The organism is Actinomycetospora sp. NBC_00405 (genome assembly GCF_036044095.1).
Lineage (GTDB): Bacteria > Actinomycetota > Actinomycetes > Mycobacteriales > Pseudonocardiaceae > Actinomycetospora > Actinomycetospora callitridis.
Genome location: NZ_CP107938.1, coordinates 3518032 through 3573652, shown reverse-complemented (window position 1 = coordinate 3573652; position 55621 = coordinate 3518032). Strand labels below are relative to the sequence as shown.

General features: G+C 73.5%; 58 protein-coding genes and 2 pseudogenes (2 of these 60 running past the window's edge). 23 read left to right on the top strand and 37 right to left on the bottom strand.

All coding sequences use genetic code 11. From position 1 onward, the window contains the following. Nucleotides 1–252 carry the end of a LutB/LldF family L-lactate oxidation iron-sulfur protein gene (locus OG774_RS17625; RefSeq protein WP_328311005.1) on the top strand. 1206 nt of this gene lie to the left of the window's left edge, so only the last 252 of its 1458 coding nucleotides appear in the window; its start codon lies beyond the left edge, outside the window; the stop codon is at nt 250–252. Continuing rightward, complete coding sequence (locus tag OG774_RS17620) at nt 249–890, top strand: LutC/YkgG family protein (protein WP_328302763.1); 642 nt, start codon at nt 249–251, stop codon at nt 888–890. The genes OG774_RS17625 and OG774_RS17620 overlap by 4 nt, the downstream gene beginning before the upstream one ends. A 93-nt stretch (nt 891–983) precedes the next feature. Here the strand turns inward: OG774_RS17620 and OG774_RS17615 are convergent, their stop codons facing one another. From OG774_RS17615 to OG774_RS17605, 3 genes are all read right to left on the bottom strand, one after another. Further along, a complete protein-coding gene (locus tag OG774_RS17615) occupies nt 984–2519 on the bottom strand; it encodes a class I adenylate-forming enzyme family protein (RefSeq protein ID WP_328302761.1) in 1536 nt (511 codons plus the stop codon). Next, on the bottom strand, nt 2516–3490 hold the full coding sequence (locus OG774_RS17610) for a phosphotriesterase family protein (protein ID WP_328302759.1): 975 nt from the start codon (nt 3488–3490) through the stop codon (nt 2516–2518). The genes OG774_RS17615 and OG774_RS17610 overlap by 4 nt, the downstream gene beginning before the upstream one ends. Before the next feature lie 112 nt (nt 3491–3602). Then, the gene (locus OG774_RS17605) at nt 3603–3818 is read right to left on the bottom strand and encodes a hypothetical protein (protein ID WP_328302757.1); all 216 of its coding nucleotides are present in this window, start codon (nt 3816–3818) and stop codon (nt 3603–3605) included. 136 nt (nt 3819–3954) lie between these two features. On the opposite strand from OG774_RS17605, the gene OG774_RS17600 reads away from it, so the two are divergent. From OG774_RS17600 to OG774_RS17590, 3 genes are all read left to right on the top strand, one after another. Further along, nucleotides 3955–5052 (top strand): SPL family radical SAM protein, encoded by a 1098-nt coding sequence (locus tag OG774_RS17600; RefSeq protein ID WP_328302755.1) that lies wholly within the window; start codon nt 3955–3957, stop codon nt 5050–5052. A gap of 104 nt (nt 5053–5156) precedes the next feature. Further along, the gene (locus OG774_RS17595) at nt 5157–7157 is read left to right on the top strand and encodes an HNH endonuclease signature motif containing protein (RefSeq protein ID WP_328302753.1); all 2001 of its coding nucleotides are present in this window, start codon (nt 5157–5159) and stop codon (nt 7155–7157) included. Nucleotides 7158–7411: 254 nt separating this feature from the next. Next, nucleotides 7412–8665 carry an IS110 family transposase gene (locus OG774_RS17590; RefSeq protein WP_328311003.1) on the top strand — a complete coding sequence of 418 codons (1254 nt, stop codon included), beginning with the start codon at nt 7412–7414 and terminating at the stop codon, nt 8663–8665. A 35-nt stretch (nt 8666–8700) separates the two neighbouring features. Here the strand turns inward: OG774_RS17590 and OG774_RS17585 are convergent, their stop codons facing one another. From OG774_RS17585 to OG774_RS17575, 3 genes are read right to left on the bottom strand one after another with little or no spacing between them, the layout of a single operon-like run. Then, a complete protein-coding gene (locus tag OG774_RS17585) occupies nt 8701–9504 on the bottom strand; it encodes a thioesterase family protein (RefSeq protein ID WP_328302751.1) in 804 nt (267 codons plus the stop codon). Further along, complete coding sequence (locus tag OG774_RS17580; RefSeq protein WP_328302749.1) at nt 9494–10291, bottom strand: arylamine N-acetyltransferase family protein; 798 nt, start codon at nt 10289–10291, stop codon at nt 9494–9496. Before OG774_RS17580 ends, OG774_RS17585 begins: the two co-directional genes overlap by 11 nt. Before the next feature lie 34 nt (nt 10292–10325). Continuing rightward, a complete protein-coding gene (locus OG774_RS17575) occupies nt 10326–10823 on the bottom strand; it encodes an Lrp/AsnC family transcriptional regulator (protein WP_328302747.1) in 498 nt (165 codons plus the stop codon). A 181-nt stretch (nt 10824–11004) separates the two neighbouring features. Here OG774_RS17575 and OG774_RS17570 point away from each other — a divergent pair, with 181 nt between their 5' ends. Further along, on the top strand, nt 11005–14583 hold the full coding sequence (locus OG774_RS17570; protein WP_328302745.1) for an indolepyruvate ferredoxin oxidoreductase family protein: 3579 nt from the start codon (nt 11005–11007) through the stop codon (nt 14581–14583). A 7-nt stretch (nt 14584–14590) separates the two neighbouring features. Here the strand turns inward: OG774_RS17570 and OG774_RS17565 are convergent, their stop codons facing one another. The 8 genes from OG774_RS17565 to OG774_RS17530 are packed head-to-tail and all read right to left on the bottom strand — an operon-like array spanning nt 14591 to nt 19756. Then, nucleotides 14591–15076 carry an OsmC family protein gene (locus tag OG774_RS17565; RefSeq protein WP_328302743.1) on the bottom strand — a complete coding sequence of 162 codons (486 nt, stop codon included), beginning with the start codon at nt 15074–15076 and terminating at the stop codon, nt 14591–14593. Further along, nucleotides 15076–15468, bottom strand: a complete 393-nt coding sequence (locus tag OG774_RS17560) for a DUF3224 domain-containing protein (protein ID WP_328302741.1) — start codon at nt 15466–15468, stop codon at nt 15076–15078. The genes OG774_RS17565 and OG774_RS17560 overlap by 1 nt, the downstream gene beginning before the upstream one ends. Before the next feature lie 36 nt (nt 15469–15504). Next, on the bottom strand, nt 15505–16329 hold the full coding sequence (locus OG774_RS17555) for an SDR family NAD(P)-dependent oxidoreductase (protein ID WP_328302739.1): 825 nt from the start codon (nt 16327–16329) through the stop codon (nt 15505–15507). A 1-nt stretch (nt 16330) separates the two neighbouring features. Continuing rightward, the gene (locus OG774_RS17550; RefSeq protein ID WP_328302737.1) at nt 16331–16516 is read right to left on the bottom strand and encodes a hypothetical protein; all 186 of its coding nucleotides are present in this window, start codon (nt 16514–16516) and stop codon (nt 16331–16333) included. A 46-nt stretch (nt 16517–16562) separates the two neighbouring features. After that, nucleotides 16563–16835 (bottom strand): antitoxin, encoded by a 273-nt coding sequence (locus tag OG774_RS17545; RefSeq protein WP_328302735.1) that lies wholly within the window; start codon nt 16833–16835, stop codon nt 16563–16565. Between the two features lie 37 nt (nt 16836–16872). Then, nucleotides 16873–18276, bottom strand: coding sequence for a carboxylesterase/lipase family protein (locus OG774_RS17540; RefSeq protein ID WP_328302733.1), 1404 nt, complete (start codon nt 18274–18276; stop codon nt 16873–16875). Beyond that, entirely contained in the window at nt 18273–19433 is a 1161-nt protein-coding gene (locus tag OG774_RS17535; RefSeq protein ID WP_328302731.1) for a DUF3500 domain-containing protein, read from the bottom strand. Before OG774_RS17535 ends, OG774_RS17540 begins: the two co-directional genes overlap by 4 nt. Then, entirely contained in the window at nt 19430–19756 is a 327-nt protein-coding gene (locus tag OG774_RS17530; RefSeq protein ID WP_328302729.1) for a putative quinol monooxygenase, read from the bottom strand. Before OG774_RS17530 ends, OG774_RS17535 begins: the two co-directional genes overlap by 4 nt. Between OG774_RS17530 and OG774_RS29845 the strand changes: the two are divergent. Continuing rightward, a pseudogene (locus OG774_RS29845) lies at nt 19747–20034 on the top strand (hypothetical protein); the annotation flags it as partial. The gene OG774_RS17530 and the pseudogene OG774_RS29845 overlap by 10 nt on opposite strands. A 364-nt stretch (nt 20035–20398) precedes the next feature. On the opposite strand, the gene OG774_RS17520 reads toward OG774_RS29845, so the two are convergent. After that, nucleotides 20399–20893, bottom strand: a complete 495-nt coding sequence (locus tag OG774_RS17520; RefSeq protein ID WP_274188418.1) for an inorganic diphosphatase — start codon at nt 20891–20893, stop codon at nt 20399–20401. Nucleotides 20894–21052: 159 nt separating this feature from the next. On the opposite strand from OG774_RS17520, the gene OG774_RS17515 reads away from it, so the two are divergent. Continuing rightward, nucleotides 21053–22036 (top strand): YihY/virulence factor BrkB family protein, encoded by a 984-nt coding sequence (locus OG774_RS17515; protein ID WP_328302725.1) that lies wholly within the window; start codon nt 21053–21055, stop codon nt 22034–22036. A gap of 64 nt (nt 22037–22100) precedes the next feature. Here the strand turns inward: OG774_RS17515 and OG774_RS17510 are convergent, their stop codons facing one another. Together OG774_RS17510 and OG774_RS17505 are read right to left on the bottom strand one after the other, a co-directional pair. Further along, entirely contained in the window at nt 22101–22655 is a 555-nt protein-coding gene (locus OG774_RS17510) for a YceI family protein (RefSeq protein ID WP_328302723.1), read from the bottom strand. 112 nt (nt 22656–22767) lie between these two features. After that, on the bottom strand, nt 22768–23211 hold the full coding sequence (locus OG774_RS17505; RefSeq protein WP_328302721.1) for a hypothetical protein: 444 nt from the start codon (nt 23209–23211) through the stop codon (nt 22768–22770). Nucleotides 23212–23454: 243 nt separating this feature from the next. On the opposite strand from OG774_RS17505, the gene ilvD reads away from it, so the two are divergent. The 3 genes from ilvD (at nt 23455) to OG774_RS17490 (ending at nt 26405) form a co-directional block, all read left to right on the top strand. Beyond that, nucleotides 23455–25140 (top strand): dihydroxy-acid dehydratase, encoded by a 1686-nt coding sequence (ilvD, locus tag OG774_RS17500; protein ID WP_328302719.1) that lies wholly within the window; start codon nt 23455–23457, stop codon nt 25138–25140. Nucleotides 25141–25290: 150 nt separating this feature from the next. Next, a complete protein-coding gene (locus tag OG774_RS17495; RefSeq protein ID WP_328302717.1) occupies nt 25291–25569 on the top strand; it encodes a GNAT family N-acetyltransferase in 279 nt (92 codons plus the stop codon). A 50-nt stretch (nt 25570–25619) separates the two neighbouring features. Further along, nucleotides 25620–26405 (top strand): hypothetical protein, encoded by a 786-nt coding sequence (locus tag OG774_RS17490; protein ID WP_442873887.1) that lies wholly within the window; start codon nt 25620–25622, stop codon nt 26403–26405. A gap of 1 nt (nt 26406) precedes the next feature. Here the strand turns inward: OG774_RS17490 and OG774_RS17485 are convergent, their stop codons facing one another. Genes OG774_RS17485 through OG774_RS17475 form a run of 3 tightly spaced genes read right to left on the bottom strand, consistent with a single transcriptional unit; the run spans nt 26407 to nt 28416 of the window. Beyond that, on the bottom strand, nt 26407–27009 hold the full coding sequence (locus OG774_RS17485; protein WP_328302715.1) for an SMI1/KNR4 family protein: 603 nt from the start codon (nt 27007–27009) through the stop codon (nt 26407–26409). After that, on the bottom strand, nt 27006–27308 hold the full coding sequence (locus tag OG774_RS17480) for a protealysin inhibitor emfourin (RefSeq protein ID WP_328302713.1): 303 nt from the start codon (nt 27306–27308) through the stop codon (nt 27006–27008). Before OG774_RS17480 ends, OG774_RS17485 begins: the two co-directional genes overlap by 4 nt. A gap of 7 nt (nt 27309–27315) precedes the next feature. After that, a complete protein-coding gene (locus OG774_RS17475) occupies nt 27316–28416 on the bottom strand; it encodes a M4 family metallopeptidase (RefSeq protein ID WP_328302711.1) in 1101 nt (366 codons plus the stop codon). A gap of 196 nt (nt 28417–28612) precedes the next feature. On the opposite strand from OG774_RS17475, the gene OG774_RS17470 reads away from it, so the two are divergent. Further along, on the top strand, nt 28613–30190 hold the full coding sequence (locus OG774_RS17470; protein WP_328302709.1) for a DEAD/DEAH box helicase: 1578 nt from the start codon (nt 28613–28615) through the stop codon (nt 30188–30190). 140 nt (nt 30191–30330) lie between these two features. Further along, nucleotides 30331–30528, top strand: a complete 198-nt coding sequence (locus OG774_RS17465) for a hypothetical protein (RefSeq protein WP_328302707.1) — start codon at nt 30331–30333, stop codon at nt 30526–30528. Nucleotides 30529–30640: 112 nt separating this feature from the next. Here OG774_RS17465 and OG774_RS17460 read toward each other — a convergent pair whose 3' ends face one another. The 3 genes from OG774_RS17460 to OG774_RS17450 all read right to left on the bottom strand — a co-directional run bounded on the left by OG774_RS17460 (nt 30641) and on the right by OG774_RS17450 (nt 32938). After that, a complete protein-coding gene (locus OG774_RS17460; RefSeq protein WP_328302705.1) occupies nt 30641–31120 on the bottom strand; it encodes an Hsp20/alpha crystallin family protein in 480 nt (159 codons plus the stop codon). Nucleotides 31121–31281: 161 nt separating this feature from the next. Beyond that, nucleotides 31282–32679 (bottom strand): xylulokinase, encoded by a 1398-nt coding sequence (gene xylB, locus OG774_RS17455; protein WP_328302703.1) that lies wholly within the window; start codon nt 32677–32679, stop codon nt 31282–31284. Nucleotides 32680–32752: 73 nt separating this feature from the next. After that, complete coding sequence (locus OG774_RS17450) at nt 32753–32938, bottom strand: hypothetical protein (RefSeq protein WP_328302701.1); 186 nt, start codon at nt 32936–32938, stop codon at nt 32753–32755. A gap of 33 nt (nt 32939–32971) precedes the next feature. On the opposite strand from OG774_RS17450, the gene OG774_RS17445 reads away from it, so the two are divergent. Further along, entirely contained in the window at nt 32972–33280 is a 309-nt protein-coding gene (locus OG774_RS17445) for a hypothetical protein (protein ID WP_328302699.1), read from the top strand. Here OG774_RS17445 and OG774_RS17440 read toward each other — a convergent pair. After that, nucleotides 33273–34277, bottom strand: a complete 1005-nt coding sequence (locus tag OG774_RS17440; RefSeq protein WP_328302697.1) for a LacI family DNA-binding transcriptional regulator — start codon at nt 34275–34277, stop codon at nt 33273–33275. The two genes, OG774_RS17445 and OG774_RS17440, sit on opposite strands and share 8 nt — an antisense overlap. Nucleotides 34278–34509: 232 nt before the next feature. Here OG774_RS17440 and OG774_RS17435 point away from each other — a divergent pair, with 232 nt between their 5' ends. The 5 genes from OG774_RS17435 to OG774_RS17415 all read left to right on the top strand — a co-directional run bounded on the left by OG774_RS17435 (nt 34510) and on the right by OG774_RS17415 (nt 40231). Further along, nucleotides 34510–35889 carry an ABC transporter substrate-binding protein gene (locus OG774_RS17435; protein ID WP_328302695.1) on the top strand — a complete coding sequence of 460 codons (1380 nt, stop codon included), beginning with the start codon at nt 34510–34512 and terminating at the stop codon, nt 35887–35889. Then, the gene (locus OG774_RS17430; protein WP_442873886.1) at nt 35886–36830 is read left to right on the top strand and encodes a carbohydrate ABC transporter permease; all 945 of its coding nucleotides are present in this window, start codon (nt 35886–35888) and stop codon (nt 36828–36830) included. The genes OG774_RS17435 and OG774_RS17430 overlap by 4 nt, the downstream gene beginning before the upstream one ends. Then, nucleotides 36830–37717 (top strand): carbohydrate ABC transporter permease, encoded by an 888-nt coding sequence (locus OG774_RS17425; protein WP_328302693.1) that lies wholly within the window; start codon nt 36830–36832, stop codon nt 37715–37717. Before OG774_RS17430 ends, OG774_RS17425 begins: the two co-directional genes overlap by 1 nt. A 25-nt stretch (nt 37718–37742) precedes the next feature. Next, nucleotides 37743–38834, top strand: a complete 1092-nt coding sequence (locus OG774_RS17420) for an ABC transporter ATP-binding protein (RefSeq protein WP_328302691.1) — start codon at nt 37743–37745, stop codon at nt 38832–38834. A gap of 230 nt (nt 38835–39064) precedes the next feature. Continuing rightward, nucleotides 39065–40231, top strand: coding sequence for a macrolide family glycosyltransferase (locus OG774_RS17415; protein WP_328302689.1), 1167 nt, complete (start codon nt 39065–39067; stop codon nt 40229–40231). Nucleotides 40232–40375: 144 nt separating this feature from the next. Here the strand turns inward: OG774_RS17415 and OG774_RS17410 are convergent, their stop codons facing one another. The 3 genes and pseudogenes from OG774_RS17410 to OG774_RS17400 form a co-directional block, all read right to left on the bottom strand. Beyond that, a complete protein-coding gene (locus tag OG774_RS17410) occupies nt 40376–41344 on the bottom strand; it encodes an aldo/keto reductase (RefSeq protein ID WP_442873885.1) in 969 nt (322 codons plus the stop codon). A gap of 72 nt (nt 41345–41416) precedes the next feature. After that, on the bottom strand, nt 41417–41845 hold the full coding sequence (locus OG774_RS17405) for a CBS domain-containing protein (RefSeq protein ID WP_328302686.1): 429 nt from the start codon (nt 41843–41845) through the stop codon (nt 41417–41419). 75 nt (nt 41846–41920) lie between these two features. Continuing rightward, nucleotides 41921–43024: pseudogene (locus OG774_RS17400) on the bottom strand (MFS transporter); the annotation flags it as partial. A 184-nt stretch (nt 43025–43208) separates the two neighbouring features. Here OG774_RS17400 and OG774_RS17395 point away from each other — a divergent pair. Further along, a complete protein-coding gene (locus tag OG774_RS17395; protein WP_328302684.1) occupies nt 43209–43856 on the top strand; it encodes a class I SAM-dependent DNA methyltransferase in 648 nt (215 codons plus the stop codon). 16 nt (nt 43857–43872) lie between these two features. Continuing rightward, nucleotides 43873–45864, top strand: a complete 1992-nt coding sequence (locus OG774_RS17390; RefSeq protein ID WP_328302682.1) for an acetoacetate--CoA ligase — start codon at nt 43873–43875, stop codon at nt 45862–45864. Here OG774_RS17390 and OG774_RS17385 read toward each other — a convergent pair. The 9 genes from OG774_RS17385 to OG774_RS17345 all read right to left on the bottom strand — a co-directional run bounded on the left by OG774_RS17385 (nt 45861) and on the right by OG774_RS17345 (nt 53242). Continuing rightward, a complete protein-coding gene (locus tag OG774_RS17385) occupies nt 45861–46286 on the bottom strand; it encodes a hypothetical protein (protein ID WP_328302680.1) in 426 nt (141 codons plus the stop codon). The genes OG774_RS17390 and OG774_RS17385 overlap by 4 nt on opposite strands. 167 nt (nt 46287–46453) lie before the next feature. Next, nucleotides 46454–47116 carry a CoA transferase subunit B gene (locus OG774_RS17380; protein WP_328302678.1) on the bottom strand — a complete coding sequence of 221 codons (663 nt, stop codon included), beginning with the start codon at nt 47114–47116 and terminating at the stop codon, nt 46454–46456. Further along, nucleotides 47116–47922, bottom strand: coding sequence for a CoA transferase subunit A (locus OG774_RS17375; protein WP_328302676.1), 807 nt, complete (start codon nt 47920–47922; stop codon nt 47116–47118). Before OG774_RS17375 ends, OG774_RS17380 begins: the two co-directional genes overlap by 1 nt. Further along, nucleotides 47919–48683, bottom strand: a complete 765-nt coding sequence (gene pcaD, locus OG774_RS17370; RefSeq protein WP_328302674.1) for a 3-oxoadipate enol-lactonase — start codon at nt 48681–48683, stop codon at nt 47919–47921. The genes OG774_RS17375 and pcaD overlap by 4 nt, the downstream gene beginning before the upstream one ends. A 52-nt stretch (nt 48684–48735) precedes the next feature. After that, the gene (gene catC / locus OG774_RS17365; RefSeq protein WP_328302672.1) at nt 48736–49017 is read right to left on the bottom strand and encodes a muconolactone Delta-isomerase; all 282 of its coding nucleotides are present in this window, start codon (nt 49015–49017) and stop codon (nt 48736–48738) included. Between the two features lie 73 nt (nt 49018–49090). After that, a complete protein-coding gene (locus OG774_RS17360) occupies nt 49091–50191 on the bottom strand; it encodes a mandelate racemase/muconate lactonizing enzyme family protein (RefSeq protein ID WP_328302670.1) in 1101 nt (366 codons plus the stop codon). Between the two features lie 13 nt (nt 50192–50204). After that, complete coding sequence (locus OG774_RS17355; RefSeq protein WP_328302668.1) at nt 50205–51155, bottom strand: LysR family transcriptional regulator; 951 nt, start codon at nt 51153–51155, stop codon at nt 50205–50207. A gap of 3 nt (nt 51156–51158) precedes the next feature. Next, entirely contained in the window at nt 51159–52055 is an 897-nt protein-coding gene (locus OG774_RS17350) for a dioxygenase family protein (protein WP_328302666.1), read from the bottom strand. Beyond that, complete coding sequence (locus OG774_RS17345) at nt 52052–53242, bottom strand: FAD-dependent monooxygenase (RefSeq protein ID WP_328302664.1); 1191 nt, start codon at nt 53240–53242, stop codon at nt 52052–52054. Before OG774_RS17345 ends, OG774_RS17350 begins: the two co-directional genes overlap by 4 nt. A 223-nt stretch (nt 53243–53465) precedes the next feature. On the opposite strand from OG774_RS17345, the gene OG774_RS17340 reads away from it, so the two are divergent. Then, a complete protein-coding gene (locus OG774_RS17340) occupies nt 53466–53960 on the top strand; it encodes a flavin reductase family protein (RefSeq protein ID WP_328302662.1) in 495 nt (164 codons plus the stop codon). After that, the gene (locus tag OG774_RS17335; RefSeq protein ID WP_328302660.1) at nt 53957–55153 is read left to right on the top strand and encodes a CaiB/BaiF CoA transferase family protein; all 1197 of its coding nucleotides are present in this window, start codon (nt 53957–53959) and stop codon (nt 55151–55153) included. Before OG774_RS17340 ends, OG774_RS17335 begins: the two co-directional genes overlap by 4 nt. Nucleotides 55154–55214: 61 nt before the next feature. Here OG774_RS17335 and OG774_RS17330 read toward each other — a convergent pair whose 3' ends face one another. Next, nucleotides 55215–55621 carry the 3' portion of an SRPBCC family protein gene (locus OG774_RS17330; RefSeq protein ID WP_328302658.1) on the bottom strand. The gene runs 28 nt beyond the window's last position, so 407 of the gene's 435 nt are visible here — the last part of the coding sequence; the start codon falls outside the window, past its right edge; it ends in the stop codon at nt 55215–55217.

Below are 55621 nucleotides of genomic sequence, written 5' to 3'. Positions count from 1 at the left end.
GTCGACGCGCACACCCGCCCGACGACGCAGGATGTCGCGATGCGCGCCGCGGCCGCCGCGATGTCCTCGCCCGGACGGTTCTCGCTCGTCGAGCGCGCCCTGAAGCTGGGGCGGCTGATCGGGCGCTCGGGACGCATCCGCTCGGTGCCCGGGCCGGGCGCGGCGGCGTGGTTCGGCGCCCGGGACATGCCGGCCCCGCCTGCCGAGACGTTCCGGCAGTGGTGGGCGCGCACCCGGGGGTCGTCGTCGTGAGCGCGCGCGACGAGGTGCTCGCGCGGCTGCGGGCGGCCCGGGACGCCGGCGGCGCCACCGCCCCGGAGGTGCCGCGGGAGTACCGGCGGACGGGCACCGCGCCGCCCGGGTCGCCCGAGGTCGTCGACCGGCTCGCCGGGACCCTCACCGACTACAGGGCCACCGTGTACCGCGTCGCCGACGAGGACGACGTCTCGGCGGTGATCGCTGAGATCCTGGAGAGCGCCGGCGTCACGACGTTCGTCGCCCCGCCCGGCCTGCCGGCGCGCTGGCTCGGCGAGGTCACCGCCCGCGTGCGGCCCGACGAGCCGCCGCTGTCGGTGGCTAAGCTCGATGCGGTCGACGCGGTGGTCACCGGGGCCGCGGTCGCGATCGCCGACACCGGCACGTTCGTCCTCGACGCGCTCGCGCCGGACCAGGGGCGGCGGGCGATCACGCTCGTCCCCGACCACCACGTGTGCGTCGTCCGGGCCGCCGACGTCGTGTCCTCGGTGCCCGAGGGCGTCGCGCGCCTCGACCCCACCCACCCGCTGACGTTCGTCTCCGGGCCCTCGGCCACCAGCGACATCGAGCTCGACCGCGTCGAGGGCGTCCACGGCCCCCGCCGTCTCGACGTGGTCCTCGTCGGCCCCATGTGAGCGAAGTTCACGGCTATGGCCGGGAACTTCGCTCACGTACGGGGGGTGACCAGCTGCTCCCAGCAGATCGGGTCGGGCGTGCGGCCGCGGTGATCAGCGACCGCGCACCGGCCGCCCCCAGTCGGTGCCGTCGCGCAGGGTCCGCTTGAGCAGCTTGCCGCCGGGGTTGCGCGGCAGGGGGTCGGTGGTGACGACGACGAACTGGGGCACCTTGAAGTCGGCGAGCTGCGTATCCAGGTAGGCGAGGACGGCGTCGACGTCGACGCTCCCGCCCACCAGCACCGCGCCGACCTTCTCGCCCATGACGTCGTCCGGGACCCCGACGACGGCCGCGTCGGCCACCCCGGGTGCGCCGGCGAGGGCGTTCTCGACCTCGACCGAATAGACGTTCTCGCCGCCGCGGTTGATCACGTCCTTGGCGCGGTCGACCACCCGGACCAGCCCGTCGTCGACGCGGGCGAGGTCCCCGGTGTGCAGCCAGCCGTCGACGAACGTCCGGGCCGTCGCCTCCGGGGCCTCCCAGTACCCGTCGACCACGTTCGGGCCCCGGATCAGCAGCTCCCCGACGCCGGCGTCGTCGACGTCGGTCAGCGCGAGGTCGACCACCGGGGCGGCGAAGCCCACGGAGTCGGCGTGCTCCACGGCCCACTCGTGGGGCAGGAACGTGGAGATCGAGGAGGTCTCCGTCAGCCCGAACCCGTTGCCCAGCCGGGCCCGCGGGAGGCGCTCCTGGAGCCTGCGGACCAGGTCGGGCGCCATGGGCGCGCCGCCGTAGGTCGCGCGGCGGACACCGGAGAGGTCGACGTCGAGGTCGCCGCGGGCCAGCGTCAGCCCGTAGATCGCGGGGACGGAGACCAGCGTGTCGATGCGCTCCTCGACGATCGTGCGCACGAACGCGTCCGCCTGGAACGTCGGCAGCACCACCGTCGTCCCGCCCAGGCCGAGCTGGACGAGCAGCTGGGAGTTGCAGCCGGTGACGTGGAACAGCGGGACCGAGACGAGGTTGCGCAGCGTCGGGCCGTCGGCGCGGTCGATGCCGATCACGCGGATCGCGGTCTCGACGTTGGACAGGAAGTTGCCGTGAGTGGTGCGCGCGCCCTTGGGACGGCCGGTGGTGCCGCTGGTGTAGAAGATCGCCGCGAGGTCGCCGGGGACGAGGTCCTCGAGGGCCTCCGGGTTCCCCTCGGGCAGCGGCGACCCGGCCCGCAGCACCGCGGCGGCCCCGGAGTCGGTGAGGACGTGCTCGATCTCCGGCGCGGCGAAGCGGGTGTTCACCGGCACGGCGACGGCGCCGGCGAGCAGCGTGCCCAGGAAGCCGACCACCCAGTCCAGGCCCGCCGGCAGCAGCGAGGCCACCCGGTCGCCGCGGGTGATCCCGTCGGTGACCAGGCCGCCGGCGACCCGGGCCGCGCGGTCCCACAGCTCGGCGTACGTGACGCGCTCGCCGCCGACCTCGACCACCGCCTCGACGTCGGGGTGGCGCTCCACCGACGCCCGCACCATCGCCACCACCGACGGGGCGAGGTGGTCGTAGCGCGCGATGCCGTCGTCACCGCGGGTGATGCCCGTCGTGTCGAACGGCGCCGGGCCGCGGGGCAGGGGTTCGGGGGGCAGGGGTTCGGGGCTCACGAGAAGTACCGCCGCGGGTTCTCGACCAGCATCGTCGTGAGCTGCTCGTCGCTCACGCCCTGCTCGCGCAGCGCGGGGAGCACGTCGTGGTGGATGTGCTCGTAGTGCCAGTTCGGCGCGGCCTGCGCCAGCGCGGCCTGCGAGGCCTCGCCGGAGAAGAAGTCCATGTAGCAGGCGGCGTCGTGGGCGAGCACGATCCGGTCGGCGTACCCCTGGGCGCAGAGCGCCGCGATCGTCGCGACCCGCTGCTCGGTCGGGTTGAACAGATCCAGCCCGAACCGGTCGCAGCCGATCGTCGCGCCGCGGTCCATGATCTCGCGCAGGTAGTCGAGGTCGTTGGTGTCGCCCGCGTGCCCGACGACGACCTTGGTGAGGTCGACGCCGTTGCGCTCGTAGAGGTCGAGGGCGAGCCGCCCGGTCTGGTGCGCGCTGTTGGTGTGCACGGTGATCGGGACGCCGGTCTCGACGTGGGTGGCGGCGATGGCGTGCTGCACCCGCGTCTGGTCGGGTGTCAGGCCCCGCTCCTCGACGACGCCCTTGAGGAACGCCGCCTTGATCCCCGTCCCGGCGATGCCCTCGCGGATGTCCTTGACGAACATCTGCACCATCGGTTCGTCCCCGCCGAGCAGCGTGTCCGGGCCGCGGTAGTGCAGGAAGTGCGGGATCTCGTCGAACGTGTAGAGGCCGGTGGCGACGACGATGTGCAGGTCGACCTCGGCGTTGATCCGCGCGACGCGGGGGATGTAGCGGCCGAGCCCGACGACGGTGGGGTCGACGATCGTCGTGACGCCCAGGTCGCGCAGGCGGCGCAGCTTCTCGATCGCGTCGGCGACCCGGACCTCCTCGTCCCAGTACTCGTCGCCGTAGTTGGCCATGATGTCGGGCGTCAGCACGAACACGTGCTCGTGCATCAGCGTCGTGCCGAGGTCCCCGGTCTCCACCGGACCCCGCACCGTCTCCACCGTGGGCATGCCCGCACCTCCGCCGCGTCGTTGTGACCCGGACCACCCTCACCGAAAGGGTGCGCGGAGGCCAGTCCGGCCGTGCTCGCCGCGCAGGACCCCGGAGGTGCGGCCCGACCCGTCAGGCCGGGCGGTAGGCCAGCAGCCGGACGCCGAGGGCGCTCTCGGCCCGCCGGATCTCGGCGAGCTGCTCGTCGGTGAGCTCGGCGTAGGGGCTCTCGGCCTCGTACGCGACGAGCGGGGTGCCGATGCGCTCCTCGACGCGGCGCAGGTCGTCGAGGGCGGAGTCGTCGAGCGCCGCGGGGCGCAGGTCGGGACCGGAGGACGGGGCGGACACGGGACCTCCCGAGATGGGGCTGAACGGATGTGACCGGCACCACTGCCGGATGCGGCCGAGTATCCCGCGCCCGGAGGGACCAATCACCCCGTCCGGGCGGAAGTCGCCGAACGTGCCGTGCGTTGACGTGAGTGCGATGACGACATCCCTCCCGGCCGCGCCCACCACCCGTCTCTGGACCCCGCAGCGCGTCCTGGTCACCCGCTCCGCGCAGGAGCACCCGCACACCGCCGAGATCCTCCGACGGTGCGCGGCGGCCGGCGTCGACGACGTCGAGCTGCTGCGCGGCGACCGGATCACCGGCGTGCGCGGGGAGAGCGAGCGCGAGACCTACGCCCGCGCGAAGTCGACGCTGGCGGTGGTCACGAGCCCGGCGTCGGCGCGGAAGCTCGACCCGATCCCGCCGAGCGCCGACTGGCGGGTCGACCTCGCCCGCGGCTGCCCGGCCCACTGCCAGTACTGCTACCTCGCCGGCTCGCTGACCGGCCCGCCGATGACCCGCGTCTACGGCGACCTCGAAGAGATTCTCGCCGGTCTCGACGCCTACGTCGGTCACGGCACGATCACCTCGACCAACGTCGACCGCGCCGCGGAGGGGACCACCTTCGAGGCGTCCTGCTACACCGACCCGCTGGGCATCGAGCACGTCACCGGCAGCCTCTCGGCGGCGATCCGCCATGTCGGCACCCACGACTTCGGCGGCCCGGTGCAGCTGCGGGCGACGACGAAGTTCGCCGACGTCGCGGGGCTGCTCGACCTGCCGCACGGCGGTCGCACCCGCCTGCGGTTCTCGGTCGGCCCGGAGTCGGTGGTGGGCCGCTTCGAGGGCGGGACCGATCCCGTCGGGAAGCGCATCGACGCGCTCGCGACGCTCGCCCGCGCCGGCTGGCCGGTGGGTCTGACGATCGCGCCGATCATGCCCGTCGGTGATTGGCGGGCGGCGTACTCCGACCTGCTCGCCCGGGTCGCGGCGGCGCTCGAGGGGGTCGACGACCTCGACCTCACCGCCGAGTGCATCACCCACCGGTTCACGCCGGGGAGCAAGGAGACCCTCGAGACCTGGTACCCGCGCACCCGTCTCGAGATGGACCCCGAGCAGCGGCGCACCAAGCGCGGGAAGTTCGGTGCGGTCAAGCACGTCTACCCCGACGACGTGATGGCGGACCTGCGCGCCCACGTGACCTCCGAGCTCGCGGAGCGCCTGCCCGCGGCGCGGGTCCTGTACTGGACCTAGGGGCCGTCGAGCAGGGGATCGTTACCTGTCTGTGATCTCCTGGGGCCGGTCGGAGGGCCTGTGACCGGCCGTCGTTGTCGGGGGTCGGGGCTAGCGTTCTTCTCGTGAGCATCGACCACGATGTCCGGGTCGGCCTGGTGGCCGGGCTGGACGCTCTCGCGCCCGGCGCGGAGCTGGCCGCTGCTCTGGAGCGCCTGTCCCCGGCCGCGTTGGCCGGTGAGGATCTGGCCGCCTACGTGCGGGGCCGGTGGCGGTTGCAGAACCGGGCGACCGCCGAGCTGCTCGAGGGGCTGCACCACCTGGGGCGCGCCCAGGCCGGTCGCACCGAGCGCCTGGCGTCGTGCGACGAGTTCTCCGGCGACGAGGTCTCGGCGCAGCTGGGCTGGTCGCGCACCATGTCCTCGCGCAAGCTCGACCTGGCCGACGATCTGCAGGAGCGGCTGCCCGAGGTCGGCGACGCGCTGTACGCCGGGTGGCTCGACGAACCCAAGGCCCGCACGATCTGCGACCAGACCCGCGACCTCGCCGACGACCACGCCCACCAGGTGTGCCGGATCGTGCTGCCCGAGGCGCCGGAGCTGCCGGTCGGGGCGTTGATCGAGCGGATCGAGCAGGTCGCGACGGCGCTGGACCCGGAGTGGGCCCAGCGGCGCCGCCAGCGCGCCGAGGCCCGGGCGCGGGTGATCCTCTCGCCGACCCCGTCGGGTACCGCGAACCTGTCGTTCTGCGACGCGCCCGCCCCCGATGGCATCGCTTCCCGGGCCCGCATCGACGCGCTCGCCGCGGCCGTGCGCCACCTCGGGGTCCTGATCCCGATCGGGGTGCTGCGGTTGCAGGTCGGGCTGCGGCTGCTCGATGGCTCCACCGCCGGGATGGACGACCGCACCGTCGCGCTGCTGCTCGCCGCCGAGTACCACGCGCACAACACCCCCGACGACCCCGACGACACACCCGATGACACCGATGACACCGATGACGACGGCGGTCCCGACATCGGCCCGGACGACGGTGGACTAGACGACGGCGGTCCGGACGATGGCGGCCCCGAAGACGACGGCCCCGATGACGACGGCCTCGACGACGACGGCCCCGACGACAACGACGCCCTCTCGACCGTGCCCGCGCCGCGGTCACCGTCGGAGCAGGGCGTCCTCGATCTCCCCGACCTGCCTGACGTGCCCGAGCCCGCGGTGCCGCTCGACCCGCCCGACACCGGGCCCGGCCGGATCCGGGAGGGTGTCGTCGAGGTGCGGCTGCGGCTGACCACCGCCCTCGGGCTCGACCAGCACCCCGGCAGCGTCCCCGGCTACGGGGCCGTCCTCGCCGGTGACGCCCGCACGCTCGCCCTGCGACACCGTGACGGCGAGTGGCGTGTCGTGCTGACCGACGACCAGGGCCAACTCCAGCACGTCCTGCTCGCCCGGCGCCGACCTCCCGGCCCCCGCGGCCGGCATCGGGTGCGGGGACGCAGGGCATCGATCGTCGAGCTCCAGGTCCCGACGACGGTGCTCGCCGCCCTCGACCCGGACGACCACCCCGACTGGGCGCCACTCCTCCGAGAACTGCAGCAACGGCTCGCCGAGCTCGGGCGCCCCGGCGCACCACCCGACCAGGACGCTGGACCCGAGGACCGGGCACGACGGCGGCCCGGCGCCGAGCTCGACCGCTGGATCCGGGTCCGCGACCGGTACTGCGTTGCGCCCTGGTGCCGGCGCCCCGCCCACAAGGCCGACCTCGACCACACCCTCGCCCACGCCTGGGGCGGGCCCACCTCGTCCTGGAACCTCGGCGCCTGGTGCACCCACGACCACCGCGCCAAGCACCACGCCCCATGGACGGTCCGCCAACCCAGCCCCGGGCGGTTCGTCATCCGCACCCGCGCCGGCATCACCTACACCAGCCACCCGAAACGGATCACCGAGCCACTCCCCGTCCCGAAGCTGGCCGCCCACTCGCGACCGCTGCCCGACGACGGCTGGTCCGACGACCGCACCGACACCCACGACGACATCGACCCTGACTGGTTCCAGAAGCTCACCCAGAAGACCCGTCCGGCGGCGACCATCCCGACCCGGACCTCCTACGACGGCGAGCCACCGTTCTAATGGGGCCCGCCGGGGCTGGTTCTGCCAGGCTTGGCTGCGGTAGCGGCCGGTGGGTCAGCACTCCGCTGTTCCGGGCGATGGTCAGCTCTAGCCTCAGATCGTGCGCCCGCCGGTCGTGAGCAGGCCGTGGATCGCTGATGGGATGACGTGCCCCGGGCAGTGCTCGGTGAGCACTTGACCATTAGGTCGCGGCTGGTCTGCTCCGCGCTGCCGGACGGGAAGGTTCGACTGGCGCGCTCGGAGGTCGCGACGTGGTGCTGTTCGTGGGTGATGACTGGGCCGAGGACCACCACGACGTGGAGATCCTCGACGACGCGGGGCGCCGGTTGGCGAAGGCTCGGCTGCCTGAGGGCATGGCGGGCATGTCGCGGTTGCACGAGCTGCTGGCCGAGCACCTCAGCGAGGAGGTGATCGACCCGGAGACCGGGATGCTCGCCGAGGGCGAGGTGATCGTGGGGATCGAGACCGACCGGGGCCCGTGGGTGGCCGCGCTGGTCGCGGCCGGGTATCAGGTGTTTGCGATCAATCCGATGTCAGCAGCCCGGTACCGGCAGCGGCACTCGACGTCGGGGGCGAAGTCCGATTCGGGTGATGCCCATGTGCTGGGCGAGATCGTGCGCCTGGACCGGGCCCATCACCGCCCGGTGGCCGGCGACAGCGACGCTGTGGAGGGCCTGAAGCTGGTCGCGCGGTCGCACCAGTCGCTGATCTGGGAGCGGACCCGGCATCTGCAGCGGCTGCGTCAGGCGCTGCGGGAGTACTTCCCCGCCGCCCTCGAGGCCCTCACGGCGGCGAAGCTGGAGCTCGCTGACCCCGACGCGCTCGAACTCCTCGAGCGCGCCGGCGACCCGGACCGGGCTGCGCGGCTGTCGCGCTCGAAGATCGCCGCGGTCCTCCAGCGGGCCCGGCGCCGTGAGGTCGAGGCCAAGACCGAGGCGATCCAGGCGGTGTTGCGGGCGCCGGCGCTGCGCCAGGCGGCGGCGATCGAGGCGGCCTACGCCACCATCGCCGCCTCGCAGGTGCGGCTGATCGTGGGGCTCAACGCCCAGATCCCGGCGTTGGAGGAGGTGGTGGCGCAGGGTTTTGGCCGGCACCCGGACGCTGAGATCTACCTCAGCCAGCCGGGTCTGGGGACCGTGCTGGGCGCCCGCGTGCTCGCCGAGTTCGGCGACGACCCGCACCGGTACCACGATCACAAGGCCCGACGGAACTACGCCGGGACCTCCCCGATCACCCGCGCTTCGGGGCGCAAGACCGTCGTGCTCGCCCGCTACGCCCGCAACCGCCGCCTCGGCGACGCCACACATCAGTGGGCGTTCTGCGCCCTGACCGCATCACCCGGCGCCCGGGCCTACTACGACCAGCTCCGCACCCGCGGCACCAGCCACCACGCCGCGCTACGACAACTCGGCAACCGCCTCGTCGGCATTCTGCACGGCTGCCTCAAGACCCCAACCCCCTACAACGAGACCACCGCCTGGGCCCACCGCACCCTCGCGGCAGCTTGACCTCACAGCCCATGGGATCTCTGAGGGCCGAGCGCCTACAGCAGCAGCGCCAACTGGCGCGACTGCGCGACGAGCCGTCCCGCGGAGTCCCACACCTCCACGTCCTCCTCGTGCAGGCCGTGGGAGAGGTGGTTCGTCACCGTGCGGCACCGCAGCGGCCCGGGCGCCGGGTGCTCGCGCAGGTGCACCGTGAGCTGGGTGGTGCTCGAGCCGCGGCCGAGCTCGAGCACCACCGGCGCCGCCCCGTCGACGACGAAGGCGAGGTCGAGCAGCGTCGCGTCCGACCCGTCGGCCAGGGCGAACCAGAACTCCGCGCGAGGACCGCCCGACGGCTCGCCGCGGGTCCAGCCCGGCATCTCCGTCACCCCGTAGCGCATCCGCCGGCCGACCGCCGCGACCGTCGGGGGCGCGTCGGCGCCGCCGAACGTGGTGCACGCGTCGAACGGCGGGAGCTCGGGGGCCGCGGTCAGGTCGTGCGGCTCGGCCGGGCTCGCGGCGAGGTCCGCGAACGTCGCCTCCAGGCGCAGGACGTCGCGCTCCCGGCCGTCCGGGCCGGGTTGCACGATCCGCGACGTGCCCGTGGCCAGACGGCGCCCGGCCCGCACCACCTCGGTGAGCACCCGCGCCGGCCCGGGCATCGCCGGGCGCAGGTACGACGCCGAGGCCACGACGGGGTCGGGCAGCGGGACCTCGCCCGCGAGCGCCCGCAGCGCGACGCTGAGCTGGTACCCGCCGTTGAGGCGTCCGTCGTCGAGACCCCAGCGGTCGGACAGGACGATCTCGTGCACCCCGTCGGCCACCCGCTCGGACGCGCTGTCGAGTGCGAGCTCACTGATCACGTCGCTGAGTAGACCACCAGGTCCGCAACGCCGCGGCCTCGTCGTCGTCGAGGTCGACGTCCAGGGAGGCCAGGGTGTCGACGACGTCCGTCACCTCCTGCTCCTCGACGCGACCGTCGGCGTACTCCGTGGTCAGGGTGGTGCGCACGAGCCGGCGGCTCACGCCGTCGGCCAGCCGCATCACGACCAGCTGGCCCGTGAACGGCGACGAGGGGTGGGTCGACGTGAAGTGATGCGCGACCTCGTCGTCGACCGGCTCGGACGGCTCCGGGTCCAGGCGGTACGCCCGCTCCTCGCCGTCGCGCGTGGCCCGCACGAGCGTCCACTCCCGGCCCTCGCGCTCGAGCCGGTGCGGCCAGCCGGCCTGGTCGACGACGACCCCGTCGCACAGCGGCATCGGCACCAGCATGCTCGCCCCGAAACCGACGTCGACGAGCTGCTCGTCCACCACCAGGGCCCGGTGCGTGCGCGGGCCGCCGCGGTCGGCCTGGACGCGCGCCATGACGGGCCGCACCTCGTAGCCGAGGTGCCCCAGCACGGCGGCCATCAGGCGGGCGTGCTCGTAGCAGTAGCCGCCGCGGCGTCGGCGGACGAGCTTGTCGACGACGACGTCGAGCCCGATCCCGCGGTGACGGCCGAGGACGACGTCGACGTTCTCGAAGGGGATCGCGGCGACGTGCGCCCGGGTGAGCTCGGCCGGCGCCGGTCGCTCGCCGGACAGGCCGACCCGATCGAGGTACTCGGCGACGACGGAGGCCGGCAGTCCGGTGTCAACGGCGGTGCTCATGCCCTCCACGGTGGGACCTCGAGTCCCGTGGAGGTCAAGCGTCGTGTCCCGCCTCCGTGCCCCGGCGTCCGCGGGGGAGGGCACGCACAAGCGGCAGGACGCGGTGGGCCACCCGCTCGGTGAGGGCGATCTCCGTGCGGGTGCGCTCCACCCCCGGGGTGCCGATGATCCCCTGGACCACCTGCTCCAGGTGCGCGTTGGTCCGGGCGACCACCCGGGCCCAGAGGTCGCCGTCGCCGGTGATGCTGTGCACCTCGACGACCTCGGCGACGGCCTCCAGACGCGTGGCGACGTCGTCCAGGCGGCCCTGGGTGATGTGCAGGGTGACGAACGCGTGCACGTCGAAGCCCAGCGCCTCCGGGTTGACGTGCGGGGCGAACCCGACGATGACCCCGCGCTCCTGGAGCCGCAGGAAGCGCGCCTGGGCGGTGCCGCGGGCGATGCCGAGCGCCCGCGCGTGCTCGCGGAGGCCGGCCCGCGGGCGTTCGAGCAGCGCGAGCAGCAGGGCGCGGTCGAGGTCGTCGAGGTCCACGTGTCGTCCATTGGCCGAAGGGGATCAATCAGGAGCCCGTTGGACTGGACCGTTGGCCCAGTCGATCTGCATGACACTAGACCACTGGAGAGTAACTCCCTACCTTTCGTGCCACCGCGAGAAGCGTGGCCGGACGCCGGGGACCACCCGCCCGGACGTCCGCCCGCCGAGGAGGTGCCCCATGACCGTCGACGTCCGCCCACCCGCGTTCGACGTCCCCCACGGCGACGACCGGGGTGACGGCCCACAGCGCCCCCGGACGCTGCGCGACCGCTACGCCCTGACCACCGGCCGCGTGCACCTCACCGGCGTCCAGGCCCTCGTGCGCCTGCCCCTCGACCAGCACCGCGCCGACCGTGCCGCGGGCCTGCGCACCGGGGGCTACGTCTCGGGCTACGAGGGCTCGCCGCTGGCCGGCTACGACCTCGAGCTCGCCCGCCACCGCGACCTGCTCGGCGAGCACGACGTCGTCTTCGCGCCCGGTCTCAACGAGGAGCTCGCCCTCACCGCGGTGGAGGGCACCCAGCTCGCCGCGGCCACCGGCTCGCTCACCCGCGACGGGGTCGTCGGCTACTGGTACGGCAAGGCACCCGGCCTCGACCGCGCCACCGACGCCCTGCGCCACGCCAACCTCACCGGCACCCACCCGCGCGGCGGCGCCGTCGCGTTCGTCGGCGACGACCCCGCGGCGAAGTCGTCGAGCGTGCCCTGCGCCTCCGAGGCCGCGCTGGCCGACATGGCCGTCCCGGTGCTCTACCCCGCCGACTCGCAGGACGTCCTCGACCTCGGCCGTCACGCCGTCGCGCTCTCCCGGGCGAGCGGGCTGTGGACCGCGCTGAAGATGGTCACCGCCGTCGCCGACGGCTCCGGCACCGTCGACGTCGACCCGGACCGCGTGCGCATCGTCGCCCCGGACGTGACGATCGACGGTCGCGAGTACGTGCACACGCCGTCGGCGACGCTCCTGCAGCCGCACCTCGGGCCCATCGAGCGCGACCTCTACCGCGCCCGGCTCGAGATCGCCCGCCGCTACGCCGCCGCCAACGGCCTCGACCGCATCGTCGGCCGCGGGCCGGCGCGGATCGGCGTCGTCGCCGCCGGCAAGAGCTGGCTCGACCTCCGCCAGGCCCTCGACACCCTCGGGCTGGACGACGCCGAGCTCGCCCGGCGCGGCGTGCGGCTGCTGCGCGTCGGCATGCCCTGGCCGCTCGAGCCCGGGATCGTCGACCGCTTCGCCGACGGCCTCGACGAGATCGTCGTCGTCGAGGAGAAGCGGGCGTTCCTCGAGACCCAGATCAAGGAGCGGCTCTACGGCCGCGCCGGGGCGCCCGCCGTGCACGGCAAGCGGGGGCCGGACGGCACGACGCTCTTCGCCGAGCACGGCGACCTCGACCCCGACGTCGTCGCGCGCCGGCTCGGCGGACGCCTGCTCGAACACGGGTCGTTCCCGTCCGTGGTCGCCTGGCGCGACGCGAAGGCCCGCCGCAGCCGCATCGAGCTGTCGCTGACGCCCGTCGAGGGCGGGCACCGCACGCCGTTCTACTGCTCGGGCTGCCCGCACAACACCTCGACCACCGCGATCCCCGAGGGCTCCCTCGTCGGCGCCGGCATCGGCTGCCACACGATGGTGCTGCTGATGCCCGAGGAGCAGGTCGGCGAGGTCACGGGCCTGAGCCAGATGGGCGGCGAGGGCGCGCACTGGCTGGGGATGGAGCCGTTCGTCGACGCTGATCACTTCGTGCAGAACATGGGCGACGGGACGTTCCACCACTCCGGCTCGCTGGCCGTGCGCGCCGCCGTCGCGGCCGGGTCGCACCTGACCTTCCGCCTGCTCCACAACGGCGCCGCGGCGATGACCGGCGGGCAGGACGCCGTCGGCGCGCTGTCGATGCCGGCGCTCACGAAGAGCCTGCAGGCCGAGGGCGTCGCGCGGATCATCGTCACCACCGAGGACCGCTCGCGGTACAAGGGCGTCCGCCTCGCCAAGGGCGTCGACGTCTGGGACCGGTCGCGCTACGAGGAGGCCCAGCGGGTCCTTGCGGACACCCCGGGCGTCACCGTCCTCATCCACGACCAGGAGTGCGCGGCCCAGAAGCGCCGCAAGCGCAAGCGCGGCACGATCGCCGATCCGAGCACCCGCGTGATGATCAACGAGCGCGTCTGCGAGGGCTGCGGCGACTGCGGGCAGACGTCGAACTGCCTGTCGGTCACGCCGGTCGACACCGAGTTCGGCCGCAAGACCCGCATCCACCAGGCGTCGTGCAACAAGGACTACTCCTGCCTCGACGGCGACTGCCCGGCGTTCCTGACCGTCGAGCCGGGCACCGCGGATTCGGCCGAAGGTGCCCTTCGCGCGGCTAGAGCGCGTGACGGTGCCCTTCGCGCAGAACCGCTCGGCCCGGACGCGTTCGCGACGCCGCCCGCGCTGGTCGACCCCGACGCCTTCACCGTGCGGCTCGCGGGGATCGGCGGCACCGGGGTGACGACGGTGTCCCAGGTGCTCGCCACCGCCGGGCTCGTGGCCGGGCGCCACGTGCGCGGCCTCGACCAGACCGGCCTCGCGCAGAAGGGCGGCGCGGTCGTCTCCGACGTCAAGATCAGCCGGGCGTCGCTCGAGGCGGCGGGCCGTGCGGCCGAGGGGGAGTGCGACCTCTACCTCGGCGCCGACCTGCTGGTCGCCGCGGAGCCCTCGAACCTCGCCACCACCTCGTCGTGGCGCACGGTCGCCGCGATCTCGTCGGCGAAGGTGCCGACGGGCGCGATGGTCGTCGACCCGACGGTCTCGTTCCCGGACGCCGACGCGGTGCTGGCGCGGATCACCGAGCGGACCCGGAAGGACGCCGGGGTGGTCGTCGACGCCCGCGCGCTGAGCGAGGCGCTGTTCGGTGACGACCAGTTCGCGCTCACGCTGCTGCTCGGCGCGGCCTTCCAGGCCGGCGCGCTGCCGCTGCCCGCTTCGGCGGTCGAGGAGGCGTTCACGCTCAACGGCGCGGCGGTGGAGAAGAACCTGCAGGCGTTCCGGCGGGGCCGCCAGGCCGTCGCGGACCCGACGGCGTTCGCGGCCGTCGTCGCCGCGACGACGGGTACCGGCCCCGACACCGGGGTCCCGGGGCTGGACGCGCGCGGCGCCGCGGAGGCGGCCGAGATCGTCGCGTCGATCGGTGCGCCGGCGGGCAGCGAGCTGGCGCGCCTGGTCGGTGTCCGGGTGCCCGAGCTCGTCGCGTACCAGGACGCGGACTACGCGCGGCAGTACGCGTCGGTGGTCGCGGGCACGGTGGACGCCGACCCGCGCCTCGCCGAGGCCATCGCCACCGGGCTGTTCAAGCTCATGGCGTACAAGGACGAGTACGAGGTCGCGCGGCTCTCGCTCGACCCGGCGCTCGACGCCTCGGTGCGCGCGCAGTTCGGCGACGGCGCCCGGTACGCGTGGAAGCTCCACCCGCCGGTGCTCCGGGCGGTCGGGATGCAGCGCAAGATCACGCTGGGTCGCTGGTTCCGGCCCGGCTACCGCACCCTGCGGGCGATGCGCCGCCTGCGCGGCACGCGGCTCGACCCGTTCGGCGTCGCCGAGGTCCGTCGCGTCGAGCGGGAGCTGGTGGCGGAGTACCGCGCGCTGATCCCGACGCTGCTGACCCTCGACGACACGGACCGCGCCGTCGAGACCGCCGGCCTGCCGGACATGGTGCGGGGCTACGAGCAGATCAAGCTCGACAACGTCGCCCGCTACCGCGCCCGGATGGCCGAGCTGCTGCCTAGCTGACGGCTGCCTAGCTGACGGAGTAGGTGATCGCGGGCTCCACGGCCACCGGGGTCGCGAGGCTGTTCGCGATGTAGCACTCGCCGTGGGCGAGGTGCACGAGCCGTTCCACGCGGGGGACGCTCGGGCCCGGCGCCACGGTGATCTGGGGGCGCAGCACGATCCCGGCGATCCGCGCCGGACCCTCGTCGTGCGACATCACCGCCTCGGCGTCGTCGCGGTAGTCGGTGACGTCGACCCGCGCCCGGGCGGCGATCGCCAGGAACGACAGCAGCTGGCACGACGACGCCGCGGCCAGCACCAGCTGCTCGGGGTCGAGCCGGGACGCATCGCCGCCGAGCGACGGGTCGTTGGAGAGCTCGAGCGCGGTGGCGGCCGGCGGCGCCTCCACGCGGTGGGCGCGGTCGTAGGCGTCGTACCCGGCCCCGGTCGAGCCCGACCAGGTGCACGTCGCGCGGTAGCGGTGGGTGCCGTCGGGCGCCTCGGTGAACGCCATCAGGGAAGCTCGTAGTCGAGGGTCAGCAGCTCGTGGGCCACCACGCCGGTGGCGCTCAGACCGGTGAGGTCGCCGGCGCCGGACCCGGCGACGACGAACGCCCACTGGCGCATCTCCTGCCCGTCACCGCCGGCGGCGCCGTGCTGGAGCACGAAGCTCCCGGTCCGGCCGTCGAGCTCGCCGACGACGCGCTCCTGCGCGAGGTACGCCGCCCCGCCCTCGCCCTGGGTCGTGAGGATCTCGCCCACCGCCGTGCCCTGCAGGGCGCCGGAGTAGGTCTTCCGGATCAGCGCCCGACCCGTGGCCGGCCCCCGGCCCTCCGGCTCGGCCAGGGCGTCACCCTCCGCCGTCTCCCAGAGGTCGATGCTGAACGCGCTCTCGAGATGGGTCACGCGATCATCCTGCCGGGTGAAGGCTGACACCTCCCGTCAGGGTTGGGTCAGCTCGTCGGCGATTGCCCGCAGCCGCGCCCGCGCCTGCGGGTCCTGCGCCTGCGGATCGGGCCGGGCCTCGCGCACACCGTTGAAGTACCGCCCGGTGACGCCGGCGAGCTCCGGGTCCACCGCCAGCCGCGCCGTCGCCGCCACGCCCTCGGCGATCGTGCTGATCGGCGACGGCACGATCTTCGTCGGCATGTACGTCGCGGGGTGCAGCGCCGTCGCCGTGACGACGCCCGGGTCGAGCTCGTCGGCGAGGTCGTAGGCGTCGAGGATCTGCGCGAGCTTGCTCTGGCAGTAGGCCCGCCAGCCCGAGTAGCCGCGCTCGAGCATGACGTCGTCGAAGTCGATCGCCGCCTGCCCGGCCGACGACACCATGACGATCCGCGCCGGGCCGCGCTCGGTGCCCGCCGCCTGCAGGGACGGGAGCAGCCGGCGGGTCAGCAGGTGCCCCGCGAGGAAGTTGACCGCGAACCGGAGCTCGTACCCGTCGACACTCTCCTGGCGCTCGCCTCCCCCGGGGACGTCGGCCCCGATGCCGGCGTTGTTGACCAGCACGTCCAGCGCCGGGTGGTCGGCGGCGACGCGGTCGGCGAGCTCGCGGACCTGGGCCAGATCGGCGAGGTCGGCGCGGTACGAGGCGACCTCGACACCGGTCGCCGCGCGGATGTCGTCGACGGTCGCGGCCAGCCGCTCGGGGTCGCGGCCGTGGACGAGCACCTCGTCGCCGCGCCCCACGAGGTCGTGGGCGAGGGCGCGACCGAGGCCGTCGGTGGCGCCGGTGATCAGCACGGTGGGGCCGGAAGGGGAGGCCATGTCAGTCCGACGTGTAGGAGTAGCCGCCGGGCAGGTCGACGGTCTTCTTCTTCGTGCGGCTGTTCCAGCTGACGCCGAAGAGCTTGACCGTCCAGGAGACGGTCTTCCCGTTGCCCGCGGAGCGCGAGACGTTGCGCCACACCGGCAGCGGGCCCAGCTTGCGACGACCGCGGTAGTTCAGTCCCATGGTCGTCCTGTGCCCACTGCCGGCGCCGGCGTCACATCGAGATCACCTAGGGACGGTCGGTCCGCTGGCTCGGGTAGCGCGTCGCGGATTGCGGCCCGTAGTACTGCGGCTCCGGGAACGGGGTGGTACGGCCCGGGACGCTGGTCTGCTTGCGGATCTGGCGCATCGCCGAGTCGATGTGCTTGCGGTAGCGCCCTCCGGTCTTGCCGTCGACGAACGCCGCAGCCTGGTCCGCGTAGCGGTTGACCTTCTCGGGGTTCTGCCGCGCGTAGCGCCGCGCGGCGGCGATGGCCGCGCCGGCGGCCGCGACCCTGCGCATCAGGGACATCGTGTTCTCCTCGGAGTTCGGGGGGACGTCATCGAGTGTGCCCGTTCCGGGCGACGGAGGCGTCGAGCACCACCGTCGGCCCTCCGCCCGCCGCGTGCGGCGGCCAGGGCAGGGCGTCGGTCGCGGGGTTCCCGGTCCGGACGAAGCGCAGCCACGCCGCACGCATCACCGCGCCGAGCGGCTCGACGTCGGCGACCCAGTCGGCGCCGCGCAGCATCGGCGCGTCCTCCCAGGCGTCGCGCGCCCCGAACAGGAACGGCAGCTCGATGCAGTGGCACGCTCCGAGGTCGGACGCGGGCGCACGCCAGGCGAAGCGGTAGCTGAACGTCCGGGCACCGCTGCGGGCCGCGTCGTCCGCGAACCGCTCGGCCGGCGCCCCGAACACGCGCCGCGTCGCCAGCCCGGCGCCCGCCGAGGTGAGCCGCCCGAGCACCGGGAGGCGCCTGAGCCCCCACAGGGCCGGGCTGATGCGCACGAACGTCTCGGCCTCGTCGGCGGTCGACCCGACGAGCAGGTCGTGACCCGCCGACGCCGCGTCGGCCCAGGTGACCCCGGCCGACAGCGGCGGGACGCCGTCGACGGGGGCGAAGGCCGGCGACGAGTCGAGGCCGCCGGGTCCGGCCGCGCGGATCATCGCGTGGCGCTGCGCGTCGAGCAGGTCCTCGACCTCGGCGCTCGCCGGATCGGCGCCCCCGAGGCCCTCGGTCACGTACCCCGCGACGCGGGCGGCCCGCTGCGGGGACGACAGGCCGAGCCCGAGCTGGCCGCTCTGCAGGATCGCGCGCCGGAACAGCGGCCGGGCCTCGGGAACGGTCATGAGGCAGGCGATCGAGTGCGCGCCCGCGGACTGGCCCATCACCGTGACCTGGTCCGCGTCGCCACCGAAGGCGGCGATGCGGTCGCGCACCCAGCGCAGGGCGGCGATCTGGTCGAGCAGGCCGAGGTTGCCGTCGGACACCCCCGGCTCGGCGAGCCACCCCAGCACGCCGAGCCGGTAGCCCACGTTGACCGTGACGACCCCGTTCTCGCTGCCCTCGCTCACCAGCCGGCTGGTGTCGTACCAGGACGTCGCCGCCGACCCGATGACGTAGGCGCCGCCGTGCAGCCACACGAGCACGGGGCGCGGGACGCCGTCGGCGAGCGCCGCGGACGGGGCGCGCACGTCGACGCGCAGGCAGTCCTCGTCCTGCGGGGTGCCGTCGTCGGGCGAGGGCCCGGTGACGGCGGCGACCCGCGCGGGCAGCTGCGGCGCGGTCGGACCCCGCTCGACGGCCTCGCGGACGCCGGTCCACGGCTCCGGCGCGCGCGGCGGGGCGAACCGCGCCGCCGTGCCGTAGCGGATGCCGAGGAACTCGACGACGTCGCCACGCCGTCGACCGCGCAGCACGCCGTCGGGCAGCGTGACCGTCGGGTCGGCGACCGACGTGCTCACGCGTCGTGCCCATGTCCGTGGTGCTCCGTGAGGTGCTCGCCCAGCAGGTCGAGACCGAAGTCGTGGCCGGGGTCGCGCCACACCGAGTGCGCGTGGTTGACCGCGCGCTGGGTGTTGTCCCACTCCGCGAGCAGGCGCGGACCCTGCAGCCGGTAGTAGTGCGGCTCACCGCGCTCCGCGCCGCCCGCCCAGGCGAACGCGACCGCGTGCAGGGCGTCCCCATCGAAGCGGGCCCGCTCGCGCTCCACGATCCCGGGCGGCATGCGGCCGACGTAGGTCTCCAGCACCTCGCGCAGCATCGCCTGCTGGGCGGCGGTCATCTCGGCGGCCGACAGCCCACGAGGGGTCGCGGTGAGCTCGGTGGCCGCCCGATCGGCGTCGGTGACGCCCAGCTGGGCCTCGAGGTTGTCGTGCATCGACCACATGCGGTCCTCGAGCTCCTGCTCGAAGTGCCCGCGCCACAGGTCCGGCAGCGGGATCACCCGGTCGCCCGGGGCGGGCCGGACGCGGTTCCCGCCGATGATGTCGGGCGCCGCGGTGGGGGTGAGCACGGCGCGGGCGCGCTGATCGGCGTCGAGGGCGTGGAGCAGGTCGCGGGCGGTGTCCTCGACCGCGCCGAGCGGGCGCAGCTCCCGCCCCCCGAGCAGCGGCGAGGCCATCGGGTCGGCGCCGAGGAAACACGGACTGCCGGCGACGGCCTCGCCGTCGACGACGAGGTGGTGCACCGACACGTGGTGGCCGCCGAAGCGCCACGACCAGGGGCCGGGGCCGGTCGGGTCGCCGAAGACCCGCAGGTAGTACATGCCCGGATCGCGCCCACGGTCACGGGCGAAGCCGGCGGTGAACCCCTCGGTGCGGTCGAGGACGTTCTCCAGGCCCATGATCGTCGAGGCGCTGACGTAGGCCGCCTCGGACAGGCCCGTCGAGAGCAGGCGCATCGCCGCGCGCTGCTGGTGGGGCCGCTGCTGGTGGATCGTCAGGCCGCCGTGGTCGGTCGGCGTGTAGTACCAGCGCACCCGCTCGATGTCGGCGGCGTTCGAGCCCGGCCACGCCCAGACGCCGGTGGGGCGCTGCTCGTCGTCGAGGGCGTCGACCCACGCGGCGGCCGCCTCGGCCATGGCCGAGGCGACGATGCGCGGGGTCGCGGTGGAGGTCATTTGATCCGCTGCAGCTGGGTGATCACCAGCCCGTCGGCGCCGCCGACGAGGTACTCGTCGAGCTTGCCGGCGAACTCCACCAGGTGCCCGTTGCCCAGGTGCGCCTCGAGGTGCCCGGGGCTCGTCCAGTTCTCGTAGAAGAAGAACGTGGCCGGGTCGTCGACGGCGACGTGCAGGTCGTAGTTGACGCAGCCGTCCTCGGCGAGCGTCGGCTCGACGAGCTGCTCGAGCTCGGAGCGCAGCTGCTGCTCCTTGCCGGGCAGTGCGGTCATGCGCGCGATGACCGTGAGCAGGGTGCGGTCGTCGTCGGTGGGTGTCGGCACGGAGTCTCCCCGGGTGGTCGAGCAGGGTCTTCGTGACCCGTACCCGGGCCACGCGCGGGTCAGTCCCGACGTCCGCCGGGGTCCTCGTCCTCGGCCGTCCGCGAGCCCGTGCCGCCCTCCTCCTCGGAGACCGAGAGCTCCTCCTCGTCCTCGCCGGGCGACCCGACGGGGGCCTCGACGCCGTCGTCCTGTTCGTCGTCCTGCTGGTCGACGGGGCCGTCCTCGATGGGGCCGTCCTCGATGGGGCCGTCCTCGATGGGGCCGTCCTCGATGGGGCCGTCCTCGATGGGGCCGTCCTCGATGGGGCCGTCCTCGATGGGGCCGTCCTCGTGCGGACCGCCGACGGGCGGAGGACCGACCGGCGGCCCCGGGTTGGCCGACGGGGGATCCGCCGGCGGTGCGGGCGCGTTGGTGAGGGTGCGCGACGCCCGGATCGCCGAGCGCGCCCGCACCTGCTGGATGCCCACGAGGCCTGCACCCAGCAGGGCGGCGAGCACACCGAACACCGCCACCGCGAAGACCGTCGCGACGGCGCCCCCGAGGATCGCCAGCACACCCACGGCGATCCACACGTAACCGATCGTCCGCATCGTCGCGATGGTGGGCGGCGGTTCCGGCGGCTCGGTCATGCGCGCACTCCGGTCACGTCGTGTAGCCGGCCTTCTCGGCCCGCTCCAGGGACGCGCGGACCTCCTTCTCGGCCTCCGCGCGGCCGACCCACTCGTGGCCCTCGACCTTCTTGTCGGGCTCCAGCGCCTTGTAGACCTCGAAGAAGTGCTGGATCTCCATGCGGTGGTACTCGTCGAGGTGGTGGATGTCGCGCAGGTGCTCGAGGCGCGGGTCGTCACTGGGGACGCACAGCACCTTGTCGTCGCCGCCGGCCTCGTCGGTCATGCGGAACATCCCGATCGCGCGGCTGCGCACGAGGCAGCCGGGGAACGTCGGCTGCTGGACGAGGACGAGGGCGTCCAGCGGGTCGTCGTCCTGGCCGAGGGTGTTCTCGATGTACCCGTAGTCGGCGGGATACCGCGTTGCCGTGAACAGCGTCCGGTCGAGGCGCAGGCGCCCCGATTCGTGGTCCATCTCGTACTTGTTGCGGCTGCCCTGAGGCACCTCGACCAGCACGTCGAACTCCACCAGCTGCTCCCTCGCCGTCGTCGGGCCGCCAGTGTGTCGCGTCCGGCTGCCCGGCGCCCACCCCGGGCCCCGATCGGTCGTGTCGGCGGCTGCACTCCGTCGCCGCTGTGGACCTCGGGAAGGGGGTATACGTGACGGGGGGGTCGGGAGGTGGCGCTGATGGGCGTCTCGAGGCGGTTCGACGCGTTCCAGCGCCGACACCGGTGGGCCGCGCTGCCCCTCGCCGTCGTCTACAAGTTCCTCGACGACCAGGGCACCTACCTGGCCGCCCTCCTGACCTACTACGGCCTGGTCTCGCTGTTCCCCCTGCTGCTGCTCGGCGTCACGGGTCTCGGCTACGTGCTCCACGACGACCCGGCCGCCCAGCAGGCGGTGCTGTCGTCGGCGCTGCGCAACGTGCCGGTGATCGGCGACCAGATCCGCGACAACGTGCACACGCTGAGCGGGAGCGTGGCCGGTCTCGTCGTCGGTGTGGTCCTGGCCGTCTACGGCGCCCTGGGCGTCACCCACGCCGCGCAGCACGCGCTCGACGAGGTCTGGGCGGTGCCGAAGGCCGAGCGCGCGAGCATCGGGGTCGCCTACGGCAAGGGCGTGCTGGTCGTGGTGCTGGTCGGCTGCGGCGTGATGGTCACCGCCGGGCTCTCGACGCTGGCGACCGCCGCTGGCGAGACCACCGGACTCGGGGCGCTCGGCCGCGCGTCCGCGACCGTCGCCGGCACCCTCGTCAACATCGGCCTGTTCCTGCTGGCCTACCACCTGCTGCCGGCCCGGCCGGGGCGCCTGCGCGACCGCCTGGTCGCGGCGGTCGCCGCCGGGATCAGCTGGCAGGTGCTGCTGTCCGTCGGCACCTGGCTCGTCGGCACCCGCCTGCAGGGCGCGAGCGCGACGTACGGGTTCTTCGGGATCGTGATCGGCCTGCTGGCCTGGATCTACCTGGCGGCGTCGGTGTTCGTGCTCTGCGCCGAGCTCGACGCCGTCCTCGTGCGCCGGCTGCACCCCCGCAGCCTGTTCAGCATGTATCCCGACGACCGCGACACCACCGCGGCCGACCTGCGGGCCTACAAGTCCTACGCCGAGCAAGAGCGGCAGAAGGACCACCAGTCGGTCGACGTGAAGTTCGAGGAACCGGGCGGGCCCGGGTAGACGCACGACGGCCCGCGTTCCCCGGTGGGGAGCGCGGGCCGTGTCGTGTGCTGCTCGACGAGCGTCAGGCCTGCTTGATGGCCGAGATGTCGAACTCGAGGCCGATCTTGTCGGAGACGAGCACGCCACCGGTCTCGAGCGCGGCGTTGAAGGTGATGCCCCAGTCCTTGCGGTTGATCGTGGTGGCGCCCTCGAAGCCGGCGCGGACGTTGCCGAACGGGTCCTTGGCGAGGCCGGTGAACTCGAAGGGCACGGAGACCGGCTTGGTGGTGTCGCGGATCGTGAGGTCACCGGTGATCGTGAAGGTGTCGCCGTCCTTCTCGACCGAGGTCGAGCGGAAGGTGATCTCCGGGTAGACGTTCACGGCGAGGAAGTCGTCGCCCTGGACGTGCCCGTCGCGCTGCTCCTGGCCGGTGTTCAGGCTGTTGGCCGCGATGATGATCTCGACGCCCGAGCGGGTCGGGTCCTCGCCGATGCTCGCGTTGCCACGGAACTCGCCGAACGTGCCGCGCACCTTCGTGACCATGGCGTGGCGGGCGGTGAAACCGATGCGCGTGTGCGCGGGGTCGATCTGGTACTCGCCCACGAGCTCGAGGGTCGGCGCGGCGGTCTCGGTCATGTCGTCCTCCGAAGGGAGACTTGAAGCATCAACTGTCATGGCAGACTCTAGCACTCAAGGTTGAGACGTCAACTATTGGACGGTGCTGTGACCGGGGTCTCGCGAGGGGGAGTCAGGCGACGAGCGCGGCGATCTCGGTATCGGCGATGGCGACCGGGCCCGGCCAGCGGGCCGCCAGGGCGGCCGCGAGGGTCGCCGAGCCCGGGCCGAGCACCCGCACGGCGAGGCGCCGGCCCGCGAGACCGGTGGCGCTGGCGGCGAAGCGGGCGAGGGCGTCGGGCGTCCAGGCCGCGGCGCTCACCTCGACGACGACGTGCACGGTGCTCGTCGCGAGCAGGACGGCGAGCGCCTGGGCGGTGCTCGGCCACTGGCGGCCCCCGGGCGCGGAGCCGGCGGGGATCGTGACGGCCGCGGCGCCGCCGAGCTCGGCGGCCCGGGCCTGCGCGAGCATCGCGTCGAGGTCGCGCGTGCCCCCCGCGGGATCGGCCGTGGGATCGACCAGGCCGTGCAGCACGGGGTCGAGGCGCACGACGCGGGGCGGGGCGATGGTGGTCATGGTGACGAGCTCCAGGCAGTGATCGCGGGGGGAGCGCCGGGGAGGGGCGCAGGCGGGCACCGGCGGACGCGCGGGCGGGAGCGTCGTGGGGGGACGGATCCGGCGTTGGCCGCGGCGTCCTAGCGACAGAGCTCGTCGAAGCTGTCGAGGCGACGGCTCGGCCAGAACCGCTCGAGCGTCTCCCCGGACATGCGCGGGAGTCTGCCCCGACCCCGGGGGAGGGACAAGCGTTACCTTCGCCTCATGGAGTCCGCCGACCTCAAGCCCCGCAGCCGCGACGTCACCGACGGGTTGGAGCGGGCCGCGGCCCGCGGGATGCTGCGCGCGGTCGGGATGACCGACGACGACTTCGCGAAGCCCCAGATCGGCATCGCGTCGTCGTGGAACGAGATCACCCCTTGCAACCTGTCCCTGGACCGCCTGGCCACCGCGGCCAAGGAGGGCGTGCACCACGCCGGCGGCTTCCCGATGGAGTTCGGCACGATCTCCGTCTCGGACGGGATCTCGATGGGCCACGTCGGGATGCACTACTCGCTGGTCAGCCGTGAGGTCATCGCCGACTCGGTGGAGACGGTGGTGTCCGCCGAGCGCCTCGACGGGACGGTCACGCTGGCGGGCTGCGACAAGTCCCTGCCCGGCATGCTGATGGCGGCCGCGCGGCTCGACCTCGCGTCGGTCTTCCTCTACGCCGGCTCGATCATGCCGGGCACCGTGGACGGCAAAGAGGTGTCGATCATCGACGCCTTCGAGGCCGTCGGTGCCTGCGCCCGCGGGCTGATCACCCGCGAGAAGGTCGACGAGATCGAGCGCGCCATCTGCCCCGGCGAGGGCGCCTGCGGCGGCATGTACACCGCCAACACCATGGCCTGCGCGGCCGAGGCGATGGGCATGGCGCTGCCCGGCTCCTCGTCGCCGCCGAGCGCCGACCGCCGCCGCGACGGGTTCGCGCGGCAGTCCGGCGACGCGGTGGTGGGGATGCTGAGCCGCGGGCACACCGCCCGCGACGTCATGACGCGCGAGGCGTTCGAGAACGCGATCGCCGTGGTCATGGCGTTCGGCGGCTCCACCAACGCGGTGCTGCACCTGCTCGCGATCGCCCGCGAGGCCGGCGTCGACCTCGTGCTCGACGACTTCAACCGCATCGGCGACAAGGTCCCCCACCTCGCCGACGTCAAGCCGTTCGGGCGGCACATGATGACGACGGTCGACAAGGTCGGCGGCGTCCCGGTGGTCATGCGCGCCCTGCTCGACGCGGGCCTGCTGCACGGCGACGCCCTCACCGTCACCGGTCGCACCGTCGCCGAGAACCTCGACGCGCTCGCGCCCGGCCCGCTCGACGGCGACATCCTGCGTCCGCTGTCGAACCCGATCCACCCCACCGGCGGGCTGACGATCCTGCGCGGCTCGCTCGCGCCCGACGGCGCCGTGGTCAAGTCGGCGGGCTTCGACACCGCCTCGTTCGAGGGCACCGCCCGGGTCTTCGACGGCGAGCAGGGCGCCATGGACGCGGTGTCGAACAACGACCTGAACACCGGCGACGTCGTCGTCATCCGCGACGAGGGTCCGCGCGGCGGGCCCGGGATGCGCGAGATGCTCGCGGTCACCGGGGCGATCAAGGGCGCCGGGCTCGGCAAGGACGTCCTGCTGCTCACCGACGGCCGTTTCTCGGGCGGCACCACGGGGCTCTGCGTCGGGCACGTCGCCCCCGAGGCCGCGCACGGCGGTCCGATCGCGTTCGTGCGCGAGGGCGACCGCATCCGCCTCGACCTCACGGCGCGCACCCTGGATCTGCTGGTCTCGGACGAGGAGCTGTCCGAGCGGTCGGCCGGCTGGACCCCGCCGCCGCCCAAGCACCGCACCGGCGTCCTCGGCAAGTACGCCCGCCTCGTCGGCTCGGCGGCCGAGGGCGCCGTCGTGGGCTTTGACTGAACGGGCCCGCTTCGACGACCTGACCCCGCGCGACCTCTACGACCTGCTCGCCCTGCGGGTCCGGGTGTTCCCTATCGGCGTGCTCCCCTGATCTCCGAGCAGGAGTGCGCATTCCAGGAGCTCGACGGCCTGGACGCCGAGGCCGAGCACGTGTGGAGGCGGGGCCCGGACGGCGAGGTCGTGGCGTACCTGCGGATCCTCGAGGGCGACGGTGAGACGCGGATCGGGCGCATCGTCACCGCGCCCGAGCACCGCGGGACGGGCGCCGGGGCGGCCTTGGTGCGCGCGGTGCTCGCCGGCATCGCCGGCCCGGTCGTCCTCGGGGCCCAGGTACAGGCGCAGGGGTTCTACGCCCGCCTCGGCTTCGCCGTCGACGGCCCGGGTTACGACGAGGACGGCATCCCGCACGTCCCCATGCGGCGTCCCTGAGCGTTGACTCCGAACGTCCTCACAGCCGCCTCTCAGGACCCGCGCGGATCGTGGGGGACGTGGAACTCCTGCTCATCCTGCTCGTCGTCGGCGGTCTCATCGCCCTCGTGGCCACGCGCGGACGCGGCCGGGGCACCTCCGCCCAGAGTCAGCTCGGTGACGCCGAGGCCGAGGCCCGTCGCTGGTACGAGCGCCTGGGCGGCCAGGTGCTCAACCTCGTCGGGTCCGACGAGCCCTCGAAGCAGGCGCTCGCCGACGCCGCCGAGCGCTACACGGCCGCCGGCTCGCAGCTCGACCAGGCGACGAGCGCGCCGCAGTACCGCCTCGTCAGCGACACCGCCCTCGAGGGCCTCTACTACGTGCGCGCCGCGCGCACCGCCATGGGCATGGACCCCGGCCCCGAGCTCCCCGGCTCCGCCGAGCGCGCCCGCGCCGGAGAGCTCGCGTCCACGAGCGAGGTGGACGTCGACGGCCGCAGCGTCACCGGCTCGCCCCAGCCCTCGGCGCAGAACAACCACTACTACCCGGGCGGGATGGTCGGCGGACGGCCGGTGCCCGCCGGCTGGTACTCCGAGCCGTGGTGGAAGCCGATGCTCCTCGGCGGCGTCGGAGCCTTCGGCGGGATGATGGTCGCGAGCGCCCTGTTCTCGGGCTTCGGTGCCGCCGCGGTCGGCGGGAGCGCGTTGGCCGGATCTGCCTTCGCCGGAGACGGGGGCGGCGGGTTCGATCCGGGGATGGACCCGGGGATGGACCCGGGCATGGACCCCGGGGGCTTCGACGGTGGTGGCTTCGACGGTGGTGGCTTCGACGGTGGCGGCTTCTTCGACGGCTGGTGAGTCACCGTAGGCCGGGGGCGTCCCACCACGCGACGCCGTCGGCGAGCTGGTCGGCGTCGGGCGGGTCGAGGTCCGCGTCGAGCAGGGCGGCGAGGTAGACCCCGATGCCCGGCGCGAGCACGCGGCGCTCGTCCTCGTCCGGGCCGGCCACCAGCACCTGGCCCACCGTCCCGCCGGGCGGGGGGTCGAGGTCGACCATGAGGTGGTTGCCCCCGCCGTCCTCGGCGAGCGGCCACCACGGCGCCCGGGTGTACACGCGGTGCACCGGGTCGTCGCCGCGCACCGTGATCATGCTGTCGAAGTCCGCGGGCGCGTACGTCGCGCGGATGTCCGCCCACCCCTGCCAGGCCCGGCGCGCCCCGGCGAGGGACAGGAACTCGTGGCCGGGGAAGAGGTTGGTCCACGGGCCGCGGACGTAGCGCGTCTCGAGCTGGCCGTCGGCGATCCGGTAGAGCGCCGCGAGCTCGTCGGGGAACCCGCCCACGACCTCGGCCGCCGCCGCGATGACGTCGTCGCCGGCCGGCGGGCGCAGCATCGCCCGCGCGCCCCAGCCCCGCTCCTCGAGCCGGTCCACCCAGCGCCACCACAGAGCCTCGACGGTCACCGGCCCATCCTCCGACGGGCGTGCGGGCCGTCGAGCACCCACGCCACCAGCGCGCCCGCCCCGGGTGGCGCCGCGCCCTGCCCGAACCGGGCCCGGGCGACCGATCCGTCGTCGCGCGCGACCGAGAGCTCGTAGCCGAAGCCGTCCGCGACCGCGCTCGGCGCGCCGTCGACGAATTCGCACGCGTCGACCAGGCCGGTGAGCTCCGCGGCGGCGGGCGCGTCGAGGCCGGCGTCGTCCACCTCGGCGGTGAGCACCATCCCGGCGACGCCACCGGACCGGACGACGGTGACCCTCACAACGTCCTCATCGCGGGTCCGGAGGCAGGCGCACCTTGACCGCCTCCCACCCGCCGCGCACGGCGTCCTGCTCGGTGGAGCCGCCGCCGTAGCGCTCCCCGGCGACGGCCACGGTGAGGGCGGCGCAGTCCTCGAAGTCGGCGAACCGGGACAGCTCCCCGCCCGTGAGCACCTCGTACCAGACCGGGCCGAGCGTCGCCCACGCGTCGCCGCCCAGGGCGCGAGCCGCCTCGGCGAAGGCGCGGTTGGGAATGCCGGAGTTGATGTGCACGCCGCCGTTGTCGTTGCGCGGGTCGTCGTCGGCGGGCAGGTCGACGTAGGCGTCCATGTCGGCGGGCTGGTCGTCGCCGGCGTAGGCGGTGCCCGGCGCGATCATGTTGCGCAGCGCACCGCCGAGCGCCGGCTCGAGGATGTCCTCGCCGATGAGCCAGGACGCCGACGCCGCGTCGATGCCCTCGGCGCGGTGCTTGACGAGGATGCCGAAGACGTCGGAGAACGACTCGTTGAGCGCCCCGCTCTGACCGCGGTACTCCAGGCCCGCGCTGAACTGCGTGACGCCGTGCGTGAGCTCGTGGGCGATGACGTCGATCGCGCGCGTCAGCCCGCCCGGCACGAACACCCCGCCCCCGCCGTCGCCGTAGACCATCTGGTCGCCGGTCCAGAACGCGTTGTCGTAGCGCTGCCCGAAGTGCACGGACGACACGAGGTCGAGGCCCCGGCCGTCGACGGAGTCGCGGTCGAACTCCTCGCGGTAGAAGTCCGCGGTCGTCGCGGCGCCGTCGAACGCCTCGTCGACCGCGGCGTCGCCGGTGGGTGGATCGGTGGTGCCCCGGACGAGCCGCCCGGGCAGGGCCTGCTCCTCGCCGCCCGCGACGTCGTAGACCGAGTTCTCCGGGCCGGTGTCCGGCGCCTGCGCGGGGAGGAAGTCCAGGTCGGCGGGGGAGAGCCCGAAGCGGAGCAGCGTCGGGCCGAACGAGGAGCGCCGGGACCGCAGCGCCACCGACGTCAGCAGCGTGCGCAGGGCCGCGTCCCGCGTCTCGGCGTCGCCCTGCTCGGCGACCGTCAGCAGCAGGGAGGGCGGTGCGATCGTGCACCGGCAGCGGTTCACGACGGTCAGTGTGCCGGAGGACACCGGGCGTTCCGGCCCCGTTCGGCCCCGGTGTCACACCCGTACGCACCGTCTCTGGGACACTGGAATCGTACAGGGCGCCGCCGATGGCGCCCGTGGGTCGTCAGCACACCGCATTCCTCGCGCGGTCCCCCCTCCACGACGGACGGGCCGGCGCTCGCGGCCCCTCGCTCCCGTGGAGAGGTTCCCCGACATCCCGACGACGTCTGCTCCCCGTTCCGCCCCGACCTTCACCGACCTCGGCGTCCCCCGCGACGTCGTGGACGCGTTGGCCGCGCGCGGGATCACCGAGCCCACCCCCATCCAGCGCGAGGCGATCGCCGACGCGCTGGCCGGCCGCGACGTGCTCGGTCGCGGCCGCACCGGCAGCGGCAAGACCCTCGCGTTCGGTCTGCCGCTGCTCACGCGCCTGACCAGCGGTCGCACCGTCTCGAAGCGTCCGCGCGGCCTCGTGCTGCTGCCGACGCGCGAGCTCGCGAGCCAGGTCCGCGACGCGCTGGCCCCGCTCGCCGAGATCCTCGGCCTGCGCCAGACCGTCGTCTACGGCGGCGTCGGCCAGGGTCGCCAGGCCGACGCGCTCCGCCAGGGCGTCGACCTGCTGATCGCCTGCCCCGGCCGTCTCGAGGACCTCATCGGCCAGGGTCTCGTCGACCTCGACCGCGTCGAGGTCACGGTGCTCGACGAGGCCGACCACATGAGCGACCTCGGCTTCCTCCCCGCGGTCCGCCGCCTGCTGCGCCGCACGCCCCGCGACGGGCAGCGGATGCTGTTCTCGGCGACCCTCGACGGCGAGGTCGACCGTCTGGTGCGCGAGTTCCTGCACGACGCGGTGACGCACAGCGTCGACGCGGCCGAGGAGCCCGTGCCGGACATGACGCACCACCTCTTCACGGTGGCGCCCGCGGACCGCAACGCCGTGGTGCAGGAGCTGGCCTCGGGCCACGGCCGCAGCATGATGTTCACCCGCACCAAGCACGCGGCGCGCAAGCTCTCGCGCCAGCTCACGGCCGCGGGCATCCCGGCCACGGAGCTGCACGGCAACCTCTCGCAGCCCGCGCGCGACCGGAACCTGGCGGGCTTCTCCGCAGGCGACGTCCGCGTGCTGGTCGCCACCGACATCGCCGCGCGCGGCATCCACGTCGACGACGTCGCCCTGGTGGTGCACGTCGACCCGCCCGCCGAGCACAAGGCGTACACCCACCGCTCCGGGCGCACGGCGCGCGCCGGGTCGGCCGGGGACGTGGTCACGCTGGTGCCGCCGACCGAGCGGGCCGAGGTCGCGTCGATGACGCGCAAGGCCGGGATCAAGGCCAAGCCCGTCGACGTCGGCCCCGGCGCGCGCGAGATCGTGGCGCTCGTCGGTGAGCCCGCGCCCCGCGTCGACCCCGAGGACGGCCCGGCGGCCGCGTCGCGCAAGCCCGCGCCGCAGCCGGCCGGTGGGTCCGGTGGCGGGTCGCGCCGTGGCGACGGCTCCGGGCGCGGTCGTGGTGGCGGCGGCGCTCCCGGCGGCTCGGGCGGCGGCGCCCGTGGCAGCTCCGGTCGGGGCCGCGGCGGCGCCGGCGGCGGTGCTCCTTCTGGCTCCGGCGGGCGCGGTGGTTCGGGCGGTCGTGGCTCCGGCGCGACCGGCGGCTTGGGAGGCGGCGGCGGCCGTCGCACGGCCGGCTCGAGCGGCGGCCCGTCCTCGTCGTCGCACTCCGCGGCGGCGCACTCGGCCCGCTCGGGCGCGGGTCGTGGTCGGGGCGGCTCCCGCTAGTTTCGGGCGTTCCTTACCGTGTGTAGCTGATTGCTGGGCCGAACGAGTGGCTCTGCTTTGCTGTGCGCGGTCGGAGCGGGCAACAGTGCGTCGACACGCACGGCTGTGCGTGACCACCATGCTCACGCTCGGAGGTCGTCGTGGGGGACACGTGGGGCATCTCCGGCCCGGCGTTCCTGGGGATCTTCGTCCTGCTCCTCCTCGGCGCCGGACTCGTCGCCCCGCTGGCGCTCGACCGCCGGGTCGCGCGCGCCGACGCCGGGGGTGGGCATCACGGATGCAAGCCCTGCGTCCTCGCCGGCGCTGAACGCCAGGAAATCCGCTTCGATCGCGCATGACGAGCCCGCGAGACCTGATGGTCTCGCGGGCGTCGTCCTCCCCGCCGATCAACGGGGAGTTCGTGCGCTTAGAAGCAGCGAACAGCACGTTCGCTGCGTCAGGAGGCGCGCGTCAGGCGGCCGGGGCCTCCGGGGTCTCGGTGGATTCCGCCTCCTCCGCCGCCGGGACGCCGTCGATGGCGATGCGGCGGGCGCCGGGCTCGGTGGCCTCGGCATGGGCGCCGGTGACGCGCACCGTCAGGACGCCGGCGTCGTACGACGCGGAGACCGCGTCGGCGTCGACGTGCCCGGGCAGCGTGAAGCTGCGACGGAACGAGCCGTAGCGGCTCTGGCGGTAGCCCTCGCCGGCCTGCTCGTCGCGACGCTCGCCGCGGACGGACAGGCGGTCGCCGTCGACCTCGACGGTGACGTCCTTCGCCACGTCCACGCCCGGGAGCTCGAGGCGGACGACGGCGTCGTCACCCTCGCGCACCACGTCGGTGGTCGGGGCGTACCAGGGCGTCCCGCGGCTCGGGGTGGGGCGGCGGAACAGGGCCGGGGCGACGGCGAACGGGTCGACGAAGCGCGGGCCCCAGGGGATCAGCGTGCTCATGGTGGTTCCTCCTCGGTGGGTGAAGGCGGCCCGACCTTGCGGACCCTCGACTCATTCAACATGAGCCGACCACGCTCAATTCCCGGGCTCGAGGATGCGGATTCCCTGGCGTTGAGTGCCAGCGAGGACGCAGGGCTTGCGCGCAACGCGTGCACCCGCCCCTACGGCGCCCGGCCGTCGCGGACGTCGGCGTAGCGGGCGCGGACCTGCTCGGAGATCGAGGCGTCGGTGACGTCGCGGCTGGTCTCGCGGGCCACGGTCCAGCCCGGCTCCTCGCCGTGCAGGGCCCACGCGGCCTGGCGGGCGGCCCCGAGGGCCACGTACTCCTGCGGCGAGAGCACCTCGACGGGCAGGCCGAGCACCTCGGGGGCGAGGTCCGCCACGGCCCCGGAGCGCGAGCCGCCGCCGATCAGCAGGGCCCGCCGCGCCGGCACCCCCTGGTCGATCAGCGCGTCGACGCAGTCGGCCAGCCCGCACAGCATCCCCTCGACGGTGGCGCGGGCGAGGTTCTCTCGGGTGCCGTTGGCCGTCGTCAGCCCGACGTAGCGACCCCGGGCGTCGGGCCGGTCGGGGGTGCGCTCGCCGTCGAGGTAGGGCAGCAGGACCAGGCCGTCCGCGCCCGGCGAGGCGGCACGCGCCAACGCGTCGAACTCGTCCGGGTCCACGCCCAGCAGCGCCGCGCCGACCCCGAGCACGCGGGCGGCGTTGAGGGTCGCGAGCAGCGGCAGGTAGCCGCCGCGGGCGTCGGCGAACCCGGCGACGAGCCCCGAGGCGTCGGTGCTCGGCCGGTCGTGGCCCGTGAACACCGCGCCCGAGGTGCCGATCGAGATCACCACCTCGCCCTCGGCCGGGCCGATGGCCAGCGCCGCGCCCGCGTTGTCCCCGGTGCCCGCCGACACGGCGAGCCCGTCCGGCGTGTGCCCGACGACCTCGCCCGGCTCCGCGACCCGCGGCACCTCGAGCGCGCGTCCGAACGCCATCTCGAGCAGGTCGGGGCGGTACTCGCCGGTGACCGTCGACCAGTAGCCGGTGCCCGAGGCGTCGCCGCGATCGGTGGTCGCGTCGGCGGGGGAGCCGCGCAGCCGCCAGGTCAGCCAGTCGTGGGGCAGCAGGATCCGGCGCGCGCGGGCGGCGACGTCCGGCTCGGCGCGGGAGGTCCAGCGCAGCTTGGTGGCGGTGATGCTCGCGACCGGGACGGTGCCCACCGCCTCGGCCCACGCGGCGGCCCCGCCGAGCTCCTCGATCAGCGCCGTGGCGTCCGGGGCGGACCGGGTGTCGTTCCACAGCAGCGCGTCGCGCACCGGCTCGCCGTGCTCGTCGAGCAGCACCATCCCGTGCTGCTGGCCCGCGACCCCGATCGCCGCGACGTCGCTGGTGCCGACCTCGCCGAGTGCACCCGCCAGCGCGTCCCACCACGCCCGGGGATCGACCTCCGTGCCGTCCGGGTGCGGACGCCGGGCCTCCCGCACCACCCGCCCGTCCTCCGGATCGACGACGAGGACCTTGGTGGCCTGGGTGGAGGAATCGACCCCGGCGACGTACCGCGCTGAACCCGCCATGGCCGCAGTATCCCCATGCCGAGCGCCACCCGCGCCGCCGCTGCTTGTATCGCTCTACAACTTCTCGGTACGGTCACAGGACTGAACCCCACGACGAAGGAGTGCCGACGATGAGCACGGAGACGACGACCGAGGTCCTGGCGGTGTCGAGGACGATCGACGCGCCGGTCGCGACGGTGTTCGGGGTGCTCGCCGACCCGGCCCACCACGCCGCGATCGACGGCACCGGCTGGGTGCGCGAGCCGCTGGAACCCGCCACCCTCACCGAGGTCGGGCAGATCTTCGGCATGGGATGTACCACGCCAACCACCCCGACGGCGACTACCGCATGCACAACCGCGTCGAGGTGCTCGACCCGCCGCGGAGCATCGCCTGGCAGCCCGGCCAGTACGGGCCGGACGGCGAGATCGGCTACGGCGGCTGGTCGTGGCGCTACGACCTCGCCGAGGAGGGCGCGGCGGCCTGCCGGGCGACGCTGACCTACGACTGGTCGACCGTGCCGGCGTTCCTGCGCGAGCACATCGCGTTCCCGCCCTTCGGCGAGGACCACCTGACCCGGTCCCTGGACAACCTCGCCGCCCTGGCCGAGGCCGCTAGGTAGAGCCCGGACACCCGCAGGACTCCCGGACGACCAGCCGGGGCAGCAGGCGGCGCGTGGTCGGCGGGGCGTCCGGCGTGGCGATCCGGTCGAGGAGCAGCCGCACCGCGGTGGTCGCGATCTCGTCGAAGGGCTGGGCGGCGACGGTCAGCCGGGGCGCGAAGAGGTCGGCCCACGCGAAGTCGTCGAACGCGGCGACGGCGACGTCACGGGGTACCTCGAGGCCGGCGTCGCGCAGGGCCTGCATCACCCCGATGGTCATGCTGTTGTTGCCCGCGACGATCGCGGTCGGCCGGTCGTCGAGCGCGACCAGGCGGTGTGTCGCCCGGCGCGCGGCGACCGTCTCGGAGGCGCCGCCGACCTCTAGCTCGGGGTCGACGGGCAGGCCGCGCGAGCGCAGCGCGTCGCGGTAGCCCTCGCGCCGCTCGGTGGTGGTCGACAGCCCCTCCAGGCCGGCCACCAGCCCGATCCGGGTGTGCCCGTGGTCGGCGAGGTGGCCGGTGAGCCCCGCGGTGGACGCCCGGTTCTCCGGACCCACCTGGTCGTGCCCGGCGTCGATGAGCCGGTCGAGCAGCACCGTCGGCACCTGGTGGCGGGCGAGGTAGGCGAGGGTGTCGTCCGGGCGTGCGCTCGGGGCGAGGACCACGCCGTCGACGCGGTGGTGGTGCAGGCGCGTGACGACGGTCAGCTCGTAGTCCGGGTCCTCGTGGGGGTCGACCAGCAGCAGCGTGTAGCCCGCCGCGGCGGCCGCCGACTCGGCCGCGCTGAGCAGCTCGCCGAAGTACGGGTTGGAGATCGCCGAGAGCACCAGGCCCATCGTCGTGGTGCGCGCCGTCGCGAGGGACCGCGCGACCGTGTTCGGCGTGTAGTGCGTCGCCGCCACCGCGGAGAGCACCTGCTCACGGGTCGAGGCGCGGACCGGCCGCGTCCCGTTGAGTACGTGGGAGACGGTCGCGGTGGAGACACCCGCCATGCGCGCGACATCCGCCATCGTGGCCATGCCCGGCTCCCGTCCTCCGGCCCGCGCTCGCGAGGGGCCGTCCGTTCATCGGAGAGTTGTACCCCGAACGACCCGTCGTCGCTCCTGTGTGAACTCGACACGGATCCGGACCGAATCTGACGCTGTTAAGCGCTTGCTACTGACGGAGGGTGCCTTTACGGTCACCAGACCGCCAGTGGCCCACGTCACGGACCCCGGCGGCAGGGGTCGGCGACGGGGCGGGAGGCGGCGGATGCGCGGCGCGGCGCGAGGACGGGGACTCCGGAGGGGCCCGGCGGTGCTCGGGGCGCTGCTCGCGAGTCTGGCGCTGGTCGCCGGATGCTCGGGCGCGGGCGCGCTCGGCGCCGAGGAGGGCGTCGAGACCGTCACCGTCGCGATCGTGTCCAACCCCCAGATGGAGGACGCGATCTCACTCTCGCCGCAGTTCGAGGCGGAGAACCCCGGGATCCGGCTGCGCTTCGTCTCGCTCTCCGAGAACGAGGCCCGCGCCAAGATCACCGCGTCGGTCGCCACCGGCGGCGGCGAGTTCGACATCGTGATGATCTCGAACTACGAGACCCCGCAGTGGGCGCAGAACGGCTGGCTGACCAACCTCCAGCCCTACATCGACGCCACGCCCGGCTACGACGCCGCCGACTTCGTCCCGACGGTGCGCGACTCGCTGTCCTTCCAGGGATCGATGTACTCCGTGCCGTTCTACGGCGAGTCGTCCTTCCTCATGTACCGCAAGGACCTGTTCCAGCAGGCCGGCATCCAGATGCCCGCGCAGCCGACGTGGCCGCAGGTCGCCGAGTTCGCCGCCCGGCTCGACCAGGGCGAGGGCCAGCGACGCGGTATCTGCCTGCGCGGCAAGCCGGGCTGGGGCGAGGTCATGGCCCCGCTCGACACCGTCATCAACACCTTCGGCGGCCGCTGGTTCGACCCGCAGTGGCGGGCGCAGCTGACCTCCCCGGAGGTACGCCAAGCCGTGCAGTTCTACGTCGACCTCGTCCGCCAGCACGGCGAGCCGGGCGCGTCGCAGGCCGGGTTCTCCGAGTGCGCGACGCAGTTCGGCCAGGGCCAGGTCGCCATGTGGTACGACGCGACGTCGGCCGCCGGCACCGTCGAGGACCCCGCGGAGTCGACCGTCGCCGGGCAGATCGGGTACGCGCCCGCCCCCGTCGTCGCCACGCCGTCGTCGGGCTGGCTGTACTCCTGGTCCCTCGCCATCCCGGAGACCTCCCCGCGCAAGGACGCGGCGTGGAAGTTCATGTCCTGGATGACGAACAAGCAGTACATCGAGCGCGCCGGCAACGACCCCGAGATCGGGTGGACCTCGGTGCCGCCGGGCTCCCGTCAGTCGACGTACGACATCCCCCAGTACCAGCAGGTGTCGGGCGCCTACGGGCCACTGATCCTGCAGGGCCTGCAGCGGGCGAACCCGCAGCAGCCGACCGTGCAGCCGGTGCCCTACCAGGGCGTGCAGTTCGTCCGCATCCCCGAGTTCCAGGACCTCGGCACCCGGGTGAGCCAGCAGGTCAGCGCGGCCATCGCCGGTCAGATCACCGTGGACGAGGCGCTCGAACAGTCCCAGAACTACGCGGAGACGGTGGGGGAGAGCTACCAGCGATGACCGCCACAGTGGAAGAACGTTCCGCACCCCCGGCCAACGTCGGCGGCGCCGCGATGATCGACCGCGCCGAGGGGTGGCGGCGGCGCGCGCCGCTGCTGCCCGCGCTGGTCTTCACGATCATCGTCACGCAGATCCCGTTCATCCTGACGCTGTTCTACTCGCTGCAGTCCTGGAACCTCGTCCGGCCGGGGTCGCAGGAGTTCGTGTGGTTCGCGAACTACGTCGACGTCTTCACCGACAGCCAGTTCCGCCAGGTCGCGCTCAACACCGTGGTCATGACGCTGGGCTCGGTGCTCATCGCGGTGGTGCTGGGCCTCCTGCTGGCGCTGCTGCTCAACAGGCAGTTCGTCGGGCGCGGCGTGGTGCGCACGCTGCTGATCACGCCGTTCCTCATCACCCCGGTGGCGGCGGCGCTGCTGTGGCGCACGGTGCTGCTCGACCCGACGCTCGGCCTCGTCAACTTCGTGCTCTCGCCGTTCGGGGCCTCGGGCACCGAGTGGATCAGCCAGTTCCCGCTGGCCTCGGTGATGGCCGCCCTGGTGTGGCAGTGGACGCCGTTCATGATGCTGCTGCTGCTCGCGGGCCTGCAGAGCCAGCCGTCCGACCAGCTCGAGGCCGCGCGGGTGGACGGCGCGAGCGCGTGGTCGGTGTTCCGTGAGCTGACGCTGCCGCACCTGCGCCGCTTCATCGAGCTCGGCGTGGTGCTCGGGACGATCTACCTGGTCAACACCTTCGACACCGTCTACATGATGACGCAGGGCGGCCCGGGCGTCGCCAGCGCGAACCTGCCGTTCTACATCTACCAGCGCGCGTTCCTCGGCTTCGACATCGGCCAGTCGGCCGCAATGGGCGTCGTCGTCGTGATCATCACGCTGATCGCGGCGAGCTTCGCGCTGCGCCTGCTGTTCCGGAGCTTCAGTGGCGAGGAGGAGCTGACCTGATGGCGATCACGACGGACACTCCCACCGACGAGCGCGCGTCGACGACGGACGAGGGCCAGACCCCGCGCAAGCAGCGCCGGAGCGCGGCCAACGTCTGGTTCGGCGTCATCGCCTGGATCGTCGGCATCGCGTTCTTCTTCCCGGTCTTCTGGATGGTGCTGACGTCCTTCAAGACGGAGGCGGACGCCTACACGCCCACGCCGAAGCTCTTCTTCCAGCCGACCCTGGAGCAGTACGAGGGCGTGTTCTCCTCGGGCCTCGGGCCGTACATCGCGAACTCCGTGGCGGCCACCGTGCTGTCCACGGTCTTCGTGCTGCTGCTCGGCGTCCCGGCCGCGTTCGCGCTGTCGCTGCGCCCGGTGAAGAAGACGTCCGACGTCCTGTTCTTCTTCATCTCGACGAAGATGCTGCCGGTGGTCGCGGCCATCGTGCCGATCTACGTCGTGGTCAACCAGATCGGCATGCTGGACAACATCTGGACGCTGATCATCCTCTACACGGGGATGAACCTGCCGATCGCGGTCTGGATGATGCGGTCGTTCTTCCTCGAGGTCCCCGGCGAGCTCCTCGAGCAGGCCAGCATCGACGGCGCGCCGCTGTGGCGGACGCTGCGCGAGATCGTCCTGCCGATCATCTCGCCCGGCATCTTCGCCACCGCGCTGATCTGCGTGATCTTCGCGTGGAACGAGTTCTTCTTCGCGGTGAACCTCACCGCCGCCAACGCCGGCACGGTGCCGGTCTTCCTGGTCGGGTTCATCACCTCGGAGGGCCTCTACTGGGCCCAGCTCTCCGCGGCGGCGACCATCGCGGCGCTGCCCGTCGTCCTCGCGGGCTGGGTGGCGCAGAACAAGCTGGTGCAGGGCCTGTCGTTCGGCGCGGTCAAGTAGCGGTCGAGTAGGGGAGTCTTCAGACATGGCCGAAGTGGTGTTCGACGAGGCCTCACGCATCTACACCCCGGGCGCGAAGCCGGCGGTCGACAGGCTCAGCCTGACCGTCGCCGACGGCGATCTCGTCGTCCTCGTGGGGCCCTCGGGCTCGGGGAAGTCGACGGCGCTGCGGATGCTGGCGGGGCTCGAGCCGATCGACGCGGGCTCGGTGCGCATCAACGGGCGCGACGTCGTCGACGTCCAGCCGAAGGACCGGGACATCGCGATGGTGTTCCAGAACTACGCGCTCTACCCGTCGAAGACGGTCGCGGAGAACATGGCCTTCCCGCTGAAGATGCGCGGGATGGAGAAGGAGGAGCGGGGTCAGCGTGTGCGCCAGGCCGCCGAGATGCTCGGGCTCACCGACTACCTCGACCGCAAGCCGAAGGCGCTCTCCGGCGGCCAGCGCCAGCGCGTCGCGATGGGCCGGGCGATCGTCCGCGAGCCCCAGGTCTTCCTCATGGACGAGCCGCTGTCCAACCTCGACGCGAAGATGCGCGTGCAGACCCGCGCGCAGATCGCCGAGATGCAGAACCGCCTGGCGGTGTCGACGGTCTACGTCACCCACGACCAGGTCGAGGCGATGACGATGGGCGACAAGGTCGCCGTCCTTGCCGACGGCAAGCTGCAGCAGTACGCGACGCCCCCGGAGCTCTACGACCGTCCGGCCAACGCCTTCGTCGCGGGGTTCATCGGCTCCCCGGCGATGAACCTGCTCGAGCTGCCGCGCTCGTCGAGCGGGGTCAGCCTCGGCGGCATCGAGATCCCGCTGACCCGCGAGGTCACGGACGCCGCCGGCTCCCGGGACAAGCTCACCGTCGGCATCCGGCCCGAGGACTGGGTGCTGGAGAGCACCGACGCGGACGCGGGCTCGGTGGTCAAGGCCGTCGTCGACGTCGTCGAGGAGCTCGGCAGCGAGTCCTACCTCTACGCCCACCTCGCCGAGGACACCGCCACCACGATCGTGGTCCGCGGTCCGGGCCGCGTGAAGGTCCGCTTCGGCGACCCGATCGCGGTGCGCCCGACCGCCGAGGCGCTGCACGTCTTCGACGTCGAGAGCGGCGAGCGCCTGGACTGAGGGGCTGCAGGAGTGTCAGCGGCGTGGCGCCGCAGACACTGAGTGTCCGTAGGGCCACGCACTCGAGGTCGCTCGCCGGGAAATCGGTCGCGTCCTGTGGGCTGAACGCCCTACCGTGCGCGCCGTGATCCAGCAGCAGCTCTACGGCTGACGAGGCCGTGACGTCGCCGCCGGCCCGGTCCGGCGGGACTCACCCCTGCCCTCGTCCATCCCTGCTCCTGGGAGTCCCCATGGCTCATGTCCTGATGGTCGGCGCCGGCGCGCACGGCCACACCCATCCGCACCTGCCCGTCGTCGCCGAGCTCGTCACGCGCGGTCACCGGGTCACCTACGCGATCTCCGCGCCCTTCGCCGAGATGGTGGCGGCCACGGGCGCGACGCCGCTGGTCCACACGTCCGTGCTGCCCGACCAGAACGCCGGCGAGCAGTGGCCGACCGACCCCGTCGACGGCACCGCACTGTTCCTCGACGAAGCGGTGCACACGTTGCCACAGATCGAGACGGCGCTGGGTGACGACGTCCCGGACGTCGCGCTCTACGACATCGGCGGCTACCCCGCGATCGTGCTCGCCCGGCGCTGGGCCATCCCCGCGGTGCAGCTCTCGCCGGCGATGGTCGCGTGGGACGGGTACGAGTCCGACCTCGCCGACGACCTCGCGTTCCGGCAGACGCCGGGGTACCGGGCGTACCTCGCGCGGTTCTCGGCGTGGCTCGCGGAGTCCGGGATCGACGACGAGCCCGAGCAGCTCGTCGGGCGGCCGCGCCGCTCGATCGTCGAGATCCCGCGGGCGCTGCAGCCGTTCGCCGACCGCGTCGACGAGACGATCTACACGTTCGTGGGGCCCGACCTTGCGCGGCGGGCGGCGCAGGAGGAGTGGCCGGAGCCGGCGCGGCCGCTCGTCCTCGTCTCGTTCGGCTCGGCGTACCACGACCACCCCGGCGACTTCCGGGCCTGCGCCGAGGCGTTCGGCCCGCTGCCGTGGGAGGTGGTGCTGGCGGTCGGCCCGCACCTCGACCTCGAGGCGCTGGGCGAGCTGCCGCCGAACGTCACCGCGCACCGGTGGGTGCCGCAGCTCGGGGTGCTCGGGCGCGCGAGCGCGTTCGTCACCCACGCCGGCATGGGCGGGTGCGCCGAGGGGCTCTTCCAGGGCGTGCCGATGATCGCGGTGCCGCGTGCGGTCGACCAGTTCGGCAACGCCGCGATGCTCGAGGCGCTCGGGGTGGCGCGCGCGATCCCGTCGGAGGAGGTCACCGCCGACCGGCTCCGGGAGGCCCTGCTGGAGCTGACGTCGTCGTCCGACGTGGCCGCGCGCTTGGCCGAACAGCGCAACGTGATCCGCCGCGGCGGCGGGGCCCCGGCCGCCGCTGACGTCGTGGAGGCGGAGCTCGCGCGGTAATGCGGTGTCAGCGGAGTGCCGTCACGGACATCCAGTGTCCGTATCGGTACGTCGATCACCGGCCGGCGAGGACGGCGCGGTGATCGACGGAAGAATACGGACGTCCAGTGTCTGCGACGGCACTCCGCTGACATCAAGCTCCGGTCAGGAGACGCCCTCGGGCGCGGCGCCGGTGACCTGCACGCCGTCAGCGGTGATCTTCTCGATCTCGGCGAGGTCGTCGGCCGACAGCGCCACGTCGACGGCGGCCAGCGAGCGCTCGATGTTCTTCTCCGACCGCGCACCGACGATGGCGACGTCGATCCCGTCCTGGGCGAGCACCCAGGCGATCGCCAGCTGCGAGACCTCGACGCCCTTGTCGGCGGCGAACGACTTCAGCCGATCGATGACCTCGAGGTTCTGCCGGAACTTCTCGCCCTGGAACGCCGAGGCCTGCGCGCGCCAGTCGGAGTCCTCGAACGTCGTGTTCTCGTCCATGGAACCGGTCAGCAGGCCCGAGCCCAGCGGCGAGTACACGAGCGTGCCGATGTCGTGCTCGCGCACGTACGGGAGCACGCCGTCCTCGATGTGGCGGCGGAACAGGTGGTACGGCGGCTGCAGGGTCTCCACCGGGCGGCGACGGTCGAACGCGGCCATCTGGTCGGCGTCGTAGTTCGACACGCCGACGTGCCGGATCTTGCCCTCGTCGACCAGCTCCTGCAGGTACCCGGCGGTGTCCTCGAACGGCGTCTGCTCGTCGGGCCAGTGCACCTGGTAGAGGTCGATGTGGTCGATCTTCATCGCCTTCAGGGAGGACTCGACGCCCGAGCGCAGCCACTCGCGGCGCGAGTCCCGCGGCCGGTCGGTGCCCGGGTTGATGCCGCCCTTGGTCGCGATCACCACCGAGTCCCGAGCGCGGTCCAGCTCACCGCGCAGCGCGTTGGCCAGGACCTCCTCGGACTCGCCGAACCCGTAGGCCTGGGCGGTGTCGAAGAAGTTCACCCCCAGGTCGAGGGCGTGGCGGATGGCGCGCTGCGCCTGGTCGGCGTCGTAGGAACCCCACTCGCCCGAGACCTGCCAGGTGCCGAACGCGATCCGCGACACCTGCAGCTCGGTCTTGCCCAGTCTCGTCATCTGCATCCTGTCGCGTACCCGCCTCCCGGAGCGGTTGAACGACGGACGAACCCGACGGGCGGGGGGTGTGCGTCACCCCGAGATGTAGGCCTCGAGCTGGTCGCGGTGCTCCTCGAGCTGGTCGATCCGGGTCTTCACGACGTCACCGATGCTGACGATCCCTGTCAGTCTCTCCTGGTCGTCGACCACCGGGATGTGACGGATCCGCCGCTCGGTCATGGTGCGGCTCAGGGTCTGGACGTCGTCCTCGAGCCGGCAGGTCGCCACGACCGTCGTCATGATCTCGGAGACCGGCGCCTCGAGGAGGCTCGCACCCCGGTGGTGCAGGTGACGCACCACGTCGCGTTCGGACACGATCCCGGCCAGTCGGTCGCCCTCGCAGACGACCGCCGCGCCGACGTTGCGCTCGGCGAGCACCTCCAGGAGGTTCGACACCGGGGCGTCGGGCGGCACGGTGAGCACGGCTGATCCCTTGCGCGCGATGAGGTCCGCGATGCGCATGGCCGGTCCCTTCGTCGGGTTCGCGACGGGTCCGAGAATGGCAGGAACCGTCCGGGTTCGGCCAGACCCGGACGGTCACGACCGGGCCAGGAGCACGGCCACTCCCAGCAACGGCGCCACGAGCGCGGCCACGAGCACGGGCAGGCCGACCCAGACCGACCCGGTGCCGACGATCGCGAGCACCCCGAGCGCGACCCCCTCCGATCCCAGCCCGGCGACCGAGGTGACCGTGGCGCGGGCGTCGCCCGTCACCTCGTCCTGCACCCGGGTCTCGACGACGACCAGCAGCATCTGCAGCACGCCCCACCCGAGCGCGATCGCCGCGAACCCGGGCCCGAGCGGCAGCAGCGCGCCCGCCCCGACCGTCACCGCAGCGACGGCCAGCAGCCCGCCGAGCACCGGCCCGCGGGCGCGGGCGACCCGGCCGGCGAGCGCGACGCAGAGCGTCTCCGCGACGCCGACCCCGACGAGGGCGAGCGCGGTCGTCGCCGGCGAGGCGCCCCGGTCGGCGGCGAGCAGGGGCAGGTACTCGTCGAACGCCATGAACCCGGTGAGCAGCGTGGTGACGAGCACCGCGCGCCGCAGGAGCGCCGTCCGGGACACGTCGGCGAGGCCGTCGCGCAGCGTCGTCCACCACTCGGCGAGGGCGTCGCGCGACGTCGTCCGTTCGCTCGGTGCCCGCGGCTCCTCGGGCAGGGTGAGCGCCAGGAGGCCGGCGCCCAGCCCGGCGGCGGCCCCGACGAGACCGGGCAGGACGTAGCCGCCGATCTCCACCAGCGGCGCGGCGAGTGCCGTGGCGACGAGGGTGCTGGCGAGGTAGCCCGAGCGCGCGCGACCCATGAGCGTGGCGTAGCGGTCGGTGGCGTTCCAGCCGGCGAGCGCGTCGTAGGTCAGCGCCTCGAGCGTCCCGGAGCCCAGCGCGGTGCCGACGCCCCAGAGCACGAAGCCCAGCGCGAACACCCACGTGCCCGGGAACAGCACCCACAGGGCGAACGCCACCGCGGCGAGGGCGTTGGACGCGGCGAGCATCCGGCGCCGGGAGGTCACGTCGGCCCAGGCGCCCGAGGGCACCTCGAGGACCAGCGTCGTCACCGACCAGAGCGCGAACAGCGCCGAGATCGCGGCGTCGGAGAGACCGTGGTCGGCGAAGAGCAGCGCGTAGAGCGGGTAGAGCGGTACGAACTGGCCGAGCGCCTCGACGGCGACGACCCGTGCGCCGAACCCGCGGGGGACCCGCGACGGAGGCGGGGCCGGGTGTCAGCGTCGGCGGAAGCGGTTCTGCATGGGCAGGACCCTAGCTCCGTACGTGAGTGGAATTCACGGCTATAGCCGGGAATTTCGCTCACGTAGAAGACTGGCCCGCATGACGTCCGACGAGCCCACGACGCCGACCGGCGGTAACCCGTACCTCGAGCGCGCCTACGGGCTGCGCGGGCCGGACGACGCCCGGGAGTTCTACGACGAGTGGGCCGCGGAGTACGACGCCGACCTCGCCGACGACACCCAGGGCTACGTCGCGCCGGAGCTCGCCGCCGAGACGCTGGTCCGCGTCGCCGGCACGGGCGTCACCGTCCTCGACGCCGGGTGCGGGACGGGTCTGGTCGGGGCGGCGCTCGCGCAGCGGGGCATCGACGTCATCGACGGCGTGGACGTCTCGCCGGGGATGCTCGAGCGGGCCCGGGCCACCGGCGCCTACCGCTCCCTCGAGCCCGCCGACCTCACCCGCCCGCTGCCCACCCCCGCCGACGCCTACGACGCCGTCGTCTGCGTCGGCACCCTCACCCACGGCCACGTCGGTCCCGAGGCCCTCGCCGAGTTCGTCCGTCTGACCCGTCCGGGTGGGTCGGTCGTCGCCACGGTGCTCGACGACGTCTGGGAGTCCGGCGGCTACCGCGCGGAGACCGACCGGCTCGTCGACGCGGGCGTCGCGGAGCTGGTGTCGGCCGACGTGACGCCCTACCGCTCCGGGGTCGGTGTCGAGGCCCGGATGCTGGTGCTCACCGCGCGCTGAGGATAGAACGGTGGCCATGAGCGCCCCCTCCGACAGCACGGAACCCGAGATCCTCTGGCAGCCGGACGAGGAGACGGTACGGAACGCGCGGATCACCGCGTTCGCGGAGCGCGCCGCGCAGCAGCACGGGGTCACCGTCGAGGGCTACGAGGACCTGTGGCGGTGGTCCACCACCGACCTCCGCGCGTTCTGGGGCACGATCGTCGACCACCTCGGCGTGCGGTTCCACGAGGCCCCGAGCGAGGTCCTCGCCTCCGAGGACATGCCCGGGGCGAGCTGGTTCCCGGGCAGCACCCTCAACTACGCCGAGCACGCGCTGCACCCCGCCGAGGGCGGCGCCGACGACGACCTCGCGATCGTCGCGGTCCGCGAGGACGGCCGGCGCGAGCAGCGCACCTACGGCGAGCTGCGGGCCGACGTCGCCCGCGCCCGGGCCGGGCTCGAGGCGCTCGGGGTCGGGAGCGGCGACCGGGTCGTGGCCCTCGCCCCGAACTGCGTCGAGACCCTCGTCGCCTTCCTCGGCGCCGCCTCGCTGGGCGCGACGTGGTCGTCGTGCTCCCCGGACTTCGGCGCCCGCGCCGTGGTGGACCGCTTCGCCCAGATCGAGCCGTCCGTGCTGGTCGTCGTCGACGGCTACCTCTACAACGGCAAGTCCTACGACATCCGCCCGACGGTCGCCGAGCTGCGCGGGCAGCTCCCGACGCTGCGCGCCACGGTCGGGATCGACTACATCGCCGAGGGGGCGTGGGCCGAGCACGACGACGTCGTCGGCTGGGCGTCGTTCACCGACCACGCCGACGCCGGGCTCGCGTTCGACGCCGTGCCGTTCGACCACCCGCTGTGGATCCTCTACTCGTCGGGCACCACGGGGCTGCCGAAGGGGATCGTGCACTCGCACGGCGGGATCGTCGTCCAGCACCTCGCGTCGCTGGCCCTGCAGCACGACCTCGGGCCCGGTGACCGGTTCTTCTGGTTCACCACCACCGGCTGGATGATGTGGAACCTGCTCATCTCCGGGCTGCTGGTCGGCGCGACGGTGATCGCCTTCGACGGCAGCCCGGGCCACCCGGACCTCGACGTGCTCTGGCGGATGGCCGCCGACGAGGGCGTCACGCTCTTCGGGACGTCGGCGTCGTTCGTGCAGTCGTGCCTCAAGGCCGGCCTGCGCCCGCGCGATGCGTTCGACCTCTTCGCGATCCGCTCGATCGGCTCCACGGGCTCGCCGCTGTCGCCGGAGGGCTTCGACTGGCTGCAGGACGCGGTGGGCGAGAAGATCCAGATCGCGTCGGTCTCCGGCGGCACCGACGTCTGCGCGGCGTTCGTCGGCGTCGCCCCGACCGTCCCGGTGTGGCGTGGCGAGATCTCCTGCCGGTCACTCGGTGCGGCCGTCGAGTCCTTCGACCCACAGGGCAACCCGGTGATCGACGAGGTCGGCGAGCTCGTCATCACCCGGCCCATGCCGTCGATGCCGGTGATGCTGTGGAACGACCCCGACGGCAGCCGGATGCGGGAGTCGTACTTCGAGGACTTCCCCGGCATCTGGCGCCACGGTGACTGGGTCCAGATCACGCCGCGGGGCTCCCTCGTCATCCGCGGGCGCAGCGACTCGACGCTCAACCGGGGCGGCGTCCGGATGGGCACCGCGGAGTTCTACGAGGTCGTCGAGTCCTTCGACGAGGTGGTCGACTCGCTGGTCATCGACACCTCCGGCGTCGAGGGCGCCCGCGGGGGCGGCGAGCTGCTGTGCTTCCTGGTGCTCGGCGAGGGCGTGGCGTTCGACGACGTCGCGCCGCAGCTCAAGAAGGCCCTGCGCAGCCAGCTCTCGCCGCGTCACGTCCCCGACCGCTTCCTGGTGGTCGACGACATCCCGCGCACGCTCAACGGCAAGAAGTCCGAGGTGCCGGTGAAGCGCATCCTCGCCGGCACCGCCCCCGAGAAGGCCGTCAGCAAGGACGCCCTGCGCAACCCCGAGGCGCTGGAGGACGTGGTGGCGCGGGCGCGGGACTAGGCGGGGAGGGTCTCCGAGAGGGTGACCGTGGCGCCGAGCACGGCGCCACGGTCGTCCCGGCGCGACGAGACCAGGACGTCGAAGAACCGCGAGCGGGTGGGCGCGTGGCACGGCACCTCGACGTGGGCCGGTGCAGGGAGGTCGCCGAGCAGCGCGGTCCGGATCGCCGACGCCACGATGGCGCTGTGCTGGTCGGTGGGCGCCGCGTCGTCGCACAGCGCCAGGTAGGAGCGCCCGATCCCGGCGCGGGCCGGGTCCCCGCCGTTGGCCAGGCAGAACTCACGCCACGCGTCGTCGACCCAGACGATGACCCCCGCGGCGTCCAGCAGGGCGGTCTCGACGGTCCGAGCGGGCCGCAGCGGGTCGACCAGCGTGAAGGCGGCGTCCCGCGGGATCATCGCCAGGTCGCGATGAGTGATCACGGGACCACCCGCTCGGTGGTGGGACGGGATCGGGGACGTGGTGGCGTCATCGGCACCCTCGTCGAGACGTGTGCAGCAGGTACTGCGGGCCGTCGCGGGGTCCGGGCGACAGGGTTGGGCGCGACTCTCCCCCGTACGCCTGATCGAAATCAACTGCCTGTCCACAGCTAGGCCGGAACGGGCATCTCCGCGACGTCGTCGGCGTCGGCCAGCGGCGCGCCCGTCTGCTCGCGGACCTCGTCGGTGCTGACGCCGGGGGCGAGCTCGCGCAGGACGAAGCCGTGCGGCGTGATGTCGACGACGGCGAGGTCGGTGATGACGCGGGAGACGACGCCGCGGCCGGTCAGGGGCAGCGCGCAGGTCTCGACGAGCTTGGGCGCGCCCTTCTTGGTCACGTGCTCCATCACCACGAGCACGCGGCGGGCGCCGTGGACGAGGTCCATCGCGCCGCCCATGCCCTTGACCATCGCGCCGGGCACGGCCCAGTTGGCGATGTCGCCGTTGACCGCGATCTGCATGGCCCCGAGGACCGCGATGTCGACCTTGCCGCCGCGGATCATCCCGAACGACAGCGCGGAGTCGAAGAACGAGCCGCCGGGGCTGACGGTGACCGTCTCCTTGCCCGCGTTGATGAGGTCGGGGTCGACCTCGTCCTCGGTGGGGTACGGGCCCACGCCGAGCAGCCCGTTCTCCGAGTGCAGGAAGACGTCGACGTCGTCGGGCATGTAGTTCGGGATGAGGGTGGGCAGCCCGATGCCGAGGTTGACGTAGGCGCCGTGGGTGAGCTCGCGCGCCGCGCGGGCGGCCATCTGCTCGCGGGTCAGGGCCATCAGGACTCCTTCCCGGAAGTCGAACGCAGCGTGCGCTTCTCGATGTGCTTGTTGGCGACCTGCTCGGCGGTCAGCTCGACGACGCGGTGGACGAAGATGCCGGGCACGTGGACGTCGTCGGGGTCGATCTCGCCGGGCTCGACGAGCTCTTCGACCTCGGCGATCGTCGTCCGCCCGGCCATCGCCGCGAGCGGGTTGAAGTTGCGCGCGGAGCGGTGGAACACGAGGTTGCCGTGCCGGTCGCCCTTCGCCGCGCGCACCAGACCGAAGTCGCAGACCAGCGAGCGCTCGAGGACGAAGGGGGTCCGCTGACTCGTCCCGTCGTCCTGGCGCACCTCGAACTCCCGCACCTCCTTGGGCGGCGACGACACCGCCACCGACCCGTCGGCGGCGTAGCGCCAGGGCATCGCCCCGTCGGCGACCCAGGTGCCGACCCCGGCCGGCGTGTAGAACGCCGGCACACCCGAGCCTGCGGCGCGCAGGCGTTCGGCCAGCGTGCCCTGCGGGGTCAGCTCGACCTCCAGCTCGCCGGCCAGGTACTGGCGGCCGAACTCCTTGTTCTCGCCGATGTAGGACGCCACGACCCGCGCGATCCGGTGCTGCTCGAGCAGGATGCCCAGGCCCCAGCCGTCGGTGCCGCAGTTGTTCGACGCGACGTGCAGCTCGCTCACCGAGGTCCGCGACAGCGCGTCGATGAGCACGATCGGCACCCCGGACAGGCCGAACCCGCCGACCGCCAGCGAGGCGCCGTCGTGCACGTCGGCGACGGCCTGGTCGGCCGAGGCCACCGTCTTGTCGATCGTCATCGTGCTCCCTTCGCGTGCTCGCGCAGCAGCGGCGTCACGATCTCGGGGCGCTGGAACGACGCCAGGTGCGCCGCGCCGGTGACGGACTCGAGGCGCGCGCCGGGGATGCCGTCGGCGAGCAGCTGCTGGTGCTCCGGCGGTGTCGCCGGGTCGTCGACGCCGCTGATCACGAGCGTCGGGACCGCGATGGCGCCGAGCTCGTCGACGACGTCCCACACGGAGATCGCCTCGCAGCACCCGGCGTAGCCCTCGGCCGGGGTGGACGCGATGAGGTCGCGCATGCGGGCGACGGTGTCGGGCTGCTCCTGCGCGAAGTCGTCGGTGAACCAGCGCGCGACGACGGCGTCGGCGACGGCCTGCGTCCCGCCGTCGCGCACCGTGGCGGCACGCTCGACCCAGGGGTCGGGGTCGCCGAACCGGGCGGACGTGCAGAGCAAGGCGAGGGTGCTCGCGCGGTCCGGGGCGTAGCGCCCGATCCACTGGGCGATCGCCCCGCCCAGGGAGACGCCGGCGAACGCGGCACGGTCGACGCCCAGGTCGTCGAGGGTCTCGAGGACGTCGCTCGCGAGGTCCTCGACGCGGTAGGGGCCGTCGGGCACCGGCGAGCCGCCGTGGCCGCGGGTGTCGAGCGTGATCACCCGGTACTCGTCGGCGAGCTCGCGGCGCTGGGGTGCCCACATCTCGGCCGTGCTGCCGAGCGAGCAGAGCAGGACCAGCGGCGGACCGTCGTCGGGACCCTCGAGGACGTGGTGCAGCTTCACGTCCCCCACCGTGCCCGGTGGCCGTGGTCGGTGAACCGCCCGCTTCCGCTCATCAGGACTCCAGCTTCGACGGGTGGACGGTCAGCGCCGTCACCTCGACGTCCATGTACGGGAAGAGCGGCAGGCTCGAGAGCAGCTGGTGGAGCTCGTCGCCCGAGTCGACGTCGAAGCGGCTGACGTTCGCGTAGCGCCCGACCACCCGCCACAGCTCGGGCCACTTGCCGGAGCGCTGGATCTCGTGGGCGCGGGCCTTCTCCCGGGCGCGGAGGTCGTCGGCGACCTCGGCGGGCATGTCGTGGGGGAGGCGGACCTCCATGCGGACGAGGAACTGCACGTGTACTCCCGTTCCGTGTGCGTGGCGTTGCGGACACTGGATGTCAGCGACGTGCCGCCGCTGACATCCGGGCTCACGTATCGACGCGGTAGTGGGCGAGCTTGTCGGGGTCGATGGTGACGCCCAGCCCGGGCGCCTGGCGGGCCGACGCGCGGCCGTCGGCGATCACCGGGGGCTCGGCGAGGACGTCGTCGGTCATCAGCAGGTGGTTCGTGACCTCGACGGGGTGGCGGGCGAGGGCCCGCAAGCCGCAGCCGAGCGCGGTGGAGGCGACGCTGCCGAGCATGCCGTCGATCTGGTTGCCGATCATCGTGGTGACGCCGAGGCCCTCGCACAGGCCCACGATCTTGGCGGAGTCGGTGAACCCGGTGCGCGCGACCTTGACGCTGATGGACTGGGAGTCGCCGTCGAGAAGCGAGCGGGCGACGCTGCCCAGGGTGATCGTCGACTCGTCGCCGACGATCGGGATCGGGCTCTCGCGCACGATTCGGCGACGCCCGAGGACGTCGTCGGCGGGGTTGGGCTCCTCGAGCATGGTCACGTGGAAGTCGGTGAGCCGGCGGGCGGCGACGATCGCGGTGTCGGCGTCCCAGCCCCGGTTCGCGTCGGCGTAGAGCTCGACCGCGTCGCCGAGCTCGCGGCGCAGCTCCCGCACCGCGGCGAGGTCGTGGCCGAGGTCCCGGCCGACCTTGACCTTGAACGCGTCGACGCCGTACTCGTCGCTCATCTCGACGGCGTCGGCGACCATCTCCGCCGGCGTCCCGAGACCGATCATGTGCGCGACGCGGACGTCGTCGGCGGCGTGCCCGAGCAGCACGTGCACGGGCTGGCCGCAGGCCTGGCCGACGAGGTCCCAGAGCGCGACGTCGATCGCGCCGCGGGCGGCGTTGTTGGCGACGGTGCGGGCCAGGTCGGCGCGGAGGCGCTCGCGGGCGAACGGGTCGGCGCCGACGAGCACGGGCGTGAACAGCTCGCGCACCGCGGCGACGATCGACGCCGCGGTCTCGCCGTAGGTGTAGGGGCGCGGCGGCGCCTCGCCGTGTCCGACGAGCCCGTCGTCGGTGGTGATCCGCACGAGGACGTGGTCGGCGGCGGTGACCTTGCCGCTGGCGAAGGCGAAGGGACGCCGGTAGGGGATGGCGAGGGGGATCGCCTCGACGGTGCTGATCTTCATGTGGCGTGGAACCTCACGCTGTCTCCTGTCGGAGGCCGGTGCCGCACAGGACGGCGAGGGCCCGGGCGAGGGCGGGCTGCGGGTCGTCGCGGCGCCAGGCGAGGGCGACGTCGGTGGTCACGGGGTCGGGGTCCTCGAGCTCGACGTACCGCACGCCCTCGACGGCGACGGCGAGCACCGACGACGGGAGCAGGGCCACGCCCACGCCGGCCGCGACGAGCGCGAGCACGATCGAGGTCTGGTCGGCCTCGTGGGTGCGCCGGGGCGTGAACCCCGCGGCCCGGCACGCCCGCGCCGCCGCCTCGCCGACCACGGAACCGGGCGGCGCGTAGACGACGAAGTCGTCGTCGGCCAGGTCGGCGAGCAGCACGGGGTGCCGGGAGCGAGGGCGTCCCTCGCTGCTCCCCACGCAGGCAGGGCGTCCCTCGCTGCCCGCGAGGCGGTGGCCCGACGGGACGGCCAGCACCAGGTGCTCGCGAGCGAGCAGGTGGTGGTCGAGCCCGGGGTCGGACACCGGCGGGCGCAGGACCGCGAGGTCGATGCGGTGCTCCGCCAGGGCCGTCTCCAGGCCCGGGGTGAGCATGTCGGTGGTGAACGTCAGCGCGAGCCCGGGCAGCTCGGCGGTCAGCTGCCGGACCAGGTCGGGGACGTGCCGGTACGTCGCGAGGCCCGTCGCCCCGACCCGCAGCCGCCCGAGGGCACCCGCCGCGACGCGGCCCACCTGGTCGCGGGCCGCGTCGACCGAGGCGAGGATGCGCACCGCCTCGGGCAGCAGGGCCTCGCCGGCGGCGGTGAGGTCCACCCGCCGGGTCGTGCGCTCGAACAGCGGCGCGCCGAGCTGCGACTCCAGCTGCCGGATCGCCTGGGACAGCGGCGACTGGGCGATGCGCAGCGCCTCGGCCGCCCGCCCGAAGTGGCGGGTCTCGGCGACCGCGACGAAGTAGCGCAGCTGGCGCGTCTCCATCGCCTACTCCGGCTCCAGCACGAAGTCGCGGTCGGAGCGGACCTCTCCCTCGAATCCCGGGGACGCGTTCCCGGTGGGCTGGGGGTCGAGGGTGAGCTCGGGCTTGTCGGCGGAGGCGACGTCGTTGCCGAGGTAAGGGTCGCCGGTGAAGAAGAGCTGGCTGGTCAGGGTGCGGTGCCCGGGCGCGGTGACGAGCAGGTGGATGTGGGCGGGGCGCCACGGGCTCCAGCCGGCGGCCTGGGTCATCTGCCCGGTGGGCCCGTCGAGGGGGATCGTGTACGGCGCCGGCTTGCGGGTGTGGATCTCGAAGCGGCCCTGGTCGTCGCAGCGCACGACGCCGCGGAGGTTGCCGGCCGGAGGCTTCGCGGCGAAGCCGGAGTACCAGCCGTCGGAGTCGGTGTGCCAGATGTCGACCTTCGCGCCGGCCAGCGGCGTGCCGTCGGTGGCGGTGACCTGGCCCGCGAGGATCATCGGGGTGCCGGGCTCGTCGTCGCGCATCGGCAGCGTGGCGGGCGAGTCGAGCTGGGCCTGCCCGTCGAGCCAGAACGGGCCGAGGATGGTGCCGACCGAGCCCTGCTGGGTCGCCGCGGCGACCTTCTCGACCTCGAACTCGAGGTAGACGTCGAGGAACAGCGGCCACTCGCCGGTGTCGGAGACCGCGATCAGCCACTGCTTGAACGCGTCGAACTCCTCGTAGGTGACCTTGTGGTCGCGGATCGCGGCGCGGATGCCCTCGAGGGCGGCGCCGATCACGGTGGCCGCCCGCTGCTGGTCGACCGTCGCGGAACCACCGCGCTGGTTGGACAGGCCCTTGCGGGCGATCTCGGTGGCGTGTGCGCCGGCGGTGACGGCAGCCGACGTGGATGTGGGGGAGACCGACTGGTCGGAGGTGGTGGTCATCGCGTCCTCTTCAGGGTGGTGGTGGACGGGTCGGCGACGTCGTGGTCGTGGACCCAGGCGTTGTCGGTCGCGTAGCCGGCGAAGCGCTTGTCGCGCTCGGCGATGCGCGGGTCGTCGTCGGCGAGGTGGAGCAGGGTGCCGGTCTCCCAGGCGCTCGCCGCGACCGCGCGCGTGCGCGCCCGCCGGAGCCGGGGGTAGGCGGCCAGGGCGTCGGCGGGATCGCGGTGCACGAGCAGCCGGGCCAGCGTCACCGCGTCCTCGATCGACTGGTTCGCGCCCTGCCCGTGGTGCGGCAGCATCGCGTGGACGGCGTCGCCGATCAGGACCGTCCGCCCGCGCGTCCAGCGCGTCAGCGGTGGCTGGGAGAGCAGCGGCCAGCGGGGGCTCTGCGGTACCGCGGCGAGCATCTCGCGCACCGCGGGATGCCAGCCGGCGAAACCGTCGAGCAGCTCGTCCTCCGCCGCCGGGCGGTTGCCGCCCTCCCAGGTGGCCGGGCCGCAGAGCACGGCGAAGAAGTTGACGGTGTCGTCGTCGCGACCCAGCGCGTAGTGCAGGAGGTGTGCGCCCGGCCCGGCCCAGAACTGGATCGCGTGCGGGTCGGGCAGGCCCGGCAGCGCGTCGACGGGCACGAGCCCGCGGAAGGCGCTGGTGCCCGAGTAGACGGGCCCCGAGCCGGGTCCGGTGACGGCGTCGCGCACCGTCGAGTGCACACCGTCGGCGCCGACGACGACGTCGCCCGCGACCTGCGCGCCATCGGCGAGGGTGAGGGTGCCGGCCTCGGCGTCGACAGCCGTGACGGCGCGCCCGAGGTGCAGGTGCTCCTCGCCCGCCGCCGCCGTGAACGCACCGGCGAGCGTCTGCTGCAGGTCGACGCGGTGCACGCCCCAGTAGGGCGCACCGAAGCGTTCGCGGTAGGCCTCGGCACCCGGGTGCGCGGCGATCCGCGCGCCGCTGCGGCCGTCGCGGTAGATCAGCTCGGTGGGCTGGGTGGAGACCGCGTCGAGGGCCTCCCCGACGCCGAGGCGGTAGAGCTCGCGGGTGCCGTTGGCCGACAGCGCGACGGCCGCGCCCACCTCGCGCAGCTCGTCGGCCTGCTCGTAGAGGTCGACCTCCACCCCCGCGCGCGCCAGCGCGATGCCGAGGGTGAGGCCGCCGATCCCGGCTCCTGCGACGACGACACGGGTCATGTCGTGCTTCGCCTCCGCTCCGCTCCGAACGTCTGTTGTCGAGCGTGACAGGGCCGTCCCGGACGAGAAAGGGGCAAATACAGATCGATTGAGCTGCTGGGCATCTCAATCGGCGGCCATCAGACCGGGCGCCACGGAGAGAGCGACGCCACGGACGATGTGCCGCGTGCTCGCGGGAGCAATACCGTCGTCGGCAGCGCGGCACCGATCGGGAGGGCAGGACATGAGCGAGGGCACGGACTCCTCGACGATGCGCCAGGTGCTGGGGCACTTCCCCAGCGGCGTCACCATCGTCACCGGCACGACCCCGGACGGGCCGGCAGGCTTCACGTGTCAGTCGTTCTCCTCGCTCTCGCTCGAGCCGCCGCTGGTGCTCGTGCTGCCGAGCCGCAACTCGTCGAGCTGGCCGAAGATCGAGGCGACGGGCCGGTTCGTGGTCAACGTGCTCTCGGAGGAGCAGGAGGAGCTCTCGACGACCTTCGCGGTCTCGGGCGGCGACAAGTTCGCCGGCGTCGAGTGGCGCCCCTCCGGCCTGGGCTCGCCGATCCTCGGCGGGGCGACCGCGTGGATCGACTGCACGCTGCACGACGTGCACGACGGCGGCGACCACCTCATCGTCGTCGGCGCGGTGCACGACCTCGGAGCACCCGGGAGCCCGCCGCTCGTGTTCCACCGCGGCGGCTACGCCCGCACCAGCCCTGCCGGGGCGGGCGGGTGAGCGGACCCCTCGACGACGTCCGGGTCCTCGAGCTCGGCACGATCGTCGCCGGCCCGTTCGCCGGGCGGCTGCTCGCCGACTACGGCGCCGACGTCGTCAAGATCGAGTCGCCGGGCGGCCAGGACCCCATGCGCGACTGGGGCCAGGAGTCCTACCGGGGCCACCGGCTGTGGTGGACCGTCCACGCCCGCAACAAGCGCTGCATCACCCTCGACCTGCGCGCCGAGCGGGGGCAGGAGCTCTTCCTGCGCCTCGTCGAGGGCGCCGACGTCGTCGTCGAGAACTTCCGTCCCGGCACCCTCGAGCGCTGGAACCTCGGCTGGGACCGGCTGTCCGCGGTGAACCCGGGCCTCGTGCTCGCGCGGGTGTCGGGCTACGGGCAGACCGGGCCGTACGCGGACAAGGCCGGCTACGCGTCGGTGGCCGAGGCGCTCTCGGGCCTGCGGTACATCAACGGCTACCCGGGGGAGGCGCCGCCACGGATGGCGATCTCGCTGGGCGACTCGCTGGCGGGGATGGTCGCCGTCCAGGGCGTGCTCGCCGCGCTGCACCGCAGGTCGGTCACCGGCGAGGGCCAGGTGGTCGACGTCGCGCTCACCGAGGCGTGCCTGTCGGTGCTCGAGTCGGTGATCCCGGAGTACGACAAGCTCGGGCGCGTCCGCCAGCCCGGTGGCACGCGCCTGGACGGGATCGCGCCGTCGAACGTCTACCTGACCGGCGACGGGCTGTGGCTCGTGGTCGCGGCCAACCAGGACACGGTGTTCCGCCGGCTCTGTGGGGCGATGGGACGCCCGGAGCTCGCCGACGACCCGCGCTACGCCGACCACCGCGCCCGCGGGGTGCACCAGGACGAGCTCGACGGGATCGTCGGCGCCTGGGTCTCCTCGCTGCCCGCGGACGAGGTGCGGCGCGTGCTCGACGAGGCCGGCGTCATCTGCGGGCCGATCAACACCGCGGCCGAGGTCGTCGCCGACCCGCAGTTCCGGGCGCGCGGGATGCTCGTCGAGCACCACGACGAGCGGTTCGACGAGGACGTGCTGGGACCCGGCGTCGTGCCGACGTTCTCGGCCACCCCGGGGTCCGTGCGCTGGGCCGGCCCGCCGGTGCCCGGGCACCACAACGCCGAGGTCTTCGGCGAGCTGGGGCTCTCGGGGGACGAGATCGCGGCGCTGGCCGACGAGAAGACGATCTGAGGGCCTGCGGCCCACGTGAGTGATGTGGGCCGCCGGAGCGACCCAGATCGCTCACGTGGCGTCAGCCTTCAGCGTCCTTCTTGATCGACTGCAGGTTCTTCTCGGCGCTCGAGCCCATCGCGCGCTCCAGGCCCCAGCGCGGAACGCCCTTGACGGTGACCTCCATCGTCGAGGCCATCTCGAGGTGGGTGTTCCCGTCGCCGGCGTCGGTCGCGGTGTAGGCGATCGTGCTCTCGCGGATCAGCTTGGCGTCGACGCAGGTCAGCGTCACCGACGACTCGGTGTAGGCCACGGTGTAGGTGGCCGTCGTCGTGAAGGTCAGCGCGCCGAGGGTCACCGCGATCCGGGTGGGCCGGCCCTGCTCGTCGTGCTCCTGGACCTTCGCCTGCTTCGCCTCGTTGGCCCAGCGATCGGTGTTCTCCAGATCGGAGATCACCTCGATCACCCGGGGCACGGGCGCGGCGATCT

Coding starts and splice junctions, on each gene's coding strand:
- OG774_RS17350 (WP_328302666.1), bottom strand. CDS start 52,055: ATGACCACCACCTCCGACCAGTCGGTCTCCCCCACATCCACGTCGGCT.
- OG774_RS17565 (WP_328302743.1), bottom strand. CDS start 15,076: ATGGCGTTCACCGAGGCGCCCGACGGCACCCACCGCTACCGCGCGACG.
- OG774_RS17380 (WP_328302678.1), bottom strand. CDS start 47,116: ATGGCCCTGACCCGCGAGCAGATGGCCGCCCGCGCGGCGCGCGAGCTC.
- OG774_RS17405 (WP_328302686.1), bottom strand. CDS start 41,845: ATGCGCATCGCGGACCTCATCGCGCGCAAGGGATCAGCCGTGCTCACC.
- OG774_RS17430 (WP_442873886.1), top strand. CDS start 35,886: ATGACCGCCACAGTGGAAGAACGTTCCGCACCCCCGGCCAACGTCGGC.
- OG774_RS17535 (WP_328302731.1), bottom strand. CDS start 19,433: ATGACCTCCACCGCGACCCCGCGCATCGTCGCCTCGGCCATGGCCGAG.
- OG774_RS17550 (WP_328302737.1), bottom strand. CDS start 16,516: ATGGGACTGAACTACCGCGGTCGTCGCAAGCTGGGCCCGCTGCCGGTG.
- OG774_RS17435 (WP_328302695.1), top strand. CDS start 34,510: ATGCGCGGCGCGGCGCGAGGACGGGGACTCCGGAGGGGCCCGGCGGTG.
- OG774_RS17555 (WP_328302739.1), bottom strand. CDS start 16,329: ATGGCCTCCCCTTCCGGCCCCACCGTGCTGATCACCGGCGCCACCGAC.
- OG774_RS17375 (WP_328302676.1), bottom strand. CDS start 47,922: ATGACGATCGACAAGACGGTGGCCTCGGCCGACCAGGCCGTCGCCGAC.
- OG774_RS17415 (WP_328302689.1), top strand. CDS start 39,065: ATGGCTCATGTCCTGATGGTCGGCGCCGGCGCGCACGGCCACACCCAT.
- OG774_RS17510 (WP_328302723.1), bottom strand. CDS start 22,655: ATGACCGAGACCGCCGCGCCGACCCTCGAGCTCGTGGGCGAGTACCAG.
- OG774_RS17425 (WP_328302693.1), top strand. CDS start 36,830: ATGGCGATCACGACGGACACTCCCACCGACGAGCGCGCGTCGACGACG.
- OG774_RS17410 (WP_442873885.1), bottom strand. CDS start 41,344: ATGACGAGACTGGGCAAGACCGAGCTGCAGGTGTCGCGGATCGCGTTC.
- OG774_RS17505 (WP_328302721.1), bottom strand. CDS start 23,211: ATGACCACCATCGCCCCGCCCCGCGTCGTGCGCCTCGACCCCGTGCTG.
- OG774_RS17440 (WP_328302697.1), bottom strand. CDS start 34,277: ATGGCCACGATGGCGGATGTCGCGCGCATGGCGGGTGTCTCCACCGCG.
- OG774_RS17600 (WP_328302755.1), top strand. CDS start 3,955: ATGACGACATCCCTCCCGGCCGCGCCCACCACCCGTCTCTGGACCCCG.
- OG774_RS17580 (WP_328302749.1), bottom strand. CDS start 10,291: ATGAGCACCGCCGTTGACACCGGACTGCCGGCCTCCGTCGTCGCCGAG.
- OG774_RS17390 (WP_328302682.1), top strand. CDS start 43,873: ATGAGCGCCCCCTCCGACAGCACGGAACCCGAGATCCTCTGGCAGCCG.
- OG774_RS17445 (WP_328302699.1), top strand. CDS start 32,972: ATGTACCACGCCAACCACCCCGACGGCGACTACCGCATGCACAACCGC.
- OG774_RS17420 (WP_328302691.1), top strand. CDS start 37,743: ATGGCCGAAGTGGTGTTCGACGAGGCCTCACGCATCTACACCCCGGGC.
- OG774_RS17515 (WP_328302725.1), top strand. CDS start 21,053: ATGGGCGTCTCGAGGCGGTTCGACGCGTTCCAGCGCCGACACCGGTGG.
- OG774_RS17355 (WP_328302668.1), bottom strand. CDS start 51,155: ATGGAGACGCGCCAGCTGCGCTACTTCGTCGCGGTCGCCGAGACCCGC.
- OG774_RS17460 (WP_328302705.1), bottom strand. CDS start 31,120: ATGAGCACGCTGATCCCCTGGGGCCCGCGCTTCGTCGACCCGTTCGCC.
- OG774_RS17345 (WP_328302664.1), bottom strand. CDS start 53,242: ATGACCCGTGTCGTCGTCGCAGGAGCCGGGATCGGCGGCCTCACCCTC.
- OG774_RS17340 (WP_328302662.1), top strand. CDS start 53,466: ATGAGCGAGGGCACGGACTCCTCGACGATGCGCCAGGTGCTGGGGCAC.
- OG774_RS17545 (WP_328302735.1), bottom strand. CDS start 16,835: ATGCGCAGGGTCGCGGCCGCCGGCGCGGCCATCGCCGCCGCGCGGCGC.
- OG774_RS17360 (WP_328302670.1), bottom strand. CDS start 50,191: ATGAAGATCAGCACCGTCGAGGCGATCCCCCTCGCCATCCCCTACCGG.
- ilvD (WP_328302719.1), top strand. CDS start 23,455: ATGGAGTCCGCCGACCTCAAGCCCCGCAGCCGCGACGTCACCGACGGG.
- OG774_RS17395 (WP_328302684.1), top strand. CDS start 43,209: ATGACGTCCGACGAGCCCACGACGCCGACCGGCGGTAACCCGTACCTC.
- xylB (WP_328302703.1), bottom strand. CDS start 32,679: ATGGCGGGTTCAGCGCGGTACGTCGCCGGGGTCGATTCCTCCACCCAG.
- OG774_RS17610 (WP_328302759.1), bottom strand. CDS start 3,490: ATGCCCACGGTGGAGACGGTGCGGGGTCCGGTGGAGACCGGGGACCTC.
- OG774_RS17570 (WP_328302745.1), top strand. CDS start 11,005: ATGACCGTCGACGTCCGCCCACCCGCGTTCGACGTCCCCCACGGCGAC.